The following is a 55,452-nucleotide window of genomic DNA, read 5'->3' as shown; positions in this document are numbered from 1 at the left end:
TGGCGTGATCAGTCATATCCAGCTCGGTGGACATTTCGTTCAGTTCAGGATGACCGGGAACTTCAACGCGATAGAGAAAATCTTTTCCAATATCCTCTTCACGCAGGAAAGCTCTTCCTCCGATATGTCCGGCGGCAGGGATGGGGATATTTGTTGATGCTAAATTTATAGTCCAGCCACCGTAAGAACCTCTGAGCTCGGTTACACTTTGTCCAGGAAGGTCTCCAACGGGGATGTAACCTCCTGCGCCCCCGACCATGGCGGCAGTGGCTGGAACAATGGCTGCGCTGAATTTTTTGCTTTTTTCTGAATGAGTGCGGCCGCCATATGTCAGCACTAAAACTTGCAGATCGCCTGCGGTTGGTTCAAGGACATATATTCCGTACCGTTGGCCCCATCCGTTCAGATTTTTAAAGCCAGAAGATAGGAAATCGTCTGTTCGAAGCTGAGCCATTGTGATCTGAGTTGCTTCGGTTGCTGTCGAAGAAGTTATCAGTCCAGCATAATTTTCTTTGGCATATGAGGACGCAGCATCCATTACGCTCGATAAATGGGAGCTGACATTGTGCTGTTTGACCGACTCCACGCCCCGGTCCATGAGGTCTGTAAGCATGGGAAGCATAAGCATGAAAATAGTAAGTCCCGCCAACACTTCTAAAAGCCCGAAGCCGGCCTGTTTGTTTTTACGATTAGCTTTCATAACTATCTCCTACTGGGTGATGACGCTGACAATGCTGTTTTCAGGAATGAAAGACGGCAGAGCAGTGTCCGCTCCGTGAGCGTTGGCCAGAAAACCGTTTCGTTTAACTCCGATGGCAAAACTGCCCATGAAAATTTTTCTGATTTCTTCAGATTCGTTTCCCTGTACAGCTCCCCACACGTAACAATTCCCGCTATCCAGCCGGTTGGCCCATGCACGCATGGGTTTCCAACCGGTTGGAATTGAGAGATTAGAAGCGGGAACTTCACCAGTTGTTATGGATGAATTACTTGTCACAAAGTTATTCACCGCATTGCGATAGATTGCGTAATTTACAGCTATAGATTCAGCCTTAGGTGAATTTCTCGGGGTTGGCATTTCTGGACTGGCCAGAGCGATGGCTCCGAGAAGGCAAAATAGAACAGCTAACCCTTGCATAATGCTTCCAGCCCTCCGAATTGAATGCGGTTTCTCTGTTCACGCATTTCCTCCTGTAATCCCGCCAGTTCACCGTTTTTTATTTTTGCACGGAGTCCTTTGAAGTTTTCATTGAAAGGAGCCAGCAGGAACTGAGGGACGTGAAGAACTGTTTTTCCGTCAATATGTTCAAGTTGTTGATGGACAACAGCCAGAAGACCTTGAGCAAGATTTTGACTGGCAATATCTCCGTCAATTTCGCGGGCCATAGTGACCAGTCTTTCAAGAGCCGTTACAAGGTCAAAGCCATGCAAGGTGGCCACAACTATTTGTTGATCGGAGCCGAGGCAGACGCGCAACGCTTCACTGGCGGCGTGTTTGCTGCGGATTTCTCCTATATAAATGATGTTAGGAGAGGCGAAACGGTGCGAGCGTTCGATGGCTTCAGCCAGATCCTCTTCATGATCAATCTCGGCCTGAAAGCAGAATCCGAATTTTCCATGTTTCCCATCCAGAGGCATTTCCGCAGGGTTTTCAAAACTGACGGCATGGCCTCCAAGAGTTGAAAGCCGTGTCGCCACAAGTGATGAAGCACTGAAGGTTTTTCCTGAAGCCTGCGCTCCGGTAAAAAGAACAAGCCCTTTACTTTGGTTTGAATTTAGAAGCCATTCTGAAAGAGCTTCGGGCAATCCAAGTTCCGTGAAGGCAGAAACCTTTTCCTGAATTCTGCGTAGGAAGAAAACTTTCCCGCTGCCCCAGACAACTCCCTCATAGAGCGCAACTCTGTAACCAATGTCTTCGTGTTTAATTCTGAAAGTGTGTCGGCCACTTTCTTCATGTACTTTGAGGACTTCCCCATGCAGCATTTGAATTTCTTTTTTGGTGTCTTCTTCACAAGGAACAAGCTTCTGGTCGCAATTATCGCACCCCTTCATGAAGGCTTCGCCGCTTTCATGAAGAATCAAATCTGTGAATGATACACTTTTGAGAACCATTTAATGCCTCTGCTAGTTGGAGGTGAAAACGATGATATTAGTGTCGGCAAGCTGATTTGTTATAGCTGCTACCATTCCACTTGCCTGGTTTATTTCAACTCCGTTTACAGTGATCGTTTCCCATGATCCGGCTTGAAATGTTGCCAGTTTTACGCAGGCATATTCAGGAACTTTGTTCTGGGTAATCGTAAATGTAGTGGCATCTGTTCCTTCCGCTACGGTTACGGCTCCGTTCCATGCATTGCGGATTTCGCCGCTACTTTTCAGCATGCTGTCAGGCACAATTTTGTTTTTCACCGCAATTTCAGTAGTAATACCGGTGAAGTCCGGCTCGCCGGCATAAAGCTGTTTTAGATCAAGCCGAAAGGTCGAGATATTTTGTTCAGCCGTGGATATTTTGTCATTATCCATTGATTTCCTGACCATATAGGCTGATCCGCCAAACACGATCAAAGCTATAAGGAGTGAGCCGAGTGTTTCAAATAAAGTCATGATTGCTCCTGTTAAAGAATGTTTTGTCCCAGTTGTTGCTGAAGGGATGTCATTGCGAGAACGATGTTGGAAATCATAAAAATGATGCCGATTATGCACGCCATGTTTATGACTTTGGCCTGAACTTTGATTGTTTCCATGCCCTCATCCAGCCATTCCTCGGCAATGAGTTTCAACTGGCTGTCAAAGCCCGGAAGTTTTGAATAAACCCTCAGGTCTTCAATGATTGTTCTGGCGGGAAACTGGTATCCTGAATCGTCCAGGGCCTGCCCAAGACCTTTACCCAGATTGAGCTGAGCCTTGATTGAGTGCATTCTCTCTTTTAGCCAAGGACTTGAGTTGGGAGTGGTGAGCATGTCGTTCATCGCAAGTGAAAGCTGAATGCCCGATTCCATCATGGTAGAAAGGGTGAAGAGCCAGAGACTACCGGTGATAAGACGATAAAAGGACCATGGCGGAACATTATCAAAACGGACGCGGATTTTTCCGGTCCATATTTTTAGAGTTGCCAGAGAAACGAGGAAGGATACGACTACTCCGGCGAGGAACAGAGTTCCTGCTGTGGAGTCTATGAATTTTGTTACTTGATAAAGAGTTTGCGCACTTCCTTGCCATCGTGCCGGGTCTGAAATCTCGGTAAGTCTGGGCATGACGTATCTTGAAAGCACGAGCAGAAGCGTAATTAACGCACAAATTAAGAGACATGGATAACTGAGAGCTTTCCACATGCTGCTTATGATTTTTAGTTTGGCCTTGATTAATTTTACTGAGAGTTCCAGAGCCTCACAAAGTTTTCCGGAATTAACTCCGCTTTGAATCAGCATAGATTCTTCTGCGGGAATGAATCCTTGCAGAGCTTCATGGAGCTTATTACCGGAATTTATTCTTGCTGAAACTTCCGTAAGAACGGGAGTTAGCGGACTGTAAATTTTTGCATATCTTTCTTCTAAATAAGTCAGACTCTCGGCAACGCTGACTCCGTGTCTGGTCATTGCAGAAAGTTTTCGGTAGATACGAATCCGTTCTTTCTGCTTGAAGAAAAGCTTAGCCAGTAAATTGTTAATTTCAGGAAGCACCATGAGGAGCCTCCACATTTTTTGCACCGGCCAGTTCATCAAGGTCGGAAGATGAAAGGTTAAAATCATCAAAAGCCTTGGCATAGTTTAGCGGTACACCAAGTCTGCGTTCTGTCAGATAAGGATCAATCAATCCGTCTTCGATTAGGTCAATGGCGTGGCTGACAAAGGTCTGGCCGTTCTGTTCATGTCTCCAATGTTTATAAGCCGCTTCCATATTACCGGTGCGTACCGCTTTCAGGATCACATGGTCAGTGGTGACTATTTCAGATGCTACGGTCTGCCCGATAATTCCAACACCCGAGCATTGTTTACAACCTTCACCCCTGATGTTGACGTTTTCCATATTGTTAACTGCTCTGAATAACCGATTGAGCACGGCTTCAGGCAGTGATTTTAGGCGTAATTTATTGTCATTTGGAAGTTTGGTAATTTCTTTAAGTGGCATCTTGCAGTTCGGACAAAGCACCGGCACAAGCCTTTGATGATGAAGGCCGGACAGAACTGTGTGATCACACAGGTATTCAAGAGGATCAGGATATTGAGCAGCACGGAGCAAAGAGACCATTCTTTGAATGATTCCTAACGCTGAGTTTGCATGAATTGTTGTCCATACTCCGTGTCCGGTTTGAGCCGCATCGAGAGCAGCTGAAGCCGCTTCAGGATAACGGACTTCACCAATCATAATGGTGTCCGGGTCAGAACGCATGGCTCCGGCAATTGCGTTGCGATATGCCGCGCCACGATTTTCATCTTTCTCGTTGGTGCTGACCCGAACCTGCTTTACCCTTTCAAGCGGATATTCAGGTGGATCTTCAATGGCGAGGAAGTTCTTTTCCGGATTGTCCTCGGCCATGCACTCCATAATATGTTTGAGTAGTGTACTTTTACCGTGACCGGTCGGACCTGAAAGAAGAGTCAGTCCGGAACGCTGGGTGAGAAACTGAAATCTGCGGATATGGCGATCTGAAAATCCAAGCGTTTTCAATCTATCCTGCAAACTACCTTTAGCTGTTGTGCGGTCGTAAAGAAGGCGCAGCGCCATGAAGGTTCCGGTCCCGTTTTCTGCCATTGAGCAGTCGAGCGGTTCCGTGTGAATCCGGATTGAATGAACGTCCGCAGGAAGAAAGTCGTTGCTTACAATCCTGCCGTCCTGTCTTTCTTTCGCGACAAATGTGGTATCTGCGCTGTTGGACATGGTTTGATACATTGCAACAATTACTTTTCTGCCAATTTCTCCCATTAGCTGCTTGTAGTTCTGCAACATTCCCAATTTTCTGAACTGGATGGAGGCAAACGGGCCGTAATCGCCGATGTGAATATCAGACGCGCCTTGCACGTAAGCATCAGCAATAATCTGAACTGCGAGATCTTGAATGTCGCTCTTGGTTTCAGCTTTAGTGATATTTTTCTTACGCATTTTCTGGAATTCTTCAGCTTCAAGTCTTTTCGTTTCTTTGAAACCTTTGCGTGCCGCATAGCTCAGAAAAGACATCAAAACTGCATCGTCTGCCACCTCAGCTGAGATGTATATAATGCCGTTTAGAAGCAGCACACGTTCCTGAAGCTCTTTAGGTATTTCGTTGTTGGTCATGGTTTACTCCTTGAATTTCAAGGGAACGTTCTTGCCGTTAAAACGGATCAGAACTGTTGAAGGGGTTATTGAAGCAACTTTGCCGGGGCCGGCATTACTTCCTGTTTTCACTGTCTGGACTCCGGCAGAACTGGAAAGGGTAGCCGAAAGCCTTCCGTCCACTCCTTGAATAGAAATGATCTTCGGCCATACCGGGCGATATTGTTTTTTTCTAGCTGGTGTTTGCTGAATAGCTTTAATCACAGCAGGATCAGGAGTATGAAGCTTGATCAGCTTTTGTTCCTGCTCTGCTATCGCGACTTCAAGTTTCTTCAGTTCGAGGTGAGATCTCAGCGAGGTGAAATAGCTGAGGGGAGTAATTCTCGTTTCTGAAGACTTGTTTTTTTTGTTTTCATTGGTTGAATTACCAATTGAGTGATTAGTTGAGTTGCCAATTGGATTATTCATATTCAGATCAACGCGCGATTCTTCCGTTTGAGCTGATATTTCAGTCGTTCCATTTGAAAGTGCTTCAAAAAAAGAAGTCGAAGCCGCGTCTGTGCTGCTGGAATTTCCTGTAGAAATTCCGGTCTCAAAAGTTCCGTTTGAACTTTGGGTGAATGCGCTGGTCTTATTTCTATTAAAAGCGGTCATGTTGGATTGTGTGGCATTGAAAACCACAAGTTCATCAACAACATTTGTGTCTGCTTGCATTTTGTAGCTGTTGAACATGATGGTCCCGGCACCGGCTATGACTGCGATTAATATGAAGGCGCAGATCCAAATGAGCCGGCTACCTTTTAACTTCTTAATATTTGGCATAAATTTGACCCTCCATTGAGCACTGGTTTCTAGTGAAAGAGATCTCAGAGATCACCAGACAGGGGATTGAATCCATCTGAATAAACAGGAAGTCAGAAATTGCAGAGCCGGCAGGAAGGCCGGAAAGTTTCCACTCTCCTTTGATCCATGGAGCAATAATTTCAAACGGCTTATTCAGGAATTTATTGTTTTTCTTCTTTATTTCAGGAGATTTCCAAGTAAGATTTAATTTTGCGCCAAGGGTACGAGTCAGTTCATAAAGGTGAGCTGTTGCGTCAGTTTTATTAATCAGTTTTTGTTCAGGGCGGATTAATCCTTTGGGGTAGTCTATGTTTATTTCTGCCAAATCTGGCCGCGATCCAAAGGATGAGTTGCCTGGTCGGTTGGTGAATTCCGCACCATCCTGATGCGACCACGCCATATAAATACCCTTGTCATTGCGGGTTATGGTTTCCAGTTTCCAGCCGTTATTGAATGGCTCTGTGTTTCGCATTGCCTTTAGAAACGGTTCTGCAAATTTTAAAGGCATCGGGGATATTTTCCACGGCATTGTGAAATACTTGCCGGGATCAGAGTTAAAATTAGCTTTATTCTTTTCAGCTTCCGTCCGGGCCTTAATAGCCGCGATTCTTTGTTGCTCTGCAAGCTGATCGGCTTGGTAGTCATTCCAAAAAATAAAGCCAGCAACGGTAAGAACTACTGCGGCAGCGAGTATAAGAAGTTTTCCGTTATTTTTCTGAGGATAGAGTGGCTGGACTCGTTCTGAAGGCTTAATGAGACCATCAAAGTGTTTGAGCGTGTCTCCGAATGTTTCGCAGATGAACTCATTCTTTTCCCAGTCCGACATTGTTTTCAGACTCTTTAAGTGAGCTTCAGTTTCTTCTCTGGAATTGAAAAACTGATCGCCTTCAGCAACAATTGTCTTTTTGCTGACAGCGCAGACCCACCACAGATTTTCTTCATCACTTAAGCAGAACATTCCGATCCAAGTAGATCTGGATCGTTCCACCAAGGCGCATGCTAAGGAAGGAATTCTATTTAGTTTTGCCGAGTCTGAACTGAGTCCGAACTGCTGTTTTCTGGCAATTACATAGTTGTATTCCCGGTCAGAAAAGTCAGTTGCTACTTTTCTCGCCTGCTCCATGAGTAGCTTTTTGCCGCCTTTTCCATCCAGAATTTGCCACCAGAAACCGACAGCATATTGTTTTTTCTTAATCCTTATTGTGTGCATGATTAGACTCCCGCACTTTCCATTTCAATGGTGATTATGATGAGGCTCTTTCCGTATTTCTGACTGTTCCCGCCGGAAGTGATTCCTAACCCTTTTGATTCCTGATTAGTTTCCTGTTCAAAACCGGCCAAAATTAGAGTCTGTCCGCATTTCATGGTTACGCGCTGGCTGAAACTGCGAGTGGAAACCTCAGGGAGCTGAACTTTCATATCTCCTGTTGAAAATTCGGTAAGAGAATCAAGTGATGAAAGATTGATGTTGTATTGAAGGATTGCTTTTCGATTATTCATAATGTGAGGAATAACCGTCATGGAAAATCCGGTAGAAACTTCACCGGGGGTGAGTTCTGAGGTTTGAACAGACTGGTTGTCACGGCTGCTGCTCATGCCGGCAAGGTAGGAATCACGCTTAACAACCTGAACAGGTAGAGCCTGATTATTCATGACAATACCTGATCCGGAAGTAAGCAGAGTGGTGCGTCCATTTTGCTTTAAAGCTCTGAGAACAAGTTTTGAGTCCTTCCATGAACCGTCAAGAATAGCCGCAGTCAGAGTTCCTGCTCCGGAAATGGTATTGTATGGCTGGCCGCCCATAAGCCCGAGACTTGCTTGTCCGGCTTGCAGAGCTGTTTCGAGATTGAATCCGGCATCCGCATTATGGTTTAATTCCAGAGCCCAGACTTTAACGGCCAAAGCAACCTGCCTGCCCATTTTGATGTTCAGAGATTTGATATATTTGCTGACCCTGCGCAGAGCTGTAGAAGTATCAGTCACTGTGACCATGCCGGCAGCCTGATTGACTACAACTTGGCCGTCTTTTGAAAGCATTGTTGAAATGGCCTTGGATGTGTCTTCCCATACATCGCCCACAAAGGTGGCTTTGTTGGTCTGCGAAGTTTGGCTGGTGCTGTCTGAAGTCTTTGAGGTTTGTCCGACACCTTCAATACTGCTTGAGTCCGCAGAACCTCCGGAAGTTTGTGATTTGTTGGTAATGATGGATTCGTAAGAAATGTTGCCGGGAGCAACGGCAAGGCTGAATGATTTGGTCTGAAAGCGCGTGATTTCAACCTTGGAAGTTAAATCATCAAATTCCCAGCCCATGCCGAAGTATTCACACAGAGAATCAAGCAATCCTTTGAGCTTACCGTCATAATTCAACTTCATTATATTTGCGGCTTGTTTGCCTTCTTCATTAGACGCTGAACCGCTGTTTTCGACCTCAATGCGGACGGGAACAAGTTCATTAATTTGTTTGGCCAGTTCTGAAGCACTGCCGGAAGCATGCAGTGTAATCCGTCTGGCAAATACTGCCGGCAATCTATGTTCATCCAGTTCAACCGGAATAGCTCCTAGATATGGAGCATGAACAACTCTGACCGTTTTCTTTTTGGTCGCATAATCCATTGCCGCAGCTCTGCTTTTCACAGACCTTTCTTGAGGGGAAGGTTTAAAGCCTCCGCAGCTGCAAAGAGACATAATGAGAATGAATAATATAAAATGTTTCATTGCTAATCCTCGCAAACTTCAATGACTTTATTTGCTTGATAGATGGTTACGCGCAGGGAATTTCCGCCGGCGTGCATTCTGGAAAACATCCGTTTAACCGCTCTTGGAAATGTGTCTCTGAAAGTGGCGTGAGCTTGCATCTGGAAGTCGTGACCGGCTTTCCAGACGAGCTGATATTCTGCCCTGCCTGCCCAGCGTTTGAGCTGATTCTTAAGTCCACCGGGAACAATGGACCAATTTTCATTGAGTGGTGATTCCACTTGCTGAGAATCGTCACCGACAAATTCAAAAAAGGCGGGTGTCTGGGTAAGGAGTCCGGCTTTTTGAAAGCCTTCAAATGTAAGATTGTAGACCTGCCCAAATGACCAGCCGTCAGAAGACTGGATATAAAGGTAGTACATGGTGCTGTTGCCTATGGCGTCGAACACCTGATTCACATTCAGGACATTAGGATCGGTGGTTTTGGGGCTGAATTGAAATCCTTGGCCACGCAGATTGTTTTCAAACTGGTTTCCGAAAGGATTGTCTGAAACATTCATGTGAAAAACCGTTCTGCCGGGAGGGTAGTGCGTTGCAACTTTGAGCGCGGCTTCTTCAACCAAAGGCTCAACTTCGTGTTCTTCGTACATGGGCGCAGTTTGTTCTGCGATTGTCACATGCTTCTTCATAATTTTGAAAGCAGTGCAGCCTGTGAAGGGAATGGTCAGTAGAAGCAGAATAATTAAATTTCTCATTTGGAGCCTTCCAATCTTTTGATTTCAACTTTTTCCTGATCCATGCCGGTGCCGGCCACTAGAATTGCTTTTTCAAAGATCTCGTCCACGATCATGGCGTTACCTTTGACCCTGTAATTGACGATCGCTTCTTCTCCGGCTTTCTCGACAAGCAGAACGGGAATTTCAGTCTGAGTGGATGTTCTGGGAAGCTGAATAAAAGTTCTGATGCCGTCATTGTAGACTCGCATCGGCTTCCAACTGGCTTCATCTCCTGTTATGGAGTAGCCAAAATCAAGCGCGGATAGATCCGTGGGTTTTCCTTCTATTTCTGTACTTTTCCAAGACTCTTTGCGGCGTTTTTTCTTGAGGCTGGCTTTAAGTATTTTTTCCTGATCTTCAGGATAAATGAACGCGACATATGGAGTGTATCCCTTGCGGCGGGAGACAAGCTTAAGATGGTAAGTTCTGCGGTCAGTCGTGATAACAGCTGTCGTTACAAGCCCTGCATCAAGCGGCTTAATAACGAGGTGAGTGCTTTCCCGTCCTGAAAGACCGGACTGAGCTACAACAACAATCCATCGGGCAGTGTCTCCGATGATGACGTCATTGACGTTTTCACCGGACTGAAACTCAAGATCAGAAGCCATAAGAGGGGAACAAATTATGGTTGGCAGAGTAGCTCCAAAAACATAAACGATCTTGCCGTTGCTATGCATGATTGGGTTTACTTTGCGATTAATCCACTCCTTAGAGAGTTTTAATGCCTTCCATTCTTTACTGTTCAGACGAACGTCAGTCTTACTAATATAGTCTGGAGCGGGTTGGCTTATCGCAATTTCTACATTTCCACCTGAATCTTTTTCAGGTGCAGGATTGTGCTGGGCAAATACCTTATTTACTAACCCTTGTTGGTCCGTCTCAGTTGCTGCTGAGACAGAATTACAAGTTAGTAGAACAAGGCAAAATGATATGAAAATAATTCGGTTCATTACGGCTCCTATTGCTCAAGAAGTTTTGCCCAGGACAATTCGGTGATATAAACACCGGCAGGATTCCTGATAATTTGGCTGTCTGTTGTTGGGGAAGAAATGCGAACCTTGAGAGTCGCTTCATATTTGGTGCTGGACATGGCCACACCGGAATGGTTGCGGATTGTTTCCAACCATTCGATGCGCCAGCTTTCACTGCTGACAGGAAGAGGGATGCCTTTGATATCGACTTCAACGAGAGTTTTTTGACCTCGTTCATATGGGTTGTTGGCTTCGTACCAACTGCGGGTTGCACCGCGAGCCGCTCCGGTTACAAACGAAGACATTTTAGTGACCATCTTTTTTTGAAGGCCGATATCTGCTGTCACTGTCCTCCAGTTAACAATTAGATTTGCAATTTCCGCTTGTATGATCCGGTCGGATACATTGACCGTAGAATCTGCGCGTTTAACCGCAACAGAGTGGCCGAGTTTGTCTACTTCAACCACATAAGGAATGACTTTGTTTTGCGTGATTTGGATGATGTTTCCAGTCAGGCAGAGAATAGAAATGGCGATAAGACCTAGCGCGGCTGTTCTCCACTGGTTACGGCTTTTTATATAACTGCCGTATCGCTCAAACCATTCTTCTTTGGCGGCTATATAGGGTGATTCTGCGTTGTTATCTGACATGCTAAAACTCCAAGTTTAAAATGAGAAAAAATTGAAAAATAAAGTTGGCAAATATACCTTTTTTAGGTATATTCTGATTTATGAAATGGACAACAATCATGACTGCAAAGGTCAGAAAACAGATGGGAAAACTCCCCAAGAAATATGTTAAAATCTTTGAAGCTTTGCTTGATGAGTTGACTAAGATTGGCCCAGTCAGATCCAGTTGGCCTAACTATGGAAAGATTAAAGGTAAAAGCGAGAGCTACCATTGCCATTTGAATAAGGGAAAACCTCGATATGTGGCTGTTTGGACTGTCGTTGATAATGAAATTAAAATTATAGAGGTGCGTTATGTTGGAACTCACGAGAAAGCAGACTACAAAAGGATTTGCTGAATTCTGTATAAAGGTTCCTGAAGCGAGTGCTGCAAAGTTGTATGCTGCGTTGAAAAGTATTCTTGATCTGGCTGAAATACCTGTTGAAAACGTTAATAAAGACGGAGAAAAGGTATATAGCTTTGATGAGGTCTTTCCCGACCACCACAGCGGAGATACCGTGCGTGGACTTAGACTCAGGGAAGAGCTTACCCAGAAGCAGCTTGCAGAAAAGATAGGGGCTAAGCAGCACCATATTTCAGAAATTGAGAACGGAAAGCGTTCTATTTCTATTGAGATGGCTAAGCGGTTGGCTACAGCTTTAGGAACTGAATATAAGGTATTTTTGTAAGTAGGCATTGTTAGGATTTGCCTCCATTTTTGGAATTCTGACTATCCTGTTCCATTTTGAATGTTTCATGTTGTGTTTTCACACTGCTACGGACTCCGCTTGTTTTGGTCGGGGATAGGTTGTCTCTCATGGCATTGACTCCTGTGGAGGCCATATGACCGAGTTTTCCAAATCCACTCATTCCAGCTGAGTCTGCGAAAGAGCTTGCCTCGCGAATGGCATCCACTCCGCGTTTTGCATCAACAGCACCTCCTGCCATTCCCCGCATGCCTTGAGTTGCGGCCATGACTCCGGTGCTAACTGCCGAGACAGAAGATGTAAGATAGCCTCCAGATGAGGCTAAAGGTCCGTTGATGAGTCCGGAAATTATGTCGGGAATAGACATGGATAAGGCTAGGATAACAATTGAAGCACCGAGTACGACTAGAACTCGGTCAAAACTTGCTCCGGTGTTTCTGAATTCGGTGATAAAATCGATGCTGAGAGCAAGCAGAAGTTGCATTACAAATAGTTTTACGGAGACTGAAAAAGCGTATTTAATGAAATTTATTGCGTAATCTTTGGTGATCTTTGAACCACTGAATCCGAGTAAAATAATTCCCGCATTCAATATGATGTACGCTTCACATTTTACTAAAATAACTTGAGCGGCGATTAGTGAGAAAGTTATGCAAATTGCTATGGCAATGATGATTATGCCAAGTGATTTGGCAACGTTTACAGTTAGACTATCCAGAAGAGTTTCAAATATTTGAACTCCTGCTAGAAAAATGCTTCCTGCCGTTACAGGAGGCGCACCCAATTCTTGAGCAATGCCGGTCAGTCCTGTTATTAACTGATTTGTCCAATCTTTGTAGTAGATAACGACTGAGAGCATTAACCCCGCATATAGTACCAGCATTATGAACTCAGCAAAGGCATCTTGAACTTCAGTATGTTTGAGCGCTATTTTTATTCCCAGAAGACAAACATCCAAAATCAATAGAAGGCGAAACAATACTAAAGCGTGTTCAGTCAAAAGTTCATCCCACTGACTGGCTTTAGAATGAAATTGAACCGCTATTTGAGACAGTATTTCAGCTTCTTGAGCATAGGATGACGTTGAAAAAGACAACAGCATCACGACTGCTAGAGCAGGGGATAAGTAGAGTACAGTTTTGCCAATTTGCATGACTGATACTCCTAAAAACCGAGAGGTTCAGGGCCCGCATCTTCCATGCGGATGTCCTTAAAGTTTGTATTAAAGAACTTATCCTGATCGTGTCTCAGAATTTGTTCGTCCTTCTCAGCCTTTTCATTAATGAGAGCTTTATTTTGTGCTTGGACAGCTAAAAGAGCTCTTAATTTCCTGATTTCCTGTATCTGAATACTGGCAAGTTGGTTTGCCGCTTCAAGGGCTTGCATACGCCCATCAGGAGAACTCAGAAGATCTTCAATTTGTGAGTCAAATTCTTCGGATTCACCGAGGTCTTTCAGTTGCTGTCCTGATAATTTAAAAGTTGCTTTTGTTGCTTCATCAACTCTTGCAGACCATTGTGACCAATACTTCTTATATTTGGGATTTAGTTCCTCATTCGGAAGATTTGTGAGTTGTTTTGCAGATTTGAAGCTTGGAAATTGCGCTTCGTAGACTCCATCTAAAACTTCAAGGTCACCGACAGTGCTAACCAAATTCTTGGAAATATTAGCCAGTCGTTTGAAATCTCTTATGACACTATTTTTAATGGCAAATGGCAGACGAATAGTGTTCTTGATCATGTTGGTATATTGCTTGATATTTTGCTGTACCATCATGATTTGCTGCTGAGTCTGCATCATCTCTTCAGCATAAGTTTTATAAAGTGATTGGAGCTGTTCAATATTTGTGGCTCGTTCCAGAGCTTGTAAAAATCTGTCACTACAATTTGTGCAGGTAACGACCATTGCAGACGCTGGAGTCGCTGTGAGCAAAAGCAAAAGAAGAATATTCGCTATTAGTAATTTCATCTAAAATCTCCTTGTCTTTCTTCAATCCATTTTACCGGCCAATTCTCACTATTCTTTGATGAGAGTTCTTTAATGCGCGAAAGGCTTATTTTATCAGCAGACCCCACAAAGGAGAGAGCTATAGGGCCGAGCGCAAGATCAATCAATCTGCGTCCCTCAGGGGAAACAATGTAGTAATCTCTCTTAGGTATGGAGGAGGCGATGATATGAATTTGACGACCGTTTAGACCCAGCCCATTGTATAATTTGAATTGATCTTCCTGAATTGCAGACGGGTTCGGCAGGAATATTTTTGTAGGGCAGGACTCCACAAGAACATCCAAAATTCCAGATCTTACAGCATCAGATAAAGACTGTGTGGCAAGCACAACTGCACAGTTGGCTTTGCGTAAAACCTTGAGCCATTCTCTGATCTTTTCTTTGAATACTTTGTGACCAAGCATGATCCACGCTTCATCAAGAATTAAAAGAGCGGGTTGTCCGGTGAGAGCTTTTTCTATGCGGTGGAAAAGATAGAGAAGAACGGGGATTAAATTTTTGTCACCAAGGTTCATTATTTCATCAATTTCAAACACCATGAAATTAGATATTCCAAGATCATCCGAAGAAGCATCAAGTAAGACCCCCATTGAACCTTCTCTTGTGTAATGCTTGATAGCTTCCTTTAATTCTTCATTTTGAAGGCTGTGATAAAAATCAGTCAAAGACCTAATGTTTGACGGGTTCTCACGTATTCTGCTCATGGCGACATGGATTGCATTACGGTGAGCAGGAAGAACCGTCAGACCCTGTAAAGTGACTAGATTTTCAATGTATTCTGTGGCCCAGCTTTGTTCTGCATCCGAATCAATGTTTTGCAATGGAGCAAAAGCCAGAGTTGAATCTTCACCAGCTATTTCATAATGTGATCCTCCAACGCCCTTACAGAGAGGCAACATGGACTTGCCTTTATCAAAAGCAAACACTGTGGCTTTAGGGTAGCGTCTGAATTGAGCCGCTATAATTCCGAGAAGAGTCGATTTACCTGCTCCGGTCGGACCGAAGACAAGAGTATGGCCAAGATCATCCACATGAAGATTTAACCTGAATGGTGTTGAGCCATCTGTTGCGCAGAACATTAGAGGCGGGGATGACGGTGGAAACCTTGGTGAAGGATTATGTTCTCTGCCAGCCCATATAGTTGCCAAAGGCAAAAGATCGGCTAGATTCATAGTGTTAATGATCGGTCTGCGAACATTGGCTGTAGAGTTGCCGGGGTGAGTTCCGAGCCATGCGTCCAAGGCGTTTATGGATTCGATTCGACAGGAAAAACCTCGGCTTTGAATCATGCGTCGAAGTTCTCTAGTGTTGTCCTCAAGCTCTTGAAGGTCTACTCCAAGCAAAATTATGCATGCTGTATAAAACCCTGCACCGACAAATCCGGATTGAATCTCTTCTATGGCTTCTTCTGAATCTTCGGCCATAGAAAGAGCGTCCCGATTAGCCCTTGCATTGGGATTGTTGAACATTGAATCCCAAAACTTGAAAACTTGCTGTCTCCATGTTTTTCTATATTTTTCTAGTTCTTTGAGAGATTCGAATTGATCCATGCAGATAAATCTGCTTGAAAATCTGTATTCAATGGATAGGCTTTCAAAACACGAAAGCATTGATGGCCAACTTTCCTGTGGTAATCCATCAATTGATATGACCTTTATAAGTTTATTCCCGATAGCCGGTTGAAGTCCTCCAATAAGGTCTTGCCCGCCAAGCAGAGCATCGAGATACATTGGTGTGCTCGGAAGCAGAACAGTATGGTCCTCGCCGGTTATGCATTTATTCAGAAGGGCTAATAATGAGGAACTATTTTTGAGATTTCCATATTCATCTTCAAAGGATTCGTCCTTAAGCCGGTCGAGGTACATTGAAAGGGAAAGGGAATCTTCAAGTTCCCTTAGAACTGTCAGAAATTTGCTAAGTGCTTTTTCAAAAGGGGTGCTTGCGACTGCATTGGTATATGCCAACTCACTCAGCTTTTGTGCTGCGAATTCTGGCTTATAGGTGACAATGATATATGTCTCAGTGGCGTAAAAAGTTCCGGCAGACTGGAAAATATCTCGCCGTTCATCTTCAATCATTGCTGTTACTTCGTCAGGGAAAAAGCTGGAACCCGGATGCGGATATTCACGGGCCGGAGAACGCACAGCTTCTACATGAAGCATCCATCCTGATTCCAAGGCTTTAAGAGCGTTGTTCACTCTGCTGCTGACCGTTGCGAGTTCGTCAGGAGTGCTTGATGCCGTGTCCTGTGACCTGAACTTCCAGCCAGCAAGCAATGAACCGTCTTTGCAAAGCAAAACACCGTTTCCGATCATTGCTGCATATGGAAGCAAGTCCGGTAAACCTTTAGCCGTATTGCGGTAATCTTTAAGAGAAATCATATTTTTATTATTCCTCTTAATTACGCCACGGAGTTGCGCGGGCAGAATAGTAATCCTGCTGTTTATGGTGCTTCCACCAGACTTTAGACATTTGCGGATCTGACTTGGCCATTTGTCTAAGTATGAAGATGGTCACCATCCAAAAAATCAGTCCTGCTAAGGCTGATAGAAGAGTAAAACCACCTATCCCGACAAGTATTGAAATTAGAGCTGAGAACATAACCAGTTCTCGCTCTGCACCCATTACCATCGAAGGTTTGTGAAGCGATCTGTGTATAGGGACTACTCTCATAGTACCGCTCCGCTGAAACTGAATAAGCCGTCTACAATTGATGAAGCGAAAGCTATGAATGCGATTCCGAATACCACTCCAAGTAACAGTCTGAATCCTCCTTGAATTTCATCTTTTTTTTGCACGAAGGTTACGCCTGTGAGACCCATGGCTGCTATTGATATCCAGCGCCCCACTGGGCCGGTAATCGTTCCGACAACAGCCTCAAAAGGACTGTCGAATTCGCTGATGGAATTGGACGCAAAAACATTTTCAGGCATCAGGATTATCAAGACCAAAGCCAGTAAAAGGAGGAGGTTATTTTTCTTCACTGTAAACATACTCCAAATTGTATTTATGGTTATGAGAGTCATAGCTTGAAACCGTGGCTATTTCTGAAACAATCCGGCCTGTTTTGGTGCGGCGGATGTAAATCAAAAAGTCCACAGCTGATCCGATCAGATTAGGCATAGGGGAAGTGCTTGCTTCTAATATTAGTTGTTCAATTCGGAGCAATCCTTCAGCCGCAGAATTTGCATGAACTGTTGCAACTCCGCCGGGATGTCCTGTGTTCCAAGATTTGAGTAAATCAAGAGCTTCTCCACCTCTTACTTCCCCAACGAGTATCCGGTCCGGGCGAAGTCTCATGGTCGCCCGAACCAAGTTTTGGATGGAGGTATGATCTGAAGAACGTAGAGATATTGTGTTATGTGAATGACTTTGCAATTCAGAAGTGTCTTCGATTATGACAAGTCGGTCATATGGAGAAATTATGGAAATGGCTTTTATGATTCCATTTACTAGCGTTGTTTTTCCAGAGCCTGTGCCGCCGACAACTACAATGTTTCTTTTGTCGGCAATGGCTTTTTTAATGGAGTTCATTGCATCAAGTGTCATGACCCCATTTTGGACATAATCTTCAAGCGGAAAAACACGGCTTGCTTTTTTACGAATAGTAAAAGAAGCAGCCTCTACAATTGGAGGGAAAATCCCTTCGAATCGGCTACCGTTAAGGGGTGATGCTTTAGGAAGTTCCCCTTCAATTATAGGGTTGTCAGCGGTCACGGTTGTTTTAAGTGCGCTGGCAACCAGTGATATGATCATGGTTGTCCGAACCTCAGGTATCTCGCCGACAACCTTCATTTCTTCGCCGAGCTTTTCGACCCAAAGTTTGCCGTCAGGGTTAACCATGATTTCGACAACATTCTCATCTTTAAGAGCTGATATGATGCTCTGCCCCATATTGTGGAGCAGGTTGTTTACAAGACGATCTTCCATCATGAACCCCACACAAGAACTGAAAGAGTTGTGGCTATTGATAGAATGAGCATTATCCCGGCGAAGAGACTCCACGTTTTGATTGTAGAGAGGAAGTTGGACATGACTTCTTGATGCTGGCCGATCTCAGCAATGCAGTTTTCAACGTTGGCTTTGACCGCCTTGCTCAACAGGATGTTTGTTGACTTACGAACTTCAGTTGCAAAAGCTTTCACATGCTCATTCATGTGTTCTTCAGCTACCGTAGTTTGTTGATTCAGCATCAATTCAAACTCATCCAGAAAGGCGCGGTGCATAGTTACGAGCATGAGAATGGGGTCGTTCTCATCAAGTAAGGTGTTATGCTTCTCAGTAATGAGATCGCGCACTTTTTGGATGGTGAGGGGGCTGTGGGTGATCTTAGGCATTTTCCAGCCTCTCGGAATCGTTCAAGCTTTTCTGAGCTTCTTCAAATTGGCTTAAGACTTCACCTATGTCGCTAGCGAGTTCAGATTCATTGAGGTCAATCTTTGCTTTCTTTAGTAATTCCAGTAAATCTGGAACCCTTGGTAAATTTTTTTTCCAGCGCAGAGGGTAACTAGGATAATTCTCTGAAAAATCTCCAGCCCCGTGGTCTATAAGATAACTAAGTTTTTTACAAAAATACTTTGCTTCTTTTTCTATAGCGATATTAGAAAATAAATGGTCGTATTCTTGAGCTGTTGCAGAATAAAACTTCTCTACTTTACTAATCTCTTGAGTATTCTCGTCCTGTGAGAAATCAAAAATATCCATATATGTTGTACTAAAAAGCACAGATCCTAATTGAAGAAATTCTTGGAGATAATTTTTGCCTTCCCCCTCACATCCTCGTTCAAGAGTTCCCCAGAAGTTAATAGCTTCTTCTTTAGTTGCGGCACTTGGCCCTTGTGCTGCACAATTAAGGCACTGCACGTAATACTTCGTACTATTATAATGGTTTATAGATATATCTTTCTTTAGGAGGTGGAGGTGTTTATCTTCAAAAGCTCCGCACCATGGGCATTCAAGCAAGGAGGAGATATCAGTCATTGTTCTCTTCCTTTTTTTTGCAAAAATCGAAGCTTCTATCCCTTTTTTCTTGGCAACGGTTTTCAAGCCAAGTGACAAATAATTCTCGTTCGTAAACAATTTTACCGCCAACCCTTCTATACTCTGGCCCGTCTCCTGCTGAATCTAAATTTGACATGTAGCCAACGCTGAAAAGAGTTCCAATAAATTGGGGTAAGTCTATGCGCGAAAAAACAGGAGGAAGTTCATTTAGTAGGGTGCTGAAAAATGGATCGTGAACTTTTTGTTCTTCGATCTTTAAAGAGGATAAGAGCCTTTTGACTGGTTCAGGGTCATAATACGAGATCTGTTTATTCTTACAACGTGCAGTCGCAAGTTCTTCTATTACTCCTTGAGATTCTTCCCAGCCATCAAGTTTTAGAACCCACAGCTCATCCGCCCAATCAAGGAAATCTGCATTAAGACGTTTCCAGCAGCTACAGGCTATAGGATTTCCTGCGCTTTTTACTCCATGGGAGTGGGATATTGGAGAATAAACAAGGTGGCCACTTTGAAGGATTAGCTTCGTTGCTACATTGGCCATTTCGTAGCGGAACTTACTTACCAGCACCTTGGGACTGGTATACGGGCATGCAAGATAAATCTTGAGGGGGTTTAGTTTTGGCATTGCTTTAAACCCCGCACTGTTGGAGTTCAGCTCTGATTTCACGCCACATCATATGCAGACGCTGTTTCATCATGAGCGGAGTTTCACCTTGAATGGCTTCCTGAAATGACAGGCGGGACGAAAGGAGATTTTCTAAGTCTTTCCCGAAGGTTTCTTTTTTCTTCTGCGGAAGTTTTATGAGAGCAGCAAAACGCTGAATGTTGTTTTGATATATTTTGAATTCTTCAAAGCTTTTACCTTCGTTGCTGATTTGACCGAAATAACCATTCAGCCACACGTAAATAGGGATATCTTGGAAAGCATTGAGTAATGAGTTTAATCCGCTCAGTGTGTCTGGAAGAGCCTGTCCGCCGGTGATGACACTGTGAAGATAGATAGAATGGCCACGGCCTTTAAGCAGGTCGAAAACTTCGTTTTCAGCAAGGTAACTAGCCAGAGGAACAAAAGTGGCCGCACCGTTATCTATAACCATATGAGAATTGTCAGGAAGCTCAGCCATCATTTCTGAAAGCTTGTCAAAGCTTCTAGGATCAATGTCGTCTTCTTTCATTATATCAAGAGCAGTTACATTGAATCTCTTGTAGCCGGCGAAAGTTGCATTGACAGGATCTGTATCTACGCAGAAGACTTCTTTTTCATCTTCAAGCAGGTGCTGGGCAATAATGCTTGCAATGAGGCTTTTGCCTACGCCGCCTTTGCCTTGTAAAATCATGTGAATAGTCGCCATGTTAACTCCTGAAAATGGTTTTATTGTTTATGTGAGATCTTTAATTTTTTCGTTTGAAGGATTTTTTTCATGCGAAAATTTTTGGCTTTGTTCTAATTGAACAGAGCTATTTATCTTCGCTGGAAGTGACGCGGCTGATAAAATTGGAGAAGGTTTTAAACCTTGTTTTTTTTGCAGGCAGTGGGAGCTGTAACGATTCACATAGTGGCAGAATCTTTTATAGCTGAAGGTTATTTTACCTTGGTCGGCATAGTGATTGTGGATTGCAATCCGTGTATGTCCAGCGATAAGGTTTGATTCTATATCTGCTTTAAGGCTTAGATATTGAACTCGTCCTATGCCGTTCTTGGAAGGAGTTATCTTAGAGATCATGTCGCTTCTCTTTGTTTTATTAATGAAAGAAATGTATGTAGATGGTGAAATGTGTCGTTGAACGCACGAAAAGAGTGCGGCAGTTAGGGCTGTCGCAGTTGTTTGGAAAGGTGTTTTATTGGAAATAGGTGGGACAGGAGTGGGACAAATCAGAAAAATGGCATAAAAAAAGGGTCCACAAGCAATCGTTAAATTGCATGTAAACCCTTGATTTAACCGTGGTACCCAGAGCGGGACTTGAACCCGCACAAGCCGAAGCTCGAGGGATTTTAAGTCCCTTGCGTCTACCAATTCCGCCATCCGGGCACGGAGTAAAGTTATCTATACTGAGTCTGTTAACTAGTCAAGAAACAATAGCTTATTACAGTACTTTTTTTATTTCAAGGTAGTTTTTGAAAAGTCTCGGGCTGATGCGCGAGAATTTATCCATGTCTGAAACAATTTCTAAGCCCGGTATAATTGCGCGGGTTACGGGGATTCCTAGATCTTTACGGGTCAGATCCACGTAGATTGGATAGTAATTGTTTTTAGTAAGGAGCGTTTCAAGCACCATCACATCACCCTCAGTGCTTCCTGTAGACAGGTCTGGAAGGTCTTCCAGCTTGCGGATTGGCAATCCTTCGGGACATGGCGAGGTTGCGGGGCCGGGGAAGGGGTACGGAACTTCTGTCAGAGCTGAAAGGAGTGCCCTTTTGCCATTCAGATTACATCCGCCGCCTTTGTTGATGTCGCCTCGTGTGCCGACAGCAAATGCGCGGTAGCAGGGAACTCCGAGCTCGGAAGTCATATCTTGAAACCAGACATGAATTCCTGAATCTTCCAAATCAGCTAGATGCTTTTTGATTTCGGCATTATCACTTTCAATTCTGAAACATTTTTCTTTGTCAAAAAGGACTGTTGAGTCTGAATCGCGCTCGAGCACTTCGAGAAGTCCGCTGAGCTGTGCTTCGGCAAAGGTGTTGCCTGAGGCCAGCCCTGTGGAACTAAGGCCACTGAACAAGTTTTGCTCATCAAGGTTGCAAAAGAGAAATACGTGCTGCACTGGAATCAAAACCTGTTCGTATTCCGTGCCGTTGAATCTGTCCGCTTCCATCCACCAGAGAGATTGTCCTTCGTAAGGATATTCCAGAGATAAAGTGGAAGGATCAAGAGCGTTGCAGTCTTTTGATACCTCTTCGTAAGTTCCTTTAACAATTGGATAAGGATCAACTCTGTTAAGAATTCCGGCTTTGCCTATGCTTCCGTAGGAGCTTACTCTTTCTACAACTTCCATGGCGCAGGAAACCTGCGCGTCGATAAGAGAGAAACCGCGACCGTAACTGGTTTGAATTGCATCCAGTGAGTTTGATAATGAGCCGTTATCGGTTTTTGTTTTAATCTGCCAATGTTGAAGTACCGCCGCAGGGCTTAGGCATCCTTTCTGGCGCATTTGCTTGCCAAGGAAAACATCTAAGGCTTCAAGCTGCTTCATTGCGTGAGTTGTTACTTCGATTATAGGGGCGCGTTCTTTCGCTGGAGGTAGTTTCCCCTCTTTTTCAAGTGAAGCTCTGACCGTGGAGGCGTCTATTGATGCTTTAATCGGTAGTTCTTCGTTCTTGTATAAAAGAGGGAGTCCGGTTTCTTCGGGGCTTGGCAGATCTTCGTGCTCTTCCATGTTTGCAGATAAAACCAAAGTCCATTGATTGTGCAATGGTTGATCCGCTAAGAGGTGAGAGCGAAGGTGCAGTGTCGGAGTGATATCTTTAAGTTCTTGCGCGTCGAAATCTTTTTCAATCTGTTCTTTTAATGAAACCAGCTTCGGGTGCGTGAGGCAGGCTTCATAAATCAGTGCAGCGAGCACTTTTTTATTAGGATCTCCCTTTATTTCGGTGATTAATTTTTCGATTTTGCGTGTGCGGTGTTTGCCGAGCATGTCGAGCATATGGTTATGCATAAATTCGTCATATGGGTGTTCTTCCAGATGATTTAATACATCTGAAAAACTTAAGTTCGGTACAGGGAACGCCGCGAAGCAGCCAGTTCCTGAAAGAGTATCCATAAGTTTAAGCTGGTAACGCATATATTTCCTTGGTTTTGCTGAAAAACAGCATCTCATGTTGATAATTAAATATGTAACCGCTATTCTGTTCGGATCGAGATGTTAGGATATTTAAGCCCGCAAGTGAAGTAGGTAAATATGGTTAAACGTGATTGGTTAAAAAGTAGAATTTTTTGGCATGGAGTTATAGTCGTACTGGTGGTGGGAGTTTTGTCTCTTGGAGCTGAAAAATATGGAGAAGGGCACCTTAGTTCTCTTGTTAATTGGGTCGAAGCCAGTGGTAATTTTGCTCCGGTAATTTTTGTTTTGATAAATGTGTTCGGACTGGCGTTTGTTGTTCCGCAGACTTTGTTCACCGTTGTTGCTGGGGTGCTTTTCGGAACGGTTAAAGGAGCGCTCTTGAGTCTTGCTGGAATGGGGGCCGGTTCTGCATTGGCGTTTCTGCTTGGGCGTTTTGTTTTCAGGAAAACTATTTTACAGAAATTCGGTTCAAATACATATTTTATAGATCTGGAAAAGCTCAGTAAGAGTCACCCTCTGAAAGTATTGGCCTTAAGCCGGATTGTGCCTGTAGTGCCTTATTCAATGGCCAATTATCTTTGGTCTGTAACAGGCGTGAGGTTTATTCCGTTTTTGGTTATGAGCGTATTTTGTCTTATACCTGAAACGGTATTTTTAACTGCGGGCGGCCATCTGCTTAAGGCAGGGGTAACGAAAGGAACCGTCAACTTAGAATTGGTTGCTGTTTTAATCGGTGCCGGAGCAGTTATTTTCTTTCTTGCAAAGGCTGTTCAGAAAAGTCTGAAAGAATCTTGATAAGTTTAAATATTATTGCATTTCGGCCGCTAAAGAAATTTGCCCTGCGTCAGATTGAATAATGTAGAGTGGTTTTTCTACACTTCCGTTTTTAAAAGATATCTCACCTGAAACGCCTTTGAATTTATTAACAGCTGGAAGGTTGGTCCTTATGTTTACGGAAGGATTTCCTGTTGTTCCGGCTGCATGCGCGAGCAGAAGAATAGAGTCAAAACCGAGAGCAGCATAACCTGTTTGCGGTTGTTCACCGAATAACTCCGTATAAGCTTTTACAAATAGTTTAACGAGATTGTTTTCACGGGTGAGGCTTGCCTGTGATGCAAAAATAATATTTCCAGACCATGAGGCAATGGGCTTTTTCATGGCTACCATGTCAAAGCTTGTTCCGCCGACAATGTTGTAAGCCATTTCTTTTTCTTTCATGAGACTTAGCAATTTAGCGCTGACTTTTGCCGAAGCGAAAATTACGACAGCTTCAATTTCCTGAATTTCAGGAGGAGGCGTGCGTTTTTGGGTAATAATTGCCGCGCCTTCATCTATATAATTGCTGACCCCCATAGCATCCTCCGTCTTTTTGCTGTCTGACTGCGGTAGGGGTGCTAGTGCTTCAATGGCCTTCATGATGTATGATAAATCAGGGTCCGGTTCTGTTATGCGCATTTCTGAAAGGATAGTTCCGCCTTTTGTTTTGAAATTAGCGGAGAAGCTTTCAGCCTGTTTTGCTGTCGAGTCATTCATATCTGATCGGATTAGAAAAATATTTTCAGCTTCAAGTGTTGCAAAAGTGTATTTTGCTAAGTCTGTGCCGATTTTACTGTCTGACACAGCCAATGTGAAAGTTTCAGGTGTTTCGGGAGTGGTCAGGCCGCTGAGCTGCGCCCCTGTGCACAGGAAAGGAAGTTGTGCCGCCTGAAAAACTGGCGCTGCCGAGAGTGCTGCGTTTTCTGAAATAATGCCCGTTGCGGCCGTAATTCCTTTTGTTGCAGTCAATTTATGGACGGCTCGAATTATTTCCAGAGGTTCGTTTGTGCTTGATTCGCACTCAAGTTTAATTTTAAAATTTTGGTTTGAATCATTGAATTTTTTAACGGCAAGTATAGCTCCGTTCATAGTCTCCTGCGCGGTAAGGGCATTTTCCCCTTTTGTTTCGAAAATCGTACCTAATATTAATTCTTGTGCTGAAACAGTTGAATAAAATGAAAATAGAAGGGCAATCGTCAATAGTAGAATTCTCATGATCACGCTCCTGTTCTTTCTTTATTGCTTTTAACTATCTTGATTTTACGTTTTACTGTTTCTTGATTCTTTGGTTCGTTTTTAGGAGCTGGAGATCCTAGTGTTCCTGATGTTTTATTTTTATCTTCTTTCTTTCTTTGCAGTTCTTCTTTTTTGAGTTCAACTTTCTTTTTAAACTCAAAAACAGCCTCTTTAAAATTCCCCTTTTTAGCTGTAAGCGCAACTTTTCCGGCATGGACAATCTCAGTAATCTTCTTGATTTCCCACATTTCAATTGGGCGAGGGTGCCTTATATAAATCGGTATTATTTCATGATGGTGCATGTCGATGGAAAGCGGTAATTGGCTGGTGAGAATAGATCTTCTGAAAATTCTTGATGAATTAAAGTAGCTTTCAATAAAATTTTCAGGTTCCGGATTGCACGCGTCATCAAAGTATATGGCAATGATGATATCAATGTGTCGTTTCACACATTCCATTATCGGCATGGGAGATGAGAATGCTCCGTCAATTAATTTTTTGCCGTCAATATTTGCAGGGGGCATCAATGGATACACAGCGCTGCTTGCATAGATAGCCTGCGCAAGGTTTCCTTTTTCAAGGATTACAGGCAGTCCGGTGGTAAGGTCTGTGGTGGTGATCAGGGTTTTAGGTTTGAGGTCAGAAATGTCCATATTCTTAAACAGAGTTTCATATGTCTTGCGAAGGGAATCTGTTTTTAGAATGCCTGATTCTGCTGAAAATTTACCCTGACCGATATCAGCTATATCCATGACGGATTTATGGTTAATTTCTCTGAAAAAGCGTGGATCTACTGCTTTAGAGAAAATGTCTTGAATTTGTGTAAGATTATATCCTGCCCCTAGAAAGGCAGCCAGAAGAGCTCCGCCGCTTACTCCAATTACGAGATCAACTTTAATATTTTCTTTTTGCAAGTACTCGATAAACGGCAATGCACAGAAAGATTTAATGCCCTCGGAACCAATAATCAGAGCAATTGAAGGTCTCTCAATTGCTTTTGCAGGTTTTTCCTGAGGTTCTGGATTTGTGTTTTCTTCCATCAGTTCTCCATTTCTTTGTAAAAAGATAACTTTCTTGGAAGAAAATTACAATATTAAGCAATCAGTTCTTCATAGAAGGATTTGAATAGGGGGAAAATGTTTTCAGTCATTATGGCAACCCCTTCATTGTTAGGGTGGATGCCGTCAGTCTGATAATATTCCGGGTTTTCGCCTATTCCTTTCATGAGGTTTGCGTAAAGAGGAATGTTATATTTTTGTGCGATATCTGAAAAGATTGAGTTGAAAGCTAAAGCATATGATTGAGGGGTGAAATTCATGGGCTTGAAGCCTAGCAGGATCACAGGGATACGTGCTTCCTGAAAGGCTTCAACCATTGCAACAATATTAATCTTAACCTGTTCTGGATCGGCAAGTTGAAAGCAGTCGTTTGCTCCGAATTCAATGTAGGCAGCATCCGGTTTGCTTTCAATAACATCCACAAGTCGTGACAGGCCGTCGGCGGAGGTGTCGCCGGAAATTCCGTAGTTAGAAATTTCCAAATTGCAGCCTTCCTCAAGCAGTTTTCTTTCCAGTTGTGCTGGAAAAGAACTGTATGCGGGGAGACCATACCCTTCAGTCAGGCTGTCACCGAATGCGGCTAATGTTATCCGGGCCATTATATTTTCTCTTTTATTTTTCTTCGTCGTTACGAAGCCAGTGGCGGAATTTTGCGACTTCATCCTGCCAATTATTGGAAATTCTGATTTTTATGAACTCCATGTAAACACAGTCCAGCAAAGAAAGACTTTTTTCGATCAGGAATATTTTTTCAAGGAATTTAGAATCAGGATCATCTCCCTCTTCATCCTTCATTTCGACTTTTGGGGTTTTAAGACCGCTTAAGGCAAAATCTTCTGCTTTGATTTGCACTTGCCATGCGTTTTCGTCAACTTCCATTCTCAACTGGGCACGGGTAACTTTTTTACCTGTTTTCAACCCCATCAGAACTTCAGTCATATCTCCGCTTGAGGAGTTGACCGTGGCAGTATCGATATTTTCGCCTTCTCCGCCCTGAACAGACATGCGCTGTTCCATGAAAAGCAGGAAGCGTTCACCGTTTTCGAGTTCGAAAAGACCGTCGCGAATTTCACTTTTATACCAGAGCCATGTCAGGAAGTCCTGACCCAGCAGGGTGTTTTCCCTTTCTGCAAGAAGTAACAGGTCCATAAAATTATCCTTATTTTTGTACTGTCCAGGCTGATCAAAAAGCGTCAGATGTTAGGCGCAAGTAAATATCAAGGTTGAAACGTATTCCTGATACGTGAAAGTTTGATATTTACGCAGCAACGCGGCAAATGGCATTTTTTCATCAGTCTGCTAGCCTACGAAGTATGTTGGGTCCAGTGATTCAAGTTTCTGCGCTGCGTCTTCTCCGAGCATATCCATTGCCAGAAAGAAAGGAGTCAGCGGTTCGAGAGTCAGTTCGAAGGTGTCAGTGAAGTATTCTTCAAACATGTCCAAGACTTTTGAGTTTGAACAGGCAAAATACAATCTGTTATCAGGCACGTTCCATACTGCGTCGAAAATGGCCGGAATAGGAAGACTGCGAGCGCGTATTTTTAATGTTACCTGCTCTTTTAATTCACGTTTTCTATCACGTGATATGAAATTTTTGCCTTCTTTTTTTGCTTCTTCAAGCTCGTGATTAAGGGCTATCTGTAAGTGTTTTTTCAGTACGGCAGGTTGAATTCTGCGCGTGTCGAGCCGAAGTGAAAAAGTATAATATTGTCCTTTTTCAGGAGGAGAAATGCTCCATTTATCATCAAGCATATCATCCATATTCACCCAGCCGAAAGATCTTTCTTCAGCGGTGTGGTCAATATCTTTAAAAGCGTATTTTACTAAAAGATTCGGAATAGATCTGATCAGATCATCCTCAACTTCTTCTACAATTCTATAGCGGGTAAGTCCGACACTGGCGGAAAGTATTGGCAAAACAGACTCCTTGAACCGGTGGCGATTTGAAATAATTCATACCGGATTTATTTTATAGCGCATGACGCACTGTCGACAGTCATGGGTAAAATCATTCGTTTCAGATGTAAAGCGAAAGAATAACAGACTGTGTCAATATGGCATATTTGGTGCATAATATATTTTAGTAAGATGTTTGTAAATCAGGTCACAATTCAGGAGGATTCAGTCAGTTTAAGGCTGATTTAAGAGTAGGAGGTCATTATGACACTCTGGAGAGTTCAAACGGAAGGCGATTTTATTGTTATGGGGAACCAGCGGAGAAAGAAGCTTACTTCGAACGGTTGCAATGAACCTTTTAAGGGGAGGTTCTGGTGTCCCCGCAAAAAATGGTTTATGAATAGCCCTTGTCCTTTCGTCAATAAGCAGGAGTGCGGTAATTACAGGCAGATATGCGGTGCGTTGTAATTACAACGGGTTGTTTTAAATAACTCTCTTAAGTTTATACTTACTTGATTTTGATTTTTAGAATATTTAATGTATGTAATCAAAATCGAAATAAGGGAGAGGTTATGCCTGTGAATTCATACGAAGTTATAGCAAACTGGCTTGATGCTGAGGCTGCACAAGTTAGAGATATTGAAAAACGCGCAAGTTCCGCATTGTACGATGATAAAGATGAACATCTGTATAGAGAACTTATGCGTCAAAAAGCCATACTTCTTGCCTCTCTTGCTGATAACTTCGCCAGCTTAGATGAACCTTTGAGTGCTGAGGAAAGAACAGTTGTGCAGGAGCGAGTGGGCCGTTTTTCTCTTTCAGCTTCTAAAGCTCTTGAGATAGGGAGTGTTTTTTTTATGTCCGCTCTGTTGTATCCTGATGATCACAAAGACGGTGACAAGAATGATTTGGAAAGTTTTGCTGAAAAAGTTCGCAACATGTCACAATAATTTGATTTTATGAATAAATCGACTTGTCTTATTATTTATATAAAAAGGTTGTGGATATTGTAAACGTGGTATATCTATTCCTCCGGGGTATATGGGAGGAACAGACTTCTGGATAGTTTGTCTGTTTTTTGACGTTTAAAAAGGTATATTAATGCTTTCTGCAGATCAAAATAATATCACAGCTTACGACAGTAAAAGTGTATCAGGCAAAGTTTTAAAAATTTTGTTAGCGGAAGACTGTGAAAACAATGTATTGTTAGTCCAATTATATCTTAAGAAATTTCCATATTCGATTGATGTTGCGGAGAATGGTGAAATGGCTTTTGAGATGTATAAAAAGAATCGTTACGACTTGGTTCTTATGGATATCGAAATGCCTTTTACCGACGGATATCAAGCAACTACCAGCATTCGTCATTATGAAAATGATAATGGCCTTGCAAGCACTCCGATTATTGCCGTTACAGCACATGCTTTGTGCGAAAACCGGGATAAGGCATATGATGTCGGATGTGATTATTTTATGACCAAACCCGTTAGAAAAGCTGATTTAATCAGCGCTATTCAAAAATTCACAGAAGATCAGTAGTATTGAATTAAAAATTGTTTACTACGTTAACGGGGTTTCCTTTAATAAAGGATTCCACGTTTTTGACTGTGCTTTTTGTCAGTCTGGTGCGCGCTTCGAGCGTAGCCCACGCAATGTGGGGTGTTATGATGATGTTCGGTGCGTCAAGCAATGGATTGTTCGGCTGTATTGGTTCTTTATCCACAACATCAAGAGCCGCGCCGCCTATGGTTCCAGTCTTCAAGGCTTCGGCAAGATCTTCCTCATTTATAAGCTGTCCACGAGCTGTATTGATGAGAATCGCATTTTTTTTCATTGATTGCAGGATTGAACGATTGATGAATTTTTCATTTTCAACTGTAAGTGGACAATGAAGTGATATTACATCGGACTCACGCATGAGTTCTTCAAGCCCTGAAAATTTAAACGGTAAATAGTCTGGCTTTTGTTTAGGGCGCGGAGCATAGGCAATCACTTCCATGCCGAATGCATTCGCGAGAGCCGCTACTTTACTTCCTATATCACCGAATCCTACTACTCCCAGCTTTTTCCCCTGAAGTTCGAACAAGGGGGCTTTCCAGAAGCAAAAATCTTCCTGAGAAGACCATTCGCCGTTTTTAACCGCTTTGTCGTGCAGGCTCACCTGATTGGAAAAGTTTAGCAAGAGAGCGAAAACATGTTGTGCTACTGACGGTGGCGAATAGCCCGGAACATTTGAAACAATGATTTCATTTTTAGTAGCGGCTGAGATGTCTATAGTATTATATCCGGTGGCCAGAACTGATATGAATTTTAAGTTAGGCAGAGAATTGATTATTTGTTCAGTGAGGATGTTTTTGTTGGTGAAGATTATTTCCGCATCCATGCACCGCTCGAGGATTTTTGATTGCGGTGTGCGATCATATACGGATAGTTCACCAAGTTTTTCCAGCTCAGACCAAGGATTATCTCCGGGATTGACCGTATATCCATCAAGAATAACCATGCGCATAAAAAAGTCCTTTTGATTTGTTCAACTATTGAAATGATAGTTCTTTTTCGTCATATAAAACAAAAAAGTATTAAAGTTCAATTTTTTTGGTAGGTGTCTTTTTTGATCCGCGTTTTGCCTGATTTTTGGCAACTTTTATGATTTCATTTTCTGTTTCATCATCAGTTTTTTTGCCCAATTTTGTGCATTTAATGGCTCTTTTTTGAGCTGCAACAACAATTTTACTGACAACTTTATCTTGATTTTTGTCTAATTCGTGAAATTCACAACCGACAAGCTTTTCTTTACGTCTGACAACTTTTAATTTTAAATCTTTAAGAATAGGTTTTCCAGACCACAGCAAAACTGATTCGATTATTTCTCCGACTGGAAATTCTTTTGAGCTGGTAAATCCGATGCCGTTTGCACTGATATCATTGATGCGGCATTTAACTCTCGGATCGCGACAGACTATTTGCATGTTATTTACATGTATTCTGAAAGCCGCACGCGCACTTGGCGAATCTGTTTTACCTTTAAAGGAAATGTCGAATGGTTCGGATTCTTTTCTTCCGAGCATTCTGTTAAGTTTGTCCTTTAGTCGGTCCACGATTCCGGATTCATTGTCTTCGCTTGCCATTGGATCCTCTGCAGTAGAAAAACTTGAATAAATAGTAGCAATTTATCGTATTTTGAAAAATACTAATTAACCAATTGGTTATTTTAAAGTTATTTTATATGTATGTTGTCGTTTGTCAATAATTATACTGAAACTAGATCTTGACATTATAATAAATAGCAGTGATGAATATCTAACATTTTTTTGTCATTAATTGGGCTTAATAATTGGAGGTACATGCAATGGTTGGTGAATTGATTAGTAATATGGGGCATAGCAGTACAGCTGGCTTTGTTGGCGTTTCTCTTATCTTTGTCTATTTTGCTTGGATTCTTGTTATGGCTTTTTATAGAATCGAACAGGGTAAAAATGAGAGTCATCACTAGAAAATAAATTTCAAAGAAGAACTTTGTTTTTCTTTATTTTTTCATAAAAAAAGGCGCGTTTATCGCGCCTTTTTTTATTTTAGTTCTTTTTTAATCAGTTTTAATTGTTTTAAAACGATGTTTAATTGTGCCTCGAGTATATAAGCTAGGTCTTTCAGTTTTTGATCATTCGCTTTAACGATTATATCATGAACGAAATTTTTCCTGCGTAGAAAATCGTTATATGCATATCCGCTTTTTTCTTTCAGAACGGTTGTTTCTTTGCTTTGAAATTCTTTTTCACGCTTAACAATATTTACAACAGAATAAAGCGAGTTCAGACTATGAACTTGTATTCGGCTTGTTTGGCACAAATTTGCTAAATCCTGCAGTGCGTACGCACGGTCGGGCTGAGCGTCTGATCCGGCTATCTTGTCGAGATTTGCGCCGATTTTTTTCAATGCAGCCTCTACTTCGGACAAATTTCTGAAGTATTGAGTCAGGTTGGTTTTTTGTGATGTACCTGAATCGTTGCATTTTGCAGAAATAGGAATGCAAATAATTGATGCTAAAATTAATATTATAAAAAAGTTACGCAATGCCTTTCTCCTTAGCTTCATTATATACATCCATAAGGTATTTTCCGTAATCATTTTTCAGCATATCTGCGGCCAGAGCTTTAAGTTCTTCGGCTCCAATGTATCCCATTCCGAAAGCGATTTCTTCTAGGCAGGCTAAAAGAAATCCTTGTCTTTCCTGAATTGCTTCAACGTATGCTGCGGCTCTAAGCAGAGACGCGTGCGTTCCCATGTCCAGCCATGCGTAACCGCGTCCAAGCAGTTCAACATTAAGCAGATCTTGTTTCAAATATTCTTTATTAATATCTGTTATTTCAAGTTCTCCGCGATGTGAGGGGGCTATCTTTTTAGCAATTTCAATGACGGAGTTGTCATAGAAATAAAGTCCGGTAACCGCAAATTTTGATTTAGGGTTTTCCGGTTTTTCTTCAATACTGATTACAGATTGCTTCTTATCAAATTCGACGACACCGTAGCGTCTCGGATCTTTTACCGCATAAGCAAAGATAGTTCCGCCTTTTTTTAATTTCGACGCTTTTTGCAGTATATGCGGGAGGTCGTGCCCGTAGAAGATATTGTCTCCAAGTATCAGGCTTACGCTGTCTTTCCCTATAAATTCTTCACCGATTATGAATGCTTGAGCAAGACCTTCCGGTTTTGGTTGGACTTTGTAAGATATGTTGATACCAAGTCTAGACCCGTTGCCGAGTAGATCTTCAAATCTATGTAGATCTTCTGGGGTGGAAATTATAAGAATGTCTCGTATTCCCGACATCATATGTATAGACAGCGGGTAGTAGATCATGGGTTTGTCATAAACAGGCAGGAGCTGTTTGCTTACTACGCGGGTCAAAGGATAAAGCCGTGTACCTGAGCCGCCCGCTAGGATAATACCTTTCATAATACTGAAACCCTCCTGATCTTTTTTGAACGAAACTTACTTAATTTATCAATAATATCTTGAAGTGTCTGCTTCAATAGCTTTAAATAACGCATTTCAATCAGTCTTTGCAACAAAGGAGTTTTTATCAAGATGCGCGGTCCTTTATTTTCTCTACCTACAGTGATGTTTTTAGGCGCTCTTTTTTTTATTCTCATATTCTTTTTGTTTATATTTGTACAGGTTGGCCTTATAACAGTCGCCTTTTCAAAATTAGGACTTACACCGGGGCAAGGGTTTACTCTTTTGATTGCCACCTTGCTTGGCAGTGGAGTGAATATCCCTGTTTTTCGATCTGAAAGATTGGTCCCTGATGTATTTGTCAGAAAATTTAGAATATTGAATCCGCAAGCTCCTGTTGAGGAGCCTCTACAAGGGAAGTCGCTGGTTCACCAAACCGTGGCAGTCAATCTTGGCGGATGTGTAATACCGGTACTGTTGTCACTTACGTTGCTGGCCCGTTTCGGGTTTAATCTTCCTATTCTTCTCTGTATTATAATCGTAAGTGCGGCTACTTATGCTTTAGCGCGCCCTGTTCCGGGAGTAGGGATTGGTATTCCGGTTCTCATTCCCCCTATAATAACGGCTCTGGCAGCTCTTATTTTTGTTCCGGGAGATGTTGCTCCTGTTGCAGCCTACGTTGCCGGTAGTCTGGGAACTTTGATCGGAGCGGATCTGCTTCATTTAGCAACTCCTGCAACTAGAAAAGTTCTTGATGCTCCTGTTGTCTCAATTGGCGGAGCTGGAACTTTTGACGGAATTTTTATTACCGGTATTTTAGCGGTCTTGCTGGCCTGATAAAAAGCAGTATTTAAAAGGAGTATGGTTATGGTAAAATGTGACTTTTCTTCTGCCGGGAATGTGAGTGTCGGCAGCCGTATTTATTTAGGCAGCGGTGATAATTTTCCACAGGGATGTCCCTTTATAAAAGTTTCAAATGAAGCTCGAAAATTGCGGGCAGGGATGAAACTGGTCAGCGAAGGGTGCGATTTGCTCAGGATTATTTCCGTTTCATGGGCGGACCAAGTACCGGGAGCCAAGACATGGGTTGCCGAAGTTCTTGACGTTCTTCCTGATACAGGAAATCTAAATTTAAAAATTGAGAAGATAGGTTATTCTGTTGCCTATGTGACTCTTAGCGACAAAGGGGCTGCGGGACAAAGAGAAGATAAGGGCGGACCGCTGATCGCAGAAATTATCAGTGATTCTTTGCCGGTATCTGCTGTGCACGGATTTCTTATTCCGGATGAGTATGGAGATTTAAAATCACTTCTTATGCATCTGGCGTACACAAGCAGGTTTGATCTTATCATCACTACGGGGGGGACAGGTGTCGGACCTCGGGATATTTCTCCTGAAGCAACTCTTGCAGTCATTGAAAAGAGATTGCCCGGTTTCGAGAGAGCCATAACTGCAACCGGTCTTACTAAAACACCGCACTCCATGATTTCCAGAGGGGTTGCAGGTACGCTTGGGGACTCCATTATAATAAATGTGCCGGGTAGCCCTAAGGCTGTTAAAGAGAGCTTGGAGGCCGTTATCCCAGCCCTTAAACACGCAATTGATAAGTTGCAGGGTGATATCTCTGATTGCGCAAATATTGCGTAGTGTTTAATTACAAAATGTTTCTTGATTCCCTTGGCAGGAACCTCTATATAAAGTTTGATTTTGTTTTTTAGTCTTTTAAATAAAAATAACACGCATTGCTCAGGACGGATAGAATGAAACGCAACATTTTTCTTTTGTTTACGTTAATCTTTTTACTTGCGGCGGCTACAGCTTCTTTTGCTCAGCAGCTTCAAGGTGAAGGTCAACTCGGGGAAGCTAAAGCTCCCGTTTCCATGGAACAGGCTACAGAACAAGTTCCGCAGGCTGTTAGCAAGGAAGAGGAAACTGCTGATTTAACTCTTACTTTGGAAGAATGCGTTAATATGGGTCTTAAGCGGAACCCGACTATTATCGCAGCGCGCAAGCAGCTCATGGCCTCCGAAAGCAGTGTTGAATCTCAGCGCGGTCAGTTCGGGGCAGGAATGAAGTTGAAATACGGATATACTCACTCAGGTGATCAGCCAAGATCCGGAGATATGCCGACAGATTACCAGGATAAATGGGGACTTGGCATTAATGTCAGTCAGCCGATTTTCATGGGATTTGAATTGCTTTCGAAGTTCCAGAAAACGAAGCTTCAAAGAGAACAGAGCGATGCCAGCCTTTATAATGCAGAATTGATTCTGATTAGAAATATTCAGGAAGCATTTTTGACATTGTTGCAAGGACGGATGGAAGTAAAAAGTAATCAGGATTCTGTTGCACGACTTAAATCTCAGCTTGATGTTATTCAGGCTTTTTATCAGGTGGGACTAAGACCTAGGGTTGACGTTTTGCAGGCTGAAGTTGAACTTGCCACAGCTGAGCAGGATATGCTTAAGGCTTCGAACTCCGTTGCTTCAAGGGTTGCAAGGTTGAATACGTTGCTTAATCTTCCACTTGAGAAAAAAGTTAATTATTCTGGAGAACTTACCTATTTGCCTTTTTCGATGACTCTGGACCAGTGTATTGTTAAAGCCGACAAGGATCGTCCTGATCTGCGAATTGCTATGAAGGCGATTAAGATTTCAGAAGAAGATGTTACTATTTCCGAAAGTTCTTTTTATCCTAAACTTACTGCGGATTTCAATTACAACAGCGCTGGCGGAGATCCTTCCGTAAGTAAGAATAGATATAATTATAAAAACCGTTCTGATTCTTGGGACGTCGGCGCCAATGTTAATTGGGATTTCTTTAACTGGGGCGCAACCTACTACGATGTGCAGAGAGCTAGTGATAATGTAGACAAGATTAAGGCTGAGTATGACAATACAAGACTTGAAGCTTCCTACGAAATCAAAGATCAGCTTTTGAGTCTGAAAGCCTCGGCTGACAGAATCGGTGTTGGTCGTAAATCTGTTGAAGCCGGTCGTGAAGGTTATAGAATGGCTATGGCCCGTTATCAGGCTCAGGTCAGCACAAACAACGAAGTTCTGAACGCTCAGTCCAGACTCAGTGCCAGTGAAGCACAGCTTATTGAAGCTCTGGCTGACTATCAGGTTGCACTCGCAAGGTTGTTTGTTGCAATGGGAACTAAGAATCCTTCGCTTACAACTAATTAAGAAAAAAACATGTTATTCTAAAGCCGGCTTCCGTTATGGAATCCGGCTTTTTTTATTAAGGGGGCGCCATGGGCGGGGGGAGAAGACTTTCATCAGACTTGGGAAGTATTAATAATACTGCTAAGTCAGGGATGATTTGTAAAGATTGCGGCGGAGAACTATATACGAGTCGGGGTTGAACCGGAGTTTCTTTATGTTGCAGGTCTTGCGGCAAAAGGTATAGTGTTGCGGAATATGCGAAGTTTATTGATGATGACTTCGAAGAACAAATGGCTAATGTTTCGATGAACAGATTATAATGAGGATTTATGACTTTAAAGCTTAAAAAGCCGATGATCATTTTTGTTCTTTGTTTTTTGTTCATGATTTGCAGTGTAGTTTGCAGTCTTGCTTCAAGCTCGGCAGATCATGATGCTTGGGCGCCATTAAAGGATAGGCTGGTCAATGACGGGTTTAACAGAGAATATATAGACACGGTTTTTTCTGCCGGAACAATGAAATATGATTCTGGTATGATGACAAGAAAGATGAAAGTTCTGCTTCATCGCAGATTCGAGCCACCGGCTAAAAAAATAGCCCGTGAAAAAGAATATGACGATAGATATGTGGGGCCGATTCTTCTCGCCGGAGCATATTCATATCTGCGTGAAAATTTTGAAATTCTTACCAGAATAGATAAAAAGTATGGGGTGTCTCCCTCTGTTTTAGTCGCATTGCTGCTGGTTGAAACAAAACTTGGACATACCCTCGGCAATTCGCCTGCTTTTAGCAACCTTGCCAACATGGCTGCCAGTCCAGATCCTATGAAGTTTTTTGATGAACTGGGGCATACTGATCTTGCTCCTGAGGATATGGTATGGCTTAAAAAAAGAACTAAGCAGAAGGCCGACTGGGCTTATAAAGAACTGTCAGCTCTTTTAAAATTTTCTTCCACTAATTCTCTCAATCCATCGGAAATACCGGGGTCACCATACGGGGCTTTCGGTATCTGTCAGTTCATGCCGACGACTGCAATCAGTTATGCTGTTGACGGGGATATGGACGGCCGGGTAGATTTGTTCAGTAAGGACGACGCCCTTGAAAGCATGGCAAATTTTTTGAAAAGGCATGGCTGGAAAAGCTCGCTCAGCAAAAAGAAAAAGCTGAAAGTTATCTATCGCTATAATCATTCAATGGTATATGCCCGCACAATTTATGAAGTTGCTGTGCAACTAGATAGCATTCGGTCAACTTTCGGCCCTGAGTAAGTATTCTTATTTTAAAATGAGCTAAGAGTTCTTTGTAAGTGTTCCCTGATAAAGAGTCAGAGTGCGCTTTAAAAAGTCAGATCCTGAAAGCTGCGACATTGTTTTAGCGTGAGTTTCAAGTAATCCTTTTTTCATTTCAGGACTGCTGATCACTTCTTCCAGTTTAAGCGCCATGGCGGAAACATCTTGTGGTTCAACCAGTGCTTCTTCGGGAAGCAGGTCCGGCATTACTCCGACTGAGGTAGATATTAGCGGGCGTTGGCAAGCCATAATTTCAAGAGCTGCCCTTGCGATGGTTTCGGACCAGAGTGAAGCAATCACACCAATATCAATCGCTGAAATACAGGCTGAAATGTTCTCACACTTCCCGCTTATTTCAGTAATGTCGGCAATGTTATTTTCATTTAACCATGAGTCTATTTCGTGTCTGCTCGTGGCAGTCGGAAAGCCCATCAGGAATAATTTTATATTGTCGTTCTCAGAGTTTTGGCGAACTTTTGCAATCGCTTTTATGAGTTCATGCTGACCTTTTACTCTGTCGAATCTGCCAAGAAGGCCGACAACAATTTGATCCTCAGTGAATCCGTACTTTTTGCGGATTTCACTTCTTCCTTGTTGATTGAACTTAAATTTATCAGTATCGACCCCGCCATGTATGAGCCAGAGACTGTTTTCGGCTAATTCCATTTTTTTTAGAAAATGTTCAGCCATGCGTTTGTTTGTTACGACAACCGCGTCGGCAATATTTGAATGCAGATAGCGGTTAAGTATATCGTTTCGTGGAAGACGCTGGTCTCCGCGGGTTCTTACGAGCTTAAAGCCAAGACCTGCTTTCCTGAGAAATCCCCACCAGAAGAAAGCTTCTCCTCTGTGGCAGTTTACTATATCAGGTTTATGTTTGCGAACGAGAGAAAGAACCCTTGCACATGCTTTGACAAATTTTATAGGGTGCGTTGAATTCAAATCAATTGTTTCAACATTAAGTCCCATTTCGAGAGCTTTCTCTTCCGTTTCTGTATCAGGAACGGTGATGACAAGAACATCGTGCCCGGCGTCCTGCAGTAGTTTACTGAGGTATAGGGCGTACCATGAGGTTGCGTTGAACCATCGAACGTTTATGACTTGAAAAATTCGCATGAAAGTAAATGACAATCCGTTAACTAAAGAGTCAAGTAAAAAGGGTCGATAAGCAATATTATAGGCAATTTATTACCCGTTAATAATGTTTATCGAACTATATCCGTCACAGGTCTTATATCGTTTCTTAATAGTATGTACACCTGACAATTTGAATTATAAAGATTTTTTTAAAAAAAGGTATGTGAATGTCGGTTGATAAAAATAAGTCGTTTCCTGAAATTTCTGTTATTATACCAACTTACAATAGGTCGGAGCTACTTTGCCGTGCTCTTCGTTCCGCTTTAGTACAGAGCTTTACTGATTTTGAGTGTTTGATAGTGAATGACGGTTCGACAGATGATACAGTGCAGATGCTTACAGAGTTTACTGATGTGCGGATGAAAGTCTTGTTTCAAGAGAATAGAGGCGTTTCCGCAGCACGTAATTTTGCTATAAAGGAATCAAAAGGAAAGTATATAGCTTTGCTTGATTCTGACGATGAGTGGTTGCCTAAAAAACTTGAAATGCAGCTTGCATTTATGAAGTCTGAAGAATTAGATATAAGTCAGACTAATGAAATTTGGGTGCGCAATGAAAAGCGGGTAAATCAGAGCAAAAAGTATGCGAAACCTGAAGGCATGTTTTTTGATAAGTCTCTTGAAACGTGTTTAATCAGCCCGTCATGTGCTATGTTCAGCAAGAAGTTTTGGGATAGCGTCGGCCCGTTTGATGAGAATATGCCGGCCTGTGAAGATTATGATCTCTGGATCAGGTCCGGGTTTAAATTTCCGGTCGGTCTGTTGGAAGATCGGTTGACCATTAAGTACGGAGGGCGCCCCGATCAACTCACGAACAGTGTTGGCTGTTTTGATTTATACAGAATTTATTCTATTATAAAATTGCTGCACAGCAATGAGTTGAGTCTGGACGAGCTTGAACTTGCTAAAGTAGAATTGCAGCGCAAAGTCAGTTACTTTGTGGGCGGATGCAGGAAGCGCGGAAAGTTGGAGCAGGCTGAAAAGGTTGAACAAATGGTAAAAAATGTTTTAGAAGGGCAGAGTGTAAGTCCTGCAGATATTCTTCCTGATCAAATAATATCTGTTTAAAGTAAGATTGCCCAAAAGAGACCCGTTTTTGCTTTGCAAAACACAAGTTATTGGATCTCTTTTGAACAATCAGTTTAGGCCATTATTTCTTTTTTGGTGAAAGCTTCGGATTTTACTCTGTCGAGCATTGTTGCAAGGCAGGCTTTAACATTTTCGCGAATATCACCGGCAACGATAAGGAAAAGAACATCATCGCCGGGTTTAAATGTTCCTTCATGTGCTTCGACAACAATTTTATAGATACCCGGTGATTTTTCGTATTCAGCGCGGAGCTGTTCAATTTTTTCATGGTCAGCTTTGATTTCGATTCCGGAAACTTTCTCGTGTGAACCGCGGGACCAGCCGCGGACAATTCCGTTGTGAACCAGAATCATTCCAACGTTTTTAGCAAATTCGGGGTCTTGTTTAAGTTCAGAAATTTTTTTCGAAATGTCCATAATCTCTCCGGTGAGTAAGGAGTTATTGTTTTGTATCAGATTGCCAGCTTATTTGAAAATCTTCCCGTTGTCAGCCATTCTCGCATGGTTAATCGCGGTTACGGCGTATGGATGGTGTGGGGAGGTACTCTCGACGACTCTGTTTCGCGCAGTATGAGTGATTTTGGTGGAATGCTCATGAAAGAAGGAACAAATCAGGCTTTCTGGTTCTTTTTCAGTGATGACGTATTCCGGGTGCTGGCGCGTTTGCAGATATGGTCAAAACTTAATCCAATGCCTGTCTTTACCCAGTTAATGCCGACCACTTTGCTTGTAGATTACAATTTAAATCTTTCATTGAATGTTTCGGATGAATTTACGAATCAAGAGACTGCACTGCCTACTGAGTTTGAAGTATTGATTCATCCACAGTTAAGTGTAGAAGTTAAGACTATTTCCGGTTTAAACCTTGAAGAGGAAAGATCTCCAAGTGGTCTATCAAAGTCGGGCTGGCTTAAATTAATACCTGATCAAGGGCTTGGGTATGAGTCTCTTCAGAGTTGGTATTTTATTTTAATTCCTGTGGGAAATCCTTCGGATAAGGCTTTTATCAAAGGATGGAGATCGTTTTTATCTGAAATACAGGTGTTGTTACAACGACTCGGAATTCAATACATTACTTCTGAAGTGCGGGTCATACTTCCTATTAAGTCTTTGTCTTTGCTTAGAACTTTTCTGAAAGATCTTTTGGTTCTTATAAATAGAGTAAGAAATCAGGAAGGAGAGGACATCAGTTACTGGCCATCTGTTATGGCTCTTGTTCCTCAGAAAGGGATGAGTTTTAATGAAGAAGTTGTACGTAAGGTTAATCTGGACTGGGATAAGCTTACTCCTGATTGTCCACATTTAAGATATCGGGATGCTTACCTTCTTGGGAAGGATTTTGCTGTTAATGAAGTAAGATTCGGAAGTGAGCAGGAAAGTTTGGAAGGATGGTGTCATGTAAGCCTTAAAAAAGGTGTTGAAGATAGTGGATCAGACTCTATTGAAGTGACTATCTCCCGGAGAGTCTCTATCGGTGAACATGACGATTGTTTTTATTGCGGGATGAAAAATCATATTCCATCCGAGTGTCCGAGTAGAACATTGCAAGGAGTCGATCCAAATGTTTGGAAGCAGCTTGCAGCAATAGACAGTGAAAAATTTACGGAAGGTTTTCAGAATATTGATGTCGGTATGCAGGGGAAAGAAGATGTTGTTGCAGAATTTAAAAAAATTCTACAAGGCGGGAGCAGTTATGAAAATATAATCGCTAAGGCTCTTTTTTCCATCAATTCCGTCTCTCAGTTACGTACATTATATTTGGTCTGGCGTTCCCGGGGAAAAGAATGGCCTAACGGGATAACTGAGCAAGGCCCGGAAGAAGGGGAATTGATCTGGTCAGCTTTTGAATCATTAGTCAGCGAAGACTTAAATGATGCTGAAATTCTGGTAAAAAATGCCATGATCAGATTCAGTCGCGGTTATCAACCCCGAGCTTTAATGGGTTTTATTCAGCTGGAAATGAATGAGCCTGAGCAGGCAGAGTTTTATTGGCAGGAAGCTGAAAGGTTAAGCTTTTCTCCTTTGCAGCAAGCTTATTTCATATATTTACAGGCACGATTACAAGAAGTTTCCGGTGAATTCGGGGCTGCAAGCACATCTTATAAAAAAGCTTTCGGTATTTGTCCTAACTGGCTGGAGCCTCAATATCGCAGAGCAGTCTGTATGGTAAAAATGGGTTTTTCAGAGCAGGCTGTTAGCTATTTTACAGATGTTATTTCGAAAGATCCTAATTATTTTAATAGAATAGTGATTGATCCTGAGCTTGATCGGGGTAGGCTCATTATTCTGCAATCTCTTGGAGAATTATGGGAAACAGCCGAGGCCGAGGCAAAAAAAGTTGCCTCCGGGATTGATTCTCTTACCTCTGACATATCCCAATGGTTTGAGGAAGGTCATGAGTTTGCTGAGGATGCCGAAAAGTTTATGGAGAGAATGGGGCGGCTTGCTAAAATTAAAAATTATGTAGCTTTTAGGCATCTTATCTCCGGTGTTGAGACTCTTACCGGTGAAATTGAAAAAAGGGTTGAGTACGAAATTAAAGTTATTAATAAGAAGGTTGATTTTTTCAGGGAGCATCTTAAAGAAATTCGCGGAGAAGCGTCATGGTTTCCGTTCCCTAAATTGCTTACGGAATTTAATGCGGATTTTAATTATTGCGCTACAAAGATTTATTGGATCAAGTCACAGCATTTAAATGTGGCCGAAACTTTCAGAAAAACCCAGAAATATCTTCTCCAGATTGAAGATAGACTTAAAAAACTAAAAAACAGATTGGTTACTCTGCGAGTTGTGCGGGATTCAACTCTTTTCATCATGCTGCTTGGCAGGAATTTCATATGGCTTGAAGTTGTTTTTTTAGGTCTGGCATTGCTTTGTATTCCTTTGCTTATTTATTATTCGACCAATGTTCAATCGAACTTCCTAATTGATATGATTATTCGTCAGAAGTGGGAATTTCAGAAAGGAATGATCCTTATTTTGAGCATATTGGCGTTAGCAATATCAGCTTTTAAAGCCGCCGTTGTTTTTGAAAAGCGGAAACGTGAGTTGTTCGCTTCCGGTGAAGATAAAAAAGGTGAAGACAAGAAAGGCAAAGATAAAAAAGGTAAGGGAAAGTAAGGAATTTAAACTGTTTTCAATGTTGGTATACTTGGTGCAATCCCATTGTTGAAATAATATTTTTTTGACAGAGGGAATAACCATGACCAATATTAATGATAATATCGCAACGGTAATGAAGGTGCTGGGGAATTCCTCAGGAACCGCTGCGGGGGTTGGTACACCTAATCTTGCAGCTTTAAAAAATAAAGCCGGATCTTTTGATATGGAAATGGAAATGGCAGGGCGTATGTTCTCTGAAGGGCGGGATGACGAAGGTTATTCCGCACAGGGGATGGATATGGGGGTTATGAATAACGCCTTGATGCTTGAAGCTTTGACAGCCTTGAACTCGATTAAAGGTTTACAGAAAAATGATGGTAGAGGTTCATCACCTTTTACCAACAATCCATACAGCAATATTTCTAATCAGTTTGATGTGACTTCCGTCAAAAATATGTCAATGCCGGATGTTGTCGGAGATTTATCCGCAAAATTTGAATCAGGTTCCAAAGGTGTGTCTGCCATTGGATATGATCGTGTGGGCGGAACCTCATACGGAAAATATCAAATTGCATCTAATACCGGGACAATGGACAAATTTATCGAATTTCTGAAGGATAAAGCTCCGCATGTTGCGGAAAGATTGGAGCAATCCGGGCCTGCTAATACTGGGTCTAAAAATGGTCATATGCCCGATGAATGGCGTAAAATAGCAGCAGAAGATTCAGCCGGTTTTGAGAAATTGCAGCATGATTTTATACGCAACAGTCATTATGATCCAGCAGCGAAAAAGATTTTTGCACAGACTGGAATTGATATTAATAATTTGCCGGGTCCGCTTCGTGAAGTGCTCTGGAGTACGTCTGTTCAGCACGGGGCTACAGGGGCATCAAATTTGATTTCACGGGCACTCGATAAGCTGTCTTCGCAGGCAACAGAAAAAGGCTTTCCAGCTAATCTAGTCAAAGAGATATATGGTGAGCGTAAGGAGCAGTTTGCTTCATCCACTGGGGCTGTGCAGGAGAGTGTAGCCAAGCGGTTGACGAAGGAACAGAATATGGTTCTTACAATGCTTGACCAGGCTTCTGTTTCTAAGCTGGCTTAGTTTGAATTAAATATAGTTTTTTAAATTGCGGTTATTTTTTAGCCAGAGACTCTTCAAGCGAATGGTCTACTTTTACGTGCAGAGTTCGGCTTACATTGTCGACTACGACCTGTCCCGGAGCAGCGCCTTTTCTTTTACGAACATCTTTAACCAGCGCGCACATTACATCCGCTTTTGAGTCATCACATCGGTAACTTTTAAGCGCTGCAAGCGTTGCGGCTTCTTTGAATGTTGTTTCCGGTATTTCCTGGCCGGGATGATCTCTTTTTAATATAACATGTGAACCAGGCCCGCCTTCTACATGAAACCAGTAGTCGAAAACAGATGCCGCCTTGCTGAGCAGGTCATGGTTTGCTTTGCTGTTTTTACCCCGGATCATGAGAAATCCATCTGAGGAAACAAAGAGAGCAACAGCGATATCTTTATATTTTTTAGGAATTTCAAGGCTAGTTTTTTGCCTGTCTTTGCTTGACGGTGGCATTAAATTGGCGTGAAGGAATTCTTCCTGCTGATTTTCAACTTCACCTCTCCGCCGCTCCATATGTTTGAGGCCCCTTTGAGCCTTGGCTGAAAGCTTGAAAATTTTAGTCATGTTTTCTGCCGGAGTCAGAGTAGGATCGAGCTTCACGACCATTTTTCCGTGCTCAGGATGTGTGACAGTAACCTTATCAAGTTCTCTTAGCGGTTTAAGGCGATACATCTCAGCTTGAAGAGCTTCTGCTTCGATTTTTCTGCTTAAAAGTTTGCGGAGCCTTTCCTCTTCTTCTTCAATTCTACTCATTATTTTTTTGAATTTCTTTTTACCGGACTTAAGAGCATTTTTATCTTCAGAGTTTTCGAGCCGTTCCATTGTGGGGAATAAAACTTTTTCTCCATATACTGAAGAGGCTTCGATTGCTGATGAAAATATTTGCTGATTTGAGTTTTCGTCCGGCCAGAGGCGTGGAGGGGATAATTCGTTTTTACCGTCAGTTGAAAGGTAAAAAGTATTAGCCGCACCGTTTTTCAGCGTATCAAGCAGTTTTTGAGCTTCTGGAGGTGTGAGCTTTTTAAGTGTCTTGCGAAGAGGGGGCGAAATATGCGGGAATTCTTTCCAGATTTCTGCAGTGTCCTGAATGTCAGCATAAGAAGGCCAAAAGACAGGAAGGCCGAAGTCTTGGGGTAATTCGTGAATCAGGGATATTCCCTTTTTCATATCAAATAAAAGGAACCTGTATTTGCCGGGTTCTCTTCCCGGAGAAAGGGAAAATGCGACACGCAGGTTGGTCCAGTCGTGGTGGGCTTCAAAAATCCTTCGTCCTGAAAGTCTTTTTCGAAGCCACATTACAGTGGCGGTGGGGTTTGCCGGGTTAAGCGGTTTTACCTTTGAAAGAAAAAAAAGGCCCACCGATTTGGCGGGCCTGAATAATAAGAATTCTTTTCCACCCGTAGATTGGAGCGCAAGTGTCCATACTCCGTCTGCGGGAGCAAATATTTTTTCAACCCTTCGCCCATTAAGATTTATCTCAAGTTCGAGTACAAGGGCATGAAAGAAGTGCGCGTCCATTAGATGTATTCCGGGAGATTACTCTCCCCGATTTTGTTCTTCCTCTTCCTGTCTGCTTTTGCATGCAATGCAAAGGGTTGTTACAGGTCGTGCTTTAAGGCGAGCAATTGATATGTCATCTCCGCAAGCAACACAGAAACCGAAGTCGCCGTCGTCGATGCGCTTGATCGCTTTTTGAATTTTTTTGATCAATTTACGTTCTCTGTCTCTTAGTCGCAAAGTAAAAGCTCTGTCGGATTCAGCTGTAGCACGATCGGCAGGGTCGGCGTAAGTTTCACCGGACTCTGTCATGTCTTCAATAGTTTCCTGTCCTTTTTGTAGAATCTCATCAAGATTTTGATTCAGGGCATCGCGGAAAAATGCTAATTCTTTCTGGTCCATATCATTAACCTCCCATTTGGAGAAGTTTAATTTAAGTAATTACCTCGACAACGCTAAGCTTTTTAAAGATGAAAGGTCTTATCCCAAAGACGACGTGAAAGTAAAGTGAAACCGGGGTAAATGTTATTAAAAATATAAATAAATTAAAAATCTAAATCGGTTGACAAAACTTTGAGGCCGTCCTAAAAGCTGTTCTCGGTTGACGCAATTAGTTCATTGAAATTTTTTTTTGATTTAAGTTTTAAACTGCATTGAACATGGCTAAGCAGTTTTAACTTAAAGAGAATATTATAAAAAAAGAAAAAAGTTGTTGACAGGTATTAGCCGAAAGGTTAACTTCTGTTTCGCTTTTCGTGAGCGGGAATAACTCAGCGGTAGAGTGTAACCTTGCCAAGGTTGAAGTCGCGAGTTCAAATCTCGTTTCCCGCTCCATTTTTTTTATAAGGCGACATAGCCAAGCGGTAAGGCAGAGGTCTGCAAAACCTCCATTCTCCGGTTCAAATCCGGATGTCGCCTCCAATCCGCGGGAATAACTCAGTGGTAGAGTGCAACCTTGCCAAGGTTGAAGTCGCGAGTTCAAATCTCGTTTCCCGCTCCAGGAGAGCTCAGGGTCGATCAGCAATGATCGACCCTTTTTTTATGTCTATTCATAATATATAAGTTTCCTTTTTTTGCTCATTGGTAAGCAGGGTGTTGACCGTATGAGTGTTAATGATTACTCCTTTTCGGCATAGAGAGACCTTATTCATACCAAAATGGAATGAATTTGTTTGTCTGTTTTTTGGTGAACAAAAGAATAGAATCGAACTTTCATAGGAGGAAATCCTTGAATAATATAGCTTTAAAGCCCGAGGCTTCATTTGATGAGCTACTTGCGGCTGCCCGTAATAAATTTGGTGCAATAAAATTTGAGTCTGTTAAAATTGGTGGGAAAGAACTCGAGATTGCTCAAGTTGTCGATATGCCCGCTTATTTAGATAGTTTAATTGATAAGATCAGAGGCGGTAAAAAAATAGAGTTGCCATTGTGGGCTAAAATTTGGCCTTCCTCTATGATTATTGGAGTTTATCTCCTTAAATTTAAGCCTGTTGAAAATGCTACTTTTCTTGAGGTCGGAGCTGGTGGCGGCATTTGCGGACTTTTAGCCGCCAGCAGAGGGTATAATGTCGTATTGTCTGACATTGACGACGATGCTTTGCTTTTTTGTCGTCTGAATGCTGTGCGCAATAATCTGGATGATAAAATTTCAGTTAAAAAAATAGATTTTTGCAGCGACGAAATGAATGAAAAATTCAATTATATAATTGGTAGCGAAGTTCTTTATCAAGAAAATATTCAAATTCCTTTTTATCTTTTTATAAAGAAGCACCTCAGTAAAGATGGTGGCTCGGAAACTCTTCTTGCGATGGATAAGAAGCGCTCCGGCCGACTCTTTTTTGAAGAAGCCAAAAAAAATTATCGCCTCATGCGGCAGGAAGTTCCTTTTGCCGGAAATGAAACTGAAGGTAAAACCCTTATTTCTCTTGTAAGAATGGGAGCACTTTAAAATGATTAAACTTAAATCTTGTCTTAAAGTTTATACGACTGATCAGGATAAAGCTGTTTCACCTGAAGAAACCGTTTCCCGCGTAAAGAAGTTGCTGGAAAAGAATTGTGAAGGGGTGCTCGGATGTACTCGTAAGATCGACACCGGACGACTCGGAATTCCCGTTTTTATAAGCGAATGCGGTCCTGCTGCACGTGATATTATGCCTACACGTAAACAGATGGGAAAAGGTGCTTCCGTTGCGCAGGCAGAAGCCTCAGCATTGATGGAGCTTGTTGAAAGATTCAGCTTTTTCAGTTTCTGGAGAAATTCCGAAAACTTTACTCTTGCAACATATAGTGAAGCCGAAGAGCTTTGGCCCGGAAAAGTTATTTCCATTGAAAAGATCCTTCAATCCGTTGACGAAGAAATGGAACCGGCTAAAGCCCGTGTTATTCTGGATTTAGTACGCTGGCATTTTCATCCGGCGCTTAATGTGCTGACCGGAGAGACTGAATATGTTCCTCTGGACTGGTTTAAAATATTAAATGAATTTAATGGGTCTTCGGCTGGAAATACCCCGGAAGAATCTGTCCTTCAAGGTGGCAGCGAGCTTGTTGAAAGGCATGTTTGCGCGGTTATTGATCGTGACAGGGGTGAAGTTCCATGTATCGATCCTGCCTCATGTGGTGATGCTGTTCTGGCAAAGCTTTGCAAGTGTTTTGAAGACAACGGAATTAAATATATCATAAACGACTTTTCTCTAGGAATGCCGCTGCCCACGGTTGCTGTCACTGCTTGGGATCCGTCAACTTTTCCCGGAATGAGTGAGATTGTTTTCACAGCGGGAACATCTTCCTGTCCGTCAAAGGCTGCAATCAGAGCTTTTACTGAGGTCGCCCAGCTTGCCGGGGACTTTGAAACAGGGCGAGTCTATGAAGCTTCAGGGCTTCCTAAATTTACTGATCTGGAACAGGCTGAATGGCTTGCCAGAGGCTGTCGTGTCGCTTTAGACAGTCTTCCGTCCGTAAAGCATGCTGACATCTACGAAGAACTGATGCAGTTTGCTGCAGGGCTGAATGAGCGTGGGTATACTCTGTACACAGTTGATACCACTCATCCTGACTTAGGTGTGTCTGCGAACTATAATTTTGTTCCCGGTTTCCATTTCAGGGAACGCACTCCGTATGCAAGTCTTGGGCTTTTTGTGGGCCGTATTCTGTCCGAAAAAGTCGCTATAGATCTTGCGGGTGCCGGTCTGGATGTTATTTCAGATATTTATGAAGATGATTATTTCATTCCTTTCTTTGAAGGGATGCTGGCTCTTCGCGGTGGTGATACATCAAGAGCAGCTGATATGTTTATGCTGGCGACCGAGGTTCAACCTGCCAATGAAGAGAAGGCTCTGTCGGCGTTTTATACTGCCTATGCCATGTCTTTAGAAGAAAGATGGTCCGAGGTGCTCCCTTATCTTGATCGGGCTGTTGAGCTTGATGCTGAGGCTAAAGAGTACTTCAATCTTCGTGGAGTTGCATATTTTAAAGCCGGAGAATATTCACTTGCAGCTGAAGATTTTAAATCAGCTTTGGCTATCGATAGCGGTTCGGCTTCTGACCTAGCCAATTTGGGGTTATGTCATAAGTTTATGGGGGATACCGAAGAAGCTATTGAATATTTAAGAACAGCTCTTGAGCTTGAACCAGGGCTTGAGTATGCTAAAACACATCTTGAACAACTGCTTGAAGTTAAATAGTTCTAATTTTTATGCGTATTTTTTGGGTTCATTATTGACAAGAAAGCATATTAGAGATTATCGCTTTATGAACAAAAACGCAGAGTGGTTTTTTGTTCCTTAAAAAGTCGTGAAACAGCGGATCGCTGTTTTTGGATATGGTTGATTCGGCAAACGTTGAATCACATTTCAGCTTAATAGCATAATATTCCTAAGGAGTATCACAGATGGCAAACGTAGAATTCATGGGTCAGTCCTTCGAAGTTGATGAAGACGGTTTCCTCCTCAAGTTTGAAGAATGGAGCCCTGATTGGGTTGACTATTGTAAAGAAGGCGAAGGCATCAAAGAACTGAATGAAGAACACCAGAAAGTTCTCGACTTCTTGCAGGATTACTACAAGAAGAACGGAATCGCTCCTATGGTTCGCATTCTCTCCAAAGTTACTGGTTACAAGCTGAAACACATCTATGAATTGTTCCCTTCCGGTCCAGGTAAAGGAGCATGTAAGATGGCTGGTCTGCCTAAGCCTACTGGTTGCGTATAGCTTCCGGTTTTTAGCAGAATATTTAGGCGGGGCCTTACGGCTCCGCCTTTTTTATTTATATGAGTTGTTGACTTGTTGGCCGTTTCTACATAAAAATTTCAATCAAAGCAGATATCCCTTGCATATTGTGTACGGTGGGGGTATTGGGCTTTGTTTCCACGGTTAACAAAGACAGGAGTAAGTCATGAAAAAAGATATCCATCCTAAACTTTACAAGGCAACTGTCCGCTGTCATTGCGGATACGAGTCTGATGTTTATTCTACATTGGGTGAAGAAGTCAGTACTGAAATTTGTTCAAACTGCCATCCTTTTTACACAGGTAAACAGCGTTTCATCGATGCAGCTGGTCGTATTGACCGCTTCAAGAAAAAATTCGGTGATTTCAACGCAGCTGACAAAGTTAAAGGCAATTAGTTCTTTTTTTGCGGTTTTGCCGCGTAAACATGCCTCTGTTGCTTTTGGGCGACAGAGGCATGTTGCTTTTTTGTATCCAATCGACAGTCCTGCGTTGTTTTAAAGTTGGGCTTTCACTTTTCACCGCCTGCATTGTCTTTTTTTTTGGGAAATCTCGCGCTGTCCCCTTGTCTGTTCCCAATGCGTGATTATCCTATCTGAATCTGAAATTACTTGAATTAAGTGGGAATTTTATCCCTAAGAGAGGAAACGCTTTGAAATCATCTCTTTTGATGTCCGCAGCTAAGACTGTTGGTGGTCAGGCTGTTATTGAGGGCGTTATGATGCGGGCTAAGGACAGGCTTGCTATTGCGGTTCGTCGTCCTGACGGTGAGATTACCGTTGAATTACGTCCTTGGTTTTCTATGACTCCTGAGTTTATGAAGAAACCTTTTTTGCGCGGCTTCCCAATTTTTATTGAGACTATGGTCAACGGTGTCAAAGCTCTCAACTATTCCGCAACTCAGGCTCTTGATGAAGAAGACGGAGAACTTACTAATTTTCATCTGATACTTACCATGATTATAGCGATGGGTTCCGCGTTGGGGCTCTTCGTAGTTCTTCCACATTTTTTTTCAGTATTAATGAAGTGGTGGGGCGTTTCCGGTGATGTCGATACCCTCAGTTTTCATGTCTGGGATGGCTTTTTTAAGATGGCCATGTTTCTTGGATATATTGTAGCCATATCATTTGTTCCTGATATCAAGCGTGTTTTTCAGTACCACGGGGCTGAACACAAATCTATCTGGGCATATGAATCCGGTAGTGAATTGATACCAAGCAAGGTCAAAGAGTTCAGCAGACTGCATCCTCGTTGCGGGACTGCTTTTTTGTTGTTTGTCTTGGTTGTGAGTATTTTGCTGTTTACCATACTGGTTCCTTTGCTGCTCGCGATTTGGTCGCCTCAGACTTTTGTATATAAACATTTGTATATTGTCGGTATTAAGCTGCTTCTTATGGCTCCGGTCAGTGCTATTGCTTATGAAATGATTAAAGTATCAAGTAAGCATGAAAATAATTTGTTTTGCCGGGCCATGTGTCTTCCGGGACTGGGTATGCAGCTTTTAACTACGAGTGAACCTGATCTTGATCAGATTGAGGTTGCTTTAGCTGCTCTTGCAAAGGCCGTTGAAGAGGATGGAGGAGTAAGCTGATGTTTGCCAAGCTTGAAGATATTGAACGCTCATATATGGATTTGGAGCAGGAACTTAGCGATCCTGAAGTATATAACAATCAGGAACGGTTCAGAAAAGTGACTAGAGCTCACTCTGATCAGGGAGAGGTTGTTCGGGTTTTCAGAGAGTATAAACAACTTTCTGCCGACCTTGAAGATAACAAGGAAATGGCTAAAGATTCTGATCCTGAGATTCGTGAAATGGCCGAAATGGAAATTTCCGAGATAAAAGAAAAAATTCCTGCTCTTGAAGAAGAACTTAAATTGTTGCTTCTGCCGAAAGATCCCATGGATGAAAAGAATATCATTCTTGAAATCAGGGCTGGTACCGGCGGTGAAGAGGCCGCTCTTTTCTGTGCTGATGTTTTCCGTATGTATTCCCGTTATTCCGAGCAGAATGGCTGGAAAGTTGAAGTCTTAAGTTCCAATCCTACCGGAACCGGTGGTTTTAAGGAAATGATAGCTTCCATCAGTGGACCGAAAATTTACAGCAAGATGAAATATGAATCCGGAACCCATCGCGTTCAGCGTGTGCCTGCTACCGAATCTCAGGGGCGTATTCATACCTCAGCTATTACTGTAGCCATTATGCCTGAAGCGGAAGAGGTTGATGTTCAGGTTCGCACTGAAGATGTCCGTGTTGATGTTTTCCGCGCGTCCGGTCCCGGTGGGCAGAGTGTTAACACTACTGACTCCGCTATCCGTCTGACGCATATTCCCTCAGGGCTTGTTGTTATCTGCCAGGATGAAAAATCACAGCACAAGAATAAAGCTAAGGCTATGAAAGTTTTGTGTTCGAGATTGCTTCAACAGGAACAAGATAAGCAGCATGCAGAGTTGGCGGAAGTCCGTCGCGCACAGGTTGGGTCCGGTGACCGTTCCGAACGCATCCGTACATACAACTTCCCTCAAGGGCGTGTAACTGATCATAGAATTAACCTGACCCTCTACAAACTTGATTCAGTCATAGAAGGTGATATGGGCGAGCTTGTTGATTCGCTTATTAATCACTATCAATCAGAAGCTTTGAAAAATCAGGCTTCAGATTAGTCACGATTTCTGAATTAAGGGCGATTGTTTTATTGCTCTTTATATTATGAAATTAAAGCTCGCGGCCAATTTGGGCGCGGGCTTTTTTTATAGAAATTTGAGATTTATTAAAACAGAGGCATCATCGTATGAAAAAAAATACTCTTAGAGAACTTCTTTCCGCCGCAAATCTTAAGCTAACAGAGGCCGGAATAGATTCTCCGGCTTTATCAGCGCACTTGTTGGCCGAAAAAGTTTTTAAGTTAGCTCGATTGAAAATAATCATGGAAATGAACAACCCCGTAAATGATGATCTAATTCCAGCGTTCAATGATTTCGTTGACAGAAGGGCACAAGGCGAGCCTGTTGCCTATATTCTTGGTGAAAAAGAATTTTACGGGATGGATTTTAAAGTTGGAGCCGGAGTTTTAATACCGCGTCCTGAAACAGAAGAGATTATTGAGCATGTTTTAAAACGTTTTAAAAAAGATGACGCTTTTCTCTTTGCGGATTTCGGTACTGGTTCAGGAATTCTAGCTGTGACCATAGCTAAGCTTTTTCCCCAAGCAAGAGGGATTGCTATGGAGTTAAGTGCTGACGCCCTCGGTATTGCCCGTGATAATGCAAAGAAGCACTCTGTGGACGACCGGGTTTTATTTATTAAGGCGGACTTCACTCTGCCTGTTTTTAAAAATGATATTTTTGATCTGGTGCTTGCCAACCCGCCTTATTTAAGTGATGCCGAACTTGGTGAGATCAGTCATGAGGTTGCCGGGTTTGAACCAGTTTCCGCGCTGGTTGGTGGGGAGCTTGGTGATGAAATGATAAAGGGCTGTGCTCCGCATATTGCCGCCGCGTTAAAGCCGGCTGGATGTATGTATATGGAGATAGGTTACCTTCAGGGTGAGGCTGCATATAAAATTTTTGACTCCTGTGCTGCTTTTTCAGGGCAGGTTGAAGTGCTGGCTGATATTTCAAATCACGACCGGATTGTTGTAGCTCTAAAGAATTGAATGTTGTTGCATGGTTGCAAAAATACCACAGTGTATGTTTGATCTTGTTGTAAAAAAACAACCAGTTGCGTGATGTTAAAATCTTATCATGTAATAAATTCATTTAAATCAAGGTATTAGAGATGTTCACTGTTTTGGCACTTAGCTTGCATATTTAAAGGCAGAGGAGAATTTATGCTACAAACAACTATCCAAAAAACAGTAAGATGCAAAGGTATCGGACTCCACAGCGGCAAGCAGGTGGAAATCGTATTGAGGCCTGCTGTTGAAGACACCGGTATTCTTTTTTCACTTCATACCGGGGTCGGAAGTTCTTTTATTACTCCTAACCCTGATCTGGTTGTAGCAACCGGACTTGCAACGACTCTCGGAAATGGAAAAGATTCTGTTTCTACTGTAGAACATCTTCTCGCCGCTGTGCGCGGAATGGGAATTGATAATATTCATATCGAAGTCAGAGGCAATGAGTTGCCCATCATGGATGGTAGTGCGGGGCCTTTCGTATATCTTCTTCGTCAGGCTGAAGTCATGGAGCTTTCCAAAGCTCGCAGGGTTATGGCTGTTACCAAGGCTATAAATTTTGAGCAGGACGGAAAGTACGTACGGGCTTATCCTCATGACGGTTTCGCGATTGATTACACTATTGATTTTGATCATCCTCAAATTGGTAGACAGACTCTATCCCTCGAAATTACTCCTGATGTTTTTGTTGATGAACTGGCTAAAGCCAGAACCTTCGGATTCTTGAAGGAAGTTGAATATTTACATGCCAACGGACTGGCTCTCGGCGGATCGCTTGATAACGCTGTTGTGCTTGATGATTACGGCATATTGAATGAAGACGGACTTCGTTTTGTAGATGAGTTTGTACGACATAAAATTTTAGATTTTATTGGTGATATGGCTGTAATGGAAGTGCCTTTACAGGGAAGATTTGAAATATTTGCTTCCGGTCATGCACTGAATAATTCTTTCCTCAAATATCTTTACGCAAATGCGGAAGATTATCTTGAAGAACGTGTGCTTGAGCCTCTTTATGACAAGGTTGCACAGAAAGATCTTTCTCCTGTTTATCCAGAAGCCGTACCAGTTCCGGCATAGATTTTTAAGATTATAAGATTTACTTTTAAGCCCGCCTTTAGGCGGGCTTTTTTTTATGTTAGATCTGTATGATTGCGTGTAGAAACGGGCTTGACTCGACTTGATGCAAGAGTAAATATAATAAAAATTAAAGGTTGAGATTTATTAAAGATGATTTAAAGAAATGCAGCTTGTTCTTATATAGATGATTCAAATATTAAGGAGTTTTTATGTTCCGGTCCATTAGCTCAAGAATTTCATATATGGTTGCCGTTGTAGTGGTTATCTCAACAGTTATCATGCTGTTTTTTATCGACAGCACTCTTGAAAAAGACATGCTAAATGCACAGGGGCGTACCGCACGAAATACAATTCGTATGGGCTTATTGTATCTTCAAGAAGGAAAGCAGGCGATTGAAGTTTATCGGGATAATGTCTACCGGGAGCGCAAGCAGGCTGTTAAAGACGCAATGAGTGTTTTTATTGCACAACTTGATTCATTTTATTCTCTCTACAAATCCGGAGTGTTGACCGAAGCTCAAGCTAAAGAGGCTGCTTATAATCTAGCAAGAACTACTAGGTATTTTAATAATGATTATTTTTTTATCTATTCAGAGAATCTTGTTTCTTTGGCTCATCCGGATAATTCAATTGAAGGGCGAAATTTATCTAAAAGCCAAGATCAGAAAGGGTATTCGTTTGGTCCTGATATGATTTCAAAAGGAACAACTGAAGGGGGCGGGTTTCTGGATTTGTGGTGGACCAGATTGGGCTCTGAGGAGCCGGTTCCTAAAATTTTGTACGTCCAGCCGTTCTCAAAGTGGAATTGGATAATTGGTACAGGCACATATGTAGATGACATTGAGAGCTCTGTTGCAGTTCAAAAAGTAGAACTCATTAAGGATTTGCAGAAAGGATTTTCGCAAATACGTTTAGCTGAGACTGGACGATTGTTTGTTTTTGATAATGATAAGAAAGTATTAGTCCCACCTGTAGGTGCAGGTCCTAATTTTGCGGATACAGTCAATCTGAACACTGGAAAAAGTTTATTGCATGATCTTAAAGATATTGGAAAACAAGGGATGTGGAAGTTAAATTATAAAGTTTTGCGCGGAGATGGAACAGAAATTGAGAAGCAGTCTTTTGTTCGTTATTTTGCTCCTCTTGGCTGGTATGTTGCTTCAACGGTTCCTTTAAGAGAAATTCATGCTCCGGTAAATAATTTGATTATGAAGCAGGCTGGTATAAGTTTTGCCATTCTTTTGTTCACAATTGTTTTTATTTATTATGTTGTCCGAAAAATTTGTATGCCTATACAGAGTGTTTCTAAAGTAGCTTTTCTTGTTTCGCGTGGAGATTTGAAGGAAGCTAAAACAGTATTTTATAAAAACAATGATCAAGATTATTTGAAGAAAATTATTAATT

At 42.3% G+C, this 55,452-nt stretch carries 61 protein-coding genes and 4 tRNA genes (2 of these 65 only partly in view); 27 read left to right on the top strand and 38 right to left on the bottom strand.

The annotated features are described in order from the left end of the window. The 12 genes in view from pilV to BLT41_RS05825 are tightly spaced (at most 12 nt apart) and all read right to left on the bottom strand, a layout consistent with a single transcriptional unit that may run on beyond the window. On the bottom strand, positions 1-700 hold the 5' portion of the coding sequence (gene pilV / locus BLT41_RS05880; RefSeq protein ID WP_092159257.1) for a shufflon system plasmid conjugative transfer pilus tip adhesin PilV. Its footprint begins 449 nt before the window's first position; 700 of the gene's 1,149 nt are visible here — the first part of the coding sequence; it begins with the start codon at positions 698-700; its stop codon lies off the left edge, out of view. Between the two features lie 9 nt (positions 701-709). Further along, complete coding sequence (gene pilM, locus BLT41_RS05875; RefSeq protein WP_092159255.1) at positions 710-1,138, bottom strand: type IV pilus biogenesis protein PilM; 429 nt, start codon at positions 1,136-1,138, stop codon at positions 710-712. Beyond that, positions 1,126-2,112, bottom strand: coding sequence for an ATPase, T2SS/T4P/T4SS family (locus BLT41_RS05870; protein WP_092159254.1), 987 nt, complete (start codon positions 2,110-2,112; stop codon positions 1,126-1,128). Before BLT41_RS05870 ends, pilM begins: the two co-directional genes overlap by 13 nt. A 12-nt stretch (positions 2,113-2,124) precedes the next feature. Beyond that, positions 2,125-2,604 (bottom strand): type 4 pilus major pilin, encoded by a 480-nt coding sequence (locus BLT41_RS05865; protein WP_092159253.1) that lies wholly within the window; start codon positions 2,602-2,604, stop codon positions 2,125-2,127. 11 nt (positions 2,605-2,615) lie between these two features. Continuing rightward, complete coding sequence (locus BLT41_RS05860) at positions 2,616-3,683, bottom strand: type II secretion system F family protein (RefSeq protein ID WP_092159252.1); 1,068 nt, start codon at positions 3,681-3,683, stop codon at positions 2,616-2,618. After that, positions 3,670-5,274 (bottom strand): GspE/PulE family protein, encoded by a 1,605-nt coding sequence (locus tag BLT41_RS05855; RefSeq protein ID WP_092159251.1) that lies wholly within the window; start codon positions 5,272-5,274, stop codon positions 3,670-3,672. The genes BLT41_RS05860 and BLT41_RS05855 overlap by 14 nt, the downstream gene beginning before the upstream one ends. A gap of 3 nt (positions 5,275-5,277) precedes the next feature. Beyond that, a complete protein-coding gene (locus BLT41_RS05850) occupies positions 5,278-6,075 on the bottom strand; it encodes a hypothetical protein (RefSeq protein WP_092159250.1) in 798 nt (265 codons plus the stop codon). Then, positions 6,062-7,306: a type 4b pilus protein PilO2 gene (pilO2, locus tag BLT41_RS05845; protein ID WP_092159248.1), complete on the bottom strand. Its 1,245-nt coding sequence runs from the start codon at positions 7,304-7,306 to the stop codon at positions 6,062-6,064. The genes BLT41_RS05850 and pilO2 overlap by 14 nt, the downstream gene beginning before the upstream one ends. A 2-nt stretch (positions 7,307-7,308) precedes the next feature. Next, complete coding sequence (locus tag BLT41_RS05840) at positions 7,309-8,811, bottom strand: type II secretory pathway component PulD-like protein (protein WP_092159246.1); 1,503 nt, start codon at positions 8,809-8,811, stop codon at positions 7,309-7,311. 2 nt (positions 8,812-8,813) lie between these two features. After that, a complete protein-coding gene (locus BLT41_RS05835) occupies positions 8,814-9,545 on the bottom strand; it encodes a TcpQ domain-containing protein (RefSeq protein WP_092159245.1) in 732 nt (243 codons plus the stop codon). Further along, complete coding sequence (gene trbG / locus BLT41_RS05830) at positions 9,542-10,516, bottom strand: P-type conjugative transfer protein TrbG (protein WP_092159244.1); 975 nt, start codon at positions 10,514-10,516, stop codon at positions 9,542-9,544. The genes BLT41_RS05835 and trbG overlap by 4 nt, the downstream gene beginning before the upstream one ends. Positions 10,517-10,524: 8 nt before the next feature. After that, positions 10,525-11,187, bottom strand: a complete 663-nt coding sequence (locus BLT41_RS05825) for a VirB8 family type IV secretion system protein (RefSeq protein ID WP_092159243.1) — start codon at positions 11,185-11,187, stop codon at positions 10,525-10,527. A gap of 80 nt (positions 11,188-11,267) precedes the next feature. Here BLT41_RS05825 and BLT41_RS05820 point away from each other — a divergent pair, with 80 nt between their 5' ends. Both BLT41_RS05820 and BLT41_RS05815 read left to right on the top strand, forming a co-directional pair. Beyond that, the gene (locus BLT41_RS05820; protein ID WP_092159242.1) at positions 11,268-11,564 is read left to right on the top strand and encodes a cytotoxic translational repressor of toxin-antitoxin stability system; all 297 of its coding nucleotides are present in this window, start codon (positions 11,268-11,270) and stop codon (positions 11,562-11,564) included. Continuing rightward, complete coding sequence (locus tag BLT41_RS05815; RefSeq protein ID WP_092159241.1) at positions 11,521-11,895, top strand: helix-turn-helix transcriptional regulator; 375 nt, start codon at positions 11,521-11,523, stop codon at positions 11,893-11,895. The genes BLT41_RS05820 and BLT41_RS05815 overlap by 44 nt, the downstream gene beginning before the upstream one ends. Before the next feature lie 10 nt (positions 11,896-11,905). On the opposite strand, the gene trbL is transcribed toward BLT41_RS05815, so the two are convergent. The 13 genes from trbL to BLT41_RS05750 form a co-directional block, all read right to left on the bottom strand. Continuing rightward, positions 11,906-13,066 (bottom strand): P-type conjugative transfer protein TrbL, encoded by a 1,161-nt coding sequence (trbL, locus tag BLT41_RS05810; RefSeq protein ID WP_092159240.1) that lies wholly within the window; start codon positions 13,064-13,066, stop codon positions 11,906-11,908. A gap of 11 nt (positions 13,067-13,077) precedes the next feature. Further along, entirely contained in the window at positions 13,078-13,881 is an 804-nt protein-coding gene (gene trbJ / locus BLT41_RS05805) for a P-type conjugative transfer protein TrbJ (RefSeq protein ID WP_092159239.1), read from the bottom strand. Then, positions 13,878-16,301, bottom strand: coding sequence for a VirB4 family type IV secretion/conjugal transfer ATPase (locus BLT41_RS05800; protein ID WP_092159237.1), 2,424 nt, complete (start codon positions 16,299-16,301; stop codon positions 13,878-13,880). Before BLT41_RS05800 ends, trbJ begins: the two co-directional genes overlap by 4 nt. A 16-nt stretch (positions 16,302-16,317) precedes the next feature. Further along, positions 16,318-16,593: a conjugal transfer protein TrbD gene (trbD, locus tag BLT41_RS05795; RefSeq protein WP_031483918.1), complete on the bottom strand. Its 276-nt coding sequence runs from the start codon at positions 16,591-16,593 to the stop codon at positions 16,318-16,320. Then, a complete protein-coding gene (locus tag BLT41_RS05790) occupies positions 16,590-16,913 on the bottom strand; it encodes a TrbC/VirB2 family type IV secretion system protein (protein ID WP_092159236.1) in 324 nt (107 codons plus the stop codon). Before BLT41_RS05790 ends, trbD begins: the two co-directional genes overlap by 4 nt. Next, complete coding sequence (trbB, locus tag BLT41_RS05785; protein ID WP_244512201.1) at positions 16,891-17,850, bottom strand: P-type conjugative transfer ATPase TrbB; 960 nt, start codon at positions 17,848-17,850, stop codon at positions 16,891-16,893. The genes BLT41_RS05790 and trbB overlap by 23 nt, the downstream gene beginning before the upstream one ends. Next, positions 17,850-18,257, bottom strand: a complete 408-nt coding sequence (locus BLT41_RS05780; RefSeq protein WP_092159234.1) for a hypothetical protein — start codon at positions 18,255-18,257, stop codon at positions 17,850-17,852. The genes trbB and BLT41_RS05780 overlap by 1 nt, the downstream gene beginning before the upstream one ends. Further along, the gene (locus tag BLT41_RS05775; protein WP_092159233.1) at positions 18,250-18,900 is read right to left on the bottom strand and encodes a hypothetical protein; all 651 of its coding nucleotides are present in this window, start codon (positions 18,898-18,900) and stop codon (positions 18,250-18,252) included. The genes BLT41_RS05780 and BLT41_RS05775 overlap by 8 nt, the downstream gene beginning before the upstream one ends. After that, on the bottom strand, positions 18,893-19,546 hold the full coding sequence (locus tag BLT41_RS05770; RefSeq protein ID WP_092159232.1) for a DUF1937 family protein: 654 nt from the start codon (positions 19,544-19,546) through the stop codon (positions 18,893-18,895). The genes BLT41_RS05775 and BLT41_RS05770 overlap by 8 nt, the downstream gene beginning before the upstream one ends. 4 nt (positions 19,547-19,550) lie before the next feature. After that, positions 19,551-20,273 carry a nucleotide-binding protein gene (locus BLT41_RS05765; RefSeq protein WP_092159231.1) on the bottom strand — a complete coding sequence of 241 codons (723 nt, stop codon included), beginning with the start codon at positions 20,271-20,273 and terminating at the stop codon, positions 19,551-19,553. 27 nt (positions 20,274-20,300) lie between these two features. Continuing rightward, positions 20,301-20,894 (bottom strand): TraK family protein, encoded by a 594-nt coding sequence (locus tag BLT41_RS17755; RefSeq protein ID WP_280141306.1) that lies wholly within the window; start codon positions 20,892-20,894, stop codon positions 20,301-20,303. Continuing rightward, positions 20,865-20,951: transfer RNA gene (locus BLT41_RS05755), tRNA-Leu, on the bottom strand. Before BLT41_RS05755 ends, BLT41_RS17755 begins: the two co-directional genes overlap by 30 nt. A gap of 55 nt (positions 20,952-21,006) precedes the next feature. Then, entirely contained in the window at positions 21,007-22,704 is a 1,698-nt protein-coding gene (locus BLT41_RS05750; RefSeq protein WP_092159229.1) for a YcaO-like family protein, read from the bottom strand. Between the two features lie 117 nt (positions 22,705-22,821). Between BLT41_RS05750 and BLT41_RS05745 the strand changes: the two genes are divergently transcribed. Then, positions 22,822-23,499, top strand: a complete 678-nt coding sequence (locus BLT41_RS05745) for a TVP38/TMEM64 family protein (RefSeq protein WP_092159228.1) — start codon at positions 22,822-22,824, stop codon at positions 23,497-23,499. Positions 23,500-23,511: 12 nt separating this feature from the next. On the opposite strand, the gene BLT41_RS05740 is transcribed toward BLT41_RS05745, so the two are convergent. From BLT41_RS05740 to BLT41_RS05720, 5 genes are all read right to left on the bottom strand, one after another. Continuing rightward, complete coding sequence (locus BLT41_RS05740) at positions 23,512-24,735, bottom strand: ABC transporter substrate-binding protein (protein ID WP_092159227.1); 1,224 nt, start codon at positions 24,733-24,735, stop codon at positions 23,512-23,514. A gap of 2 nt (positions 24,736-24,737) precedes the next feature. Continuing rightward, a complete protein-coding gene (locus tag BLT41_RS05735) occupies positions 24,738-25,796 on the bottom strand; it encodes a patatin-like phospholipase family protein (RefSeq protein WP_092159222.1) in 1,059 nt (352 codons plus the stop codon). Between the two features lie 53 nt (positions 25,797-25,849). Continuing rightward, a complete protein-coding gene (locus BLT41_RS05730; protein ID WP_092159218.1) occupies positions 25,850-26,413 on the bottom strand; it encodes an arylesterase in 564 nt (187 codons plus the stop codon). Positions 26,414-26,426: 13 nt separating this feature from the next. Then, positions 26,427-26,963, bottom strand: coding sequence for a hypothetical protein (locus BLT41_RS05725; RefSeq protein ID WP_092159216.1), 537 nt, complete (start codon positions 26,961-26,963; stop codon positions 26,427-26,429). 150 nt (positions 26,964-27,113) lie between these two features. After that, positions 27,114-27,731: a recombination-associated protein RdgC gene (locus tag BLT41_RS05720; protein WP_092159214.1), complete on the bottom strand. Its 618-nt coding sequence runs from the start codon at positions 27,729-27,731 to the stop codon at positions 27,114-27,116. A 243-nt stretch (positions 27,732-27,974) separates the two neighbouring features. Here BLT41_RS05720 and BLT41_RS05715 point away from each other — a divergent pair, with 243 nt between their 5' ends. The 3 genes from BLT41_RS05715 to BLT41_RS05705 all read left to right on the top strand — a co-directional run bounded on the left by BLT41_RS05715 (position 27,975) and on the right by BLT41_RS05705 (position 29,249). Continuing rightward, entirely contained in the window at positions 27,975-28,178 is a 204-nt protein-coding gene (locus BLT41_RS05715) for a hypothetical protein (protein ID WP_092159212.1), read from the top strand. Positions 28,179-28,282: 104 nt separating this feature from the next. Beyond that, positions 28,283-28,660 carry a hypothetical protein gene (locus BLT41_RS05710; protein WP_092159210.1) on the top strand — a complete coding sequence of 126 codons (378 nt, stop codon included), beginning with the start codon at positions 28,283-28,285 and terminating at the stop codon, positions 28,658-28,660. Between the two features lie 151 nt (positions 28,661-28,811). Next, complete coding sequence (locus BLT41_RS05705; protein ID WP_092159208.1) at positions 28,812-29,249, top strand: response regulator; 438 nt, start codon at positions 28,812-28,814, stop codon at positions 29,247-29,249. A 7-nt stretch (positions 29,250-29,256) separates the two neighbouring features. On the opposite strand, the gene BLT41_RS05700 is transcribed toward BLT41_RS05705, so the two are convergent. Both BLT41_RS05700 and BLT41_RS05695 read right to left on the bottom strand, forming a co-directional pair. Beyond that, complete coding sequence (locus tag BLT41_RS05700; RefSeq protein ID WP_092159206.1) at positions 29,257-30,219, bottom strand: D-2-hydroxyacid dehydrogenase; 963 nt, start codon at positions 30,217-30,219, stop codon at positions 29,257-29,259. A 70-nt stretch (positions 30,220-30,289) separates the two neighbouring features. Continuing rightward, positions 30,290-30,838: a PilZ domain-containing protein gene (locus BLT41_RS05695; protein WP_092159204.1), complete on the bottom strand. Its 549-nt coding sequence runs from the start codon at positions 30,836-30,838 to the stop codon at positions 30,290-30,292. 221 nt (positions 30,839-31,059) lie between these two features. Between BLT41_RS05695 and BLT41_RS17415 the strand changes: the two genes are divergently transcribed. After that, positions 31,060-31,203 carry a hypothetical protein gene (locus tag BLT41_RS17415; RefSeq protein ID WP_170830313.1) on the top strand — a complete coding sequence of 48 codons (144 nt, stop codon included), beginning with the start codon at positions 31,060-31,062 and terminating at the stop codon, positions 31,201-31,203. Positions 31,204-31,277: 74 nt separating this feature from the next. On the opposite strand, the gene BLT41_RS05690 is transcribed toward BLT41_RS17415, so the two are convergent. Together BLT41_RS05690 and rfbA are read right to left on the bottom strand one after the other, a co-directional pair. Beyond that, positions 31,278-31,811 (bottom strand): hypothetical protein, encoded by a 534-nt coding sequence (locus BLT41_RS05690; RefSeq protein ID WP_139167332.1) that lies wholly within the window; start codon positions 31,809-31,811, stop codon positions 31,278-31,280. Next, positions 31,774-32,661, bottom strand: coding sequence for a glucose-1-phosphate thymidylyltransferase RfbA (gene rfbA / locus BLT41_RS05685; RefSeq protein WP_092159200.1), 888 nt, complete (start codon positions 32,659-32,661; stop codon positions 31,774-31,776). The genes BLT41_RS05690 and rfbA overlap by 38 nt, the downstream gene beginning before the upstream one ends. 132 nt (positions 32,662-32,793) lie before the next feature. On the opposite strand from rfbA, the gene BLT41_RS05680 reads away from it, so the two are divergent. From BLT41_RS05680 to BLT41_RS05665, 5 genes are all read left to right on the top strand, one after another. Continuing rightward, on the top strand, positions 32,794-33,498 hold the full coding sequence (locus BLT41_RS05680) for a DUF1614 domain-containing protein (protein WP_092159198.1): 705 nt from the start codon (positions 32,794-32,796) through the stop codon (positions 33,496-33,498). A 30-nt stretch (positions 33,499-33,528) separates the two neighbouring features. After that, positions 33,529-34,308 (top strand): MogA/MoaB family molybdenum cofactor biosynthesis protein, encoded by a 780-nt coding sequence (locus BLT41_RS05675; protein WP_092159196.1) that lies wholly within the window; start codon positions 33,529-33,531, stop codon positions 34,306-34,308. Positions 34,309-34,421: 113 nt separating this feature from the next. Further along, positions 34,422-35,849: a TolC family protein gene (locus BLT41_RS05670; protein ID WP_092159194.1), complete on the top strand. Its 1,428-nt coding sequence runs from the start codon at positions 34,422-34,424 to the stop codon at positions 35,847-35,849. Positions 35,850-35,917: 68 nt separating this feature from the next. Then, entirely contained in the window at positions 35,918-36,148 is a 231-nt protein-coding gene (locus BLT41_RS17750) for a dual CXXC motif small (seleno)protein (RefSeq protein ID WP_263008862.1), read from the top strand. Positions 36,149-36,157: 9 nt separating this feature from the next. Further along, the gene (locus BLT41_RS05665) at positions 36,158-37,096 is read left to right on the top strand and encodes a lytic murein transglycosylase (protein ID WP_170830312.1); all 939 of its coding nucleotides are present in this window, start codon (positions 36,158-36,160) and stop codon (positions 37,094-37,096) included. A 21-nt stretch (positions 37,097-37,117) separates the two neighbouring features. Here BLT41_RS05665 and BLT41_RS05660 read toward each other — a convergent pair whose 3' ends face one another. Then, positions 37,118-38,233 (bottom strand): glycosyltransferase, encoded by a 1,116-nt coding sequence (locus BLT41_RS05660; protein WP_092159192.1) that lies wholly within the window; start codon positions 38,231-38,233, stop codon positions 37,118-37,120. A gap of 188 nt (positions 38,234-38,421) precedes the next feature. On the opposite strand from BLT41_RS05660, the gene BLT41_RS05655 reads away from it, so the two are divergent. Then, a complete protein-coding gene (locus tag BLT41_RS05655; protein WP_092159190.1) occupies positions 38,422-39,321 on the top strand; it encodes a glycosyltransferase family 2 protein in 900 nt (299 codons plus the stop codon). Positions 39,322-39,395: 74 nt separating this feature from the next. Here the strand turns inward: BLT41_RS05655 and BLT41_RS05650 are convergent, their stop codons facing one another. Then, entirely contained in the window at positions 39,396-39,758 is a 363-nt protein-coding gene (locus tag BLT41_RS05650; RefSeq protein ID WP_092159188.1) for a molybdenum cofactor biosynthesis protein MoaE, read from the bottom strand. 30 nt (positions 39,759-39,788) lie between these two features. Between BLT41_RS05650 and BLT41_RS05645 the strand changes: the two genes are divergently transcribed. Both BLT41_RS05645 and BLT41_RS05640 read left to right on the top strand, forming a co-directional pair. Next, on the top strand, positions 39,789-42,461 hold the full coding sequence (locus BLT41_RS05645; protein ID WP_092159186.1) for a tetratricopeptide repeat protein: 2,673 nt from the start codon (positions 39,789-39,791) through the stop codon (positions 42,459-42,461). 82 nt (positions 42,462-42,543) lie between these two features. Continuing rightward, entirely contained in the window at positions 42,544-43,548 is a 1,005-nt protein-coding gene (locus tag BLT41_RS05640; RefSeq protein ID WP_092159184.1) for a VgrG-related protein, read from the top strand. A 31-nt stretch (positions 43,549-43,579) separates the two neighbouring features. On the opposite strand, the gene BLT41_RS05635 is transcribed toward BLT41_RS05640, so the two are convergent. Both BLT41_RS05635 and dksA read right to left on the bottom strand, forming a co-directional pair. Next, positions 43,580-45,094 (bottom strand): NFACT RNA binding domain-containing protein, encoded by a 1,515-nt coding sequence (locus tag BLT41_RS05635; protein WP_092159182.1) that lies wholly within the window; start codon positions 45,092-45,094, stop codon positions 43,580-43,582. An 18-nt stretch (positions 45,095-45,112) separates the two neighbouring features. Continuing rightward, complete coding sequence (gene dksA / locus BLT41_RS05630) at positions 45,113-45,475, bottom strand: RNA polymerase-binding protein DksA (protein ID WP_092159180.1); 363 nt, start codon at positions 45,473-45,475, stop codon at positions 45,113-45,115. A 357-nt stretch (positions 45,476-45,832) separates the two neighbouring features. Between dksA and BLT41_RS05625 the strand changes: the two genes are divergently transcribed. The 12 genes from BLT41_RS05625 to BLT41_RS05570 form a co-directional block, all read left to right on the top strand. Next, positions 45,833-45,907: transfer RNA gene (locus tag BLT41_RS05625), tRNA-Gly, on the top strand. Positions 45,908-45,919: 12 nt separating this feature from the next. Then, positions 45,920-45,994: transfer RNA gene (locus tag BLT41_RS05620), tRNA-Cys, on the top strand. Between the two features lie 4 nt (positions 45,995-45,998). Then, positions 45,999-46,073, top strand: a tRNA-Gly gene (locus BLT41_RS05615). Between the two features lie 228 nt (positions 46,074-46,301). Continuing rightward, complete coding sequence (locus tag BLT41_RS05610; RefSeq protein WP_092159178.1) at positions 46,302-47,021, top strand: class I SAM-dependent methyltransferase; 720 nt, start codon at positions 46,302-46,304, stop codon at positions 47,019-47,021. A gap of 1 nt (position 47,022) precedes the next feature. Further along, the gene (locus BLT41_RS05605) at positions 47,023-48,753 is read left to right on the top strand and encodes a YcaO-like family protein (RefSeq protein WP_092159176.1); all 1,731 of its coding nucleotides are present in this window, start codon (positions 47,023-47,025) and stop codon (positions 48,751-48,753) included. Positions 48,754-48,959: 206 nt separating this feature from the next. Further along, positions 48,960-49,277 carry a TusE/DsrC/DsvC family sulfur relay protein gene (locus BLT41_RS05600; protein WP_092159174.1) on the top strand — a complete coding sequence of 106 codons (318 nt, stop codon included), beginning with the start codon at positions 48,960-48,962 and terminating at the stop codon, positions 49,275-49,277. Positions 49,278-49,461: 184 nt separating this feature from the next. Next, positions 49,462-49,692, top strand: a complete 231-nt coding sequence (gene rpmE, locus BLT41_RS05595; protein WP_092159173.1) for a 50S ribosomal protein L31 — start codon at positions 49,462-49,464, stop codon at positions 49,690-49,692. Between the two features lie 272 nt (positions 49,693-49,964). Next, positions 49,965-50,885: a DUF1385 domain-containing protein gene (locus tag BLT41_RS05590; protein ID WP_092160338.1), complete on the top strand. Its 921-nt coding sequence runs from the start codon at positions 49,965-49,967 to the stop codon at positions 50,883-50,885. Continuing rightward, complete coding sequence (gene prfA / locus BLT41_RS05585; RefSeq protein ID WP_092159171.1) at positions 50,885-51,955, top strand: peptide chain release factor 1; 1,071 nt, start codon at positions 50,885-50,887, stop codon at positions 51,953-51,955. Before BLT41_RS05590 ends, prfA begins: the two co-directional genes overlap by 1 nt. 128 nt (positions 51,956-52,083) lie before the next feature. Then, positions 52,084-52,947: a peptide chain release factor N(5)-glutamine methyltransferase gene (gene prmC / locus BLT41_RS05580; protein ID WP_092159169.1), complete on the top strand. Its 864-nt coding sequence runs from the start codon at positions 52,084-52,086 to the stop codon at positions 52,945-52,947. A gap of 174 nt (positions 52,948-53,121) precedes the next feature. Beyond that, positions 53,122-54,048 carry a UDP-3-O-acyl-N-acetylglucosamine deacetylase gene (gene lpxC, locus BLT41_RS05575; protein ID WP_092159167.1) on the top strand — a complete coding sequence of 309 codons (927 nt, stop codon included), beginning with the start codon at positions 53,122-53,124 and terminating at the stop codon, positions 54,046-54,048. Between the two features lie 209 nt (positions 54,049-54,257). Next, positions 54,258-55,452: the 5' portion of a methyl-accepting chemotaxis protein gene (locus BLT41_RS05570; protein ID WP_092159165.1), read on the top strand. 944 nt of this gene lie beyond the right edge of the window; 1,195 of the gene's 2,139 nt are visible here — the first part of the coding sequence; the start codon lies at positions 54,258-54,260; its stop codon lies beyond the right edge, outside the window.

This window comes from Maridesulfovibrio ferrireducens (assembly GCF_900101105.1).
Taxonomy (GTDB): domain Bacteria; phylum Desulfobacterota; class Desulfovibrionia; order Desulfovibrionales; family Desulfovibrionaceae; genus Maridesulfovibrio; species Maridesulfovibrio ferrireducens.
This window is presented reverse-complemented; position numbering and strand designations above follow the sequence as displayed.

What these genes read in the sequence shown, in the direction of transcription:
- BLT41_RS05670 (WP_092159194.1), top strand. Translation starts at nt 34,422, where the DNA reads ATGAAACGCAACATTTTTCTTTTGTTTACGTTAATCTTTTTACTTGCG.
- BLT41_RS05725 (WP_092159216.1), bottom strand. Translation starts at nt 26,963, where the DNA reads ATGGACCTGTTACTTCTTGCAGAAAGGGAAAACACCCTGCTGGGTCAG.
- BLT41_RS05690 (WP_139167332.1), bottom strand. Translation starts at nt 31,811, where the DNA reads ATGTATATAATGAAGCTAAGGAGAAAGGCATTGCGTAACTTTTTTATA.
- BLT41_RS05860 (WP_092159252.1), bottom strand. Translation starts at nt 3,683, where the DNA reads ATGGTGCTTCCTGAAATTAACAATTTACTGGCTAAGCTTTTCTTCAAG.
- BLT41_RS05815 (WP_092159241.1), top strand. Translation starts at nt 11,521, where the DNA reads ATGTTGGAACTCACGAGAAAGCAGACTACAAAAGGATTTGCTGAATTC.
- BLT41_RS05700 (WP_092159206.1), bottom strand. Translation starts at nt 30,219, where the DNA reads ATGCGCATGGTTATTCTTGATGGATATACGGTCAATCCCGGAGATAAT.
- BLT41_RS05655 (WP_092159190.1), top strand. Translation starts at nt 38,422, where the DNA reads ATGTCGGTTGATAAAAATAAGTCGTTTCCTGAAATTTCTGTTATTATA.
- pilM (WP_092159255.1), bottom strand. Translation starts at nt 1,138, where the DNA reads ATGCAAGGGTTAGCTGTTCTATTTTGCCTTCTCGGAGCCATCGCTCTG.
- trbB (WP_244512201.1), bottom strand. Translation starts at nt 17,850, where the DNA reads ATGGAAGATCGTCTTGTAAACAACCTGCTCCACAATATGGGGCAGAGC.
- BLT41_RS05710 (WP_092159210.1), top strand. Translation starts at nt 28,283, where the DNA reads ATGCCTGTGAATTCATACGAAGTTATAGCAAACTGGCTTGATGCTGAG.
- BLT41_RS05870 (WP_092159254.1), bottom strand. Translation starts at nt 2,112, where the DNA reads ATGGTTCTCAAAAGTGTATCATTCACAGATTTGATTCTTCATGAAAGC.
- rpmE (WP_092159173.1), top strand. Translation starts at nt 49,462, where the DNA reads ATGAAAAAAGATATCCATCCTAAACTTTACAAGGCAACTGTCCGCTGT.
- trbG (WP_092159244.1), bottom strand. Translation starts at nt 10,516, where the DNA reads ATGAACCGAATTATTTTCATATCATTTTGCCTTGTTCTACTAACTTGT.
- BLT41_RS05650 (WP_092159188.1), bottom strand. Translation starts at nt 39,758, where the DNA reads ATGGACATTTCGAAAAAAATTTCTGAACTTAAACAAGACCCCGAATTT.
- BLT41_RS05730 (WP_092159218.1), bottom strand. Translation starts at nt 26,413, where the DNA reads ATGGCCCGGATAACATTAGCCGCATTCGGTGACAGCCTGACTGAAGGG.
- BLT41_RS05600 (WP_092159174.1), top strand. Translation starts at nt 48,960, where the DNA reads ATGGCAAACGTAGAATTCATGGGTCAGTCCTTCGAAGTTGATGAAGAC.
- BLT41_RS05680 (WP_092159198.1), top strand. Translation starts at nt 32,794, where the DNA reads ATGCGCGGTCCTTTATTTTCTCTACCTACAGTGATGTTTTTAGGCGCT.
- BLT41_RS05665 (WP_170830312.1), top strand. Translation starts at nt 36,158, where the DNA reads ATGACTTTAAAGCTTAAAAAGCCGATGATCATTTTTGTTCTTTGTTTT.
- lpxC (WP_092159167.1), top strand. Translation starts at nt 53,122, where the DNA reads ATGCTACAAACAACTATCCAAAAAACAGTAAGATGCAAAGGTATCGGA.
- BLT41_RS05770 (WP_092159232.1), bottom strand. Translation starts at nt 19,546, where the DNA reads ATGCCAAAACTAAACCCCCTCAAGATTTATCTTGCATGCCCGTATACC.
- BLT41_RS05590 (WP_092160338.1), top strand. Translation starts at nt 49,965, where the DNA reads ATGTCCGCAGCTAAGACTGTTGGTGGTCAGGCTGTTATTGAGGGCGTT.
- BLT41_RS05660 (WP_092159192.1), bottom strand. Translation starts at nt 38,233, where the DNA reads ATGCGAATTTTTCAAGTCATAAACGTTCGATGGTTCAACGCAACCTCA.
- pilO2 (WP_092159248.1), bottom strand. Translation starts at nt 7,306, where the DNA reads ATGCACACAATAAGGATTAAGAAAAAACAATATGCTGTCGGTTTCTGG.
- BLT41_RS05800 (WP_092159237.1), bottom strand. Translation starts at nt 16,301, where the DNA reads ATGATTTCTCTTAAAGATTACCGCAATACGGCTAAAGGTTTACCGGAC.
- BLT41_RS05640 (WP_092159184.1), top strand. Translation starts at nt 42,544, where the DNA reads ATGACCAATATTAATGATAATATCGCAACGGTAATGAAGGTGCTGGGG.
- BLT41_RS05825 (WP_092159243.1), bottom strand. Translation starts at nt 11,187, where the DNA reads ATGTCAGATAACAACGCAGAATCACCCTATATAGCCGCCAAAGAAGAA.
- prmC (WP_092159169.1), top strand. Translation starts at nt 52,084, where the DNA reads ATGAAAAAAAATACTCTTAGAGAACTTCTTTCCGCCGCAAATCTTAAG.
- prfA (WP_092159171.1), top strand. Translation starts at nt 50,885, where the DNA reads ATGTTTGCCAAGCTTGAAGATATTGAACGCTCATATATGGATTTGGAG.
- BLT41_RS05765 (WP_092159231.1), bottom strand. Translation starts at nt 20,273, where the DNA reads ATGGCGACTATTCACATGATTTTACAAGGCAAAGGCGGCGTAGGCAAA.
- dksA (WP_092159180.1), bottom strand. Translation starts at nt 45,475, where the DNA reads ATGGACCAGAAAGAATTAGCATTTTTCCGCGATGCCCTGAATCAAAAT.
- BLT41_RS05740 (WP_092159227.1), bottom strand. Translation starts at nt 24,735, where the DNA reads ATGAGAATTCTACTATTGACGATTGCCCTTCTATTTTCATTTTATTCA.
- trbL (WP_092159240.1), bottom strand. Translation starts at nt 13,066, where the DNA reads ATGCAAATTGGCAAAACTGTACTCTACTTATCCCCTGCTCTAGCAGTC.
- BLT41_RS05715 (WP_092159212.1), top strand. Translation starts at nt 27,975, where the DNA reads ATGACACTCTGGAGAGTTCAAACGGAAGGCGATTTTATTGTTATGGGG.
- BLT41_RS05855 (WP_092159251.1), bottom strand. Translation starts at nt 5,274, where the DNA reads ATGACCAACAACGAAATACCTAAAGAGCTTCAGGAACGTGTGCTGCTT.
- BLT41_RS05775 (WP_092159233.1), bottom strand. Translation starts at nt 18,900, where the DNA reads ATGACTGATATCTCCTCCTTGCTTGAATGCCCATGGTGCGGAGCTTTT.
- trbJ (WP_092159239.1), bottom strand. Translation starts at nt 13,881, where the DNA reads ATGAAATTACTAATAGCGAATATTCTTCTTTTGCTTTTGCTCACAGCG.
- BLT41_RS05780 (WP_092159234.1), bottom strand. Translation starts at nt 18,257, where the DNA reads ATGCCTAAGATCACCCACAGCCCCCTCACCATCCAAAAAGTGCGCGAT.
- BLT41_RS05675 (WP_092159196.1), top strand. Translation starts at nt 33,529, where the DNA reads ATGGTAAAATGTGACTTTTCTTCTGCCGGGAATGTGAGTGTCGGCAGC.
- BLT41_RS17415 (WP_170830313.1), top strand. Translation starts at nt 31,060, where the DNA reads ATGGTTGGTGAATTGATTAGTAATATGGGGCATAGCAGTACAGCTGGC.
- BLT41_RS05820 (WP_092159242.1), top strand. Translation starts at nt 11,268, where the DNA reads ATGAAATGGACAACAATCATGACTGCAAAGGTCAGAAAACAGATGGGA.
- BLT41_RS05865 (WP_092159253.1), bottom strand. Translation starts at nt 2,604, where the DNA reads ATGACTTTATTTGAAACACTCGGCTCACTCCTTATAGCTTTGATCGTG.
- BLT41_RS05695 (WP_092159204.1), bottom strand. Translation starts at nt 30,838, where the DNA reads ATGGCAAGCGAAGACAATGAATCCGGAATCGTGGACCGACTAAAGGAC.
- BLT41_RS05840 (WP_092159246.1), bottom strand. Translation starts at nt 8,811, where the DNA reads ATGAAACATTTTATATTATTCATTCTCATTATGTCTCTTTGCAGCTGC.
- rfbA (WP_092159200.1), bottom strand. Translation starts at nt 32,661, where the DNA reads ATGAAAGGTATTATCCTAGCGGGCGGCTCAGGTACACGGCTTTATCCT.
- BLT41_RS05790 (WP_092159236.1), bottom strand. Translation starts at nt 16,913, where the DNA reads ATGTTTACAGTGAAGAAAAATAACCTCCTCCTTTTACTGGCTTTGGTC.
- trbD (WP_031483918.1), bottom strand. Translation starts at nt 16,593, where the DNA reads ATGAGAGTAGTCCCTATACACAGATCGCTTCACAAACCTTCGATGGTA.
- BLT41_RS05850 (WP_092159250.1), bottom strand. Translation starts at nt 6,075, where the DNA reads ATGCCAAATATTAAGAAGTTAAAAGGTAGCCGGCTCATTTGGATCTGC.
- BLT41_RS05835 (WP_092159245.1), bottom strand. Translation starts at nt 9,545, where the DNA reads ATGAGAAATTTAATTATTCTGCTTCTACTGACCATTCCCTTCACAGGC.
- BLT41_RS05605 (WP_092159176.1), top strand. Translation starts at nt 47,023, where the DNA reads ATGATTAAACTTAAATCTTGTCTTAAAGTTTATACGACTGATCAGGAT.
- BLT41_RS05705 (WP_092159208.1), top strand. Translation starts at nt 28,812, where the DNA reads ATGCTTTCTGCAGATCAAAATAATATCACAGCTTACGACAGTAAAAGT.
- BLT41_RS05750 (WP_092159229.1), bottom strand. Translation starts at nt 22,704, where the DNA reads ATGCGTTACCAGCTTAAACTTATGGATACTCTTTCAGGAACTGGCTGC.
- BLT41_RS05735 (WP_092159222.1), bottom strand. Translation starts at nt 25,796, where the DNA reads ATGGAAGAAAACACAAATCCAGAACCTCAGGAAAAACCTGCAAAAGCA.
- BLT41_RS05745 (WP_092159228.1), top strand. Translation starts at nt 22,822, where the DNA reads ATGGTTAAACGTGATTGGTTAAAAAGTAGAATTTTTTGGCATGGAGTT.
- BLT41_RS05635 (WP_092159182.1), bottom strand. Translation starts at nt 45,094, where the DNA reads ATGGACGCGCACTTCTTTCATGCCCTTGTACTCGAACTTGAGATAAAT.